This is a genomic window from Caenimonas koreensis DSM 17982, from assembly GCF_009646335.1.
Classification (GTDB): Bacteria; Pseudomonadota; Gammaproteobacteria; order Burkholderiales; family Burkholderiaceae_C; genus Ramlibacter; species Ramlibacter koreensis.
The window spans coordinates 115344-173014 of record NZ_WJBU01000006.1 but is presented as its reverse complement, the minus strand read 5'-3'; the positions used below and the strand labels follow the sequence as shown (position 1 = coordinate 173014).

Below are 57671 nucleotides of genomic sequence, written 5' to 3'. Positions count from 1 at the left end.
CTTGCATTCGCGCACCATGGCTGAGGTCGAGACGTTGCAGATCGTGAGCGTCTTGTCCATCCCCAGGCTTTTCGCGTGGCGCAGTGCGGCCAGTGTGTCGGCCGTCTCGCCGGACTGGCTGATCGTGACGACGAGCGTGCTGGGGTCTGGCACGGTATCGCGGTACCGGTATTCGCTGGCAATCTCGACTTGCGTCGGGATCTTCGCAATGCTTTCCAGCCAGTACTTCGCCGTGCAGCCGCTGTAGTAGCTCGTGCCGCACGCGAGGATCAGCACTGAATTGACTTCCTTGAACACACGTAGTGCGCCGTCGCCGAACAGCTCGGGCACGATGCCCTGCACACCTTCGAGCGTGTCGGCCACGGCGCGCGGCTGCTCGAAAATTTCCTTTTGCATGTAGTGGCGATACGGGCCAAGTTCGGCAGCGCCACTGTGCGCCTGCACTGTCTTGACTTCACGCTGCACGGGCTTGTGCATTTTGTCGACGATCCAGTACCTGCCAAGCTGCACGTCGATCACGTCGCCCTCTTCCAGGTACAGGATCTGGTCTGTGACGCCCGCGAGCGCCATCGCGTCGCTCGCCAGGAAGTTCTCGCCATCCTTGCCAACGCCCAGGATCAACGGCGAGCCCGCCCGAGCACCGATCACGCGATGCGGCTCGTCCTTGCAGAACACGGCGATCGCGTATGCGCCCTGCAGTTGCAGCACAGCGGCCTTCACTGCATCGAACAAGTCGCCGTCGTACAAGCTGTCGACCAGGTGCGAGATCACTTCCGTGTCGGTCTGGCTCGCGAATTCGTAGCCCTTGGCCTGCAGGCCTTTGCGCAGCTCGATGTAGTTTTCAATGATGCCGTTGTGCACGAGCGCGATGCGCCCCGCCTTGGCCGAAGCGTTCGCGCCAGGGCCGTGGCTGAAGTGCGGATGCGCGTTGTGCACGGCCGGCGCACCATGCGTGGCCCAACGCGTGTGGGCGATGCCAGTCGTGCCTTCGAGGTGCTCCTGCTCGATCTGCTCGATGAGCGTGGCGACACGGTCGGTGCTGCGCGCGCGCTTGAGGCCACCTGCGTAGAGCGCGACGCCGCAGGAGTCATAGCCCCGGTATTCGAGGCGCTGCAGGCCCTGGACCAGGATGGGAACGATGTTGCGGGTTGAGACGGCGCCGACGATGCCACACATGAAGTTTCTCCGGGTTCGATGAATTCAGTGCGGCGACTGTAGGCTGGACATGAAGAAATATGCAGTCTATATTTAGTCTTTTTTGGAATTTAATTTCTTGATTCCGTTGAGTGTAAATTTAATTCCATTTAGTATTAACAGATGGAAGAAGAATTCACAATTGACGCCATCGATGCGGCTTTGCTGGACCTGTTGCAGGTGGATGCGTCGCTCAGCAACCAGGAACTGGCGCATCGCGTCCACGTCTCGCCGCCGACGTGCCTGCGACGCATCAAGCGCTTGCGCGACGCGGGCCTCATAGCCCGGCAAGTCGCGTTACTCGACACCGACCGGCTCGCCCAAGTCAACGGTCACGGCTTGCAGGCCATCGTCGAAATCACGCTGGAACGCCAGGGGCAGGACCACGCCGAAGCTTTTGAGGCGCGCGTCATTGGGGATGCATGCGTACAGCAGTGCTATCGCGTGTCACCCGGCCCCGACTTCATCCTGGTCGTCCACACCAGCGACATGCCCGCCTACCTGCAACTCGCGCAGCGCCTGTTCACCAGCGATGCCAATGTACGCAACGTGAAGGCGTTCTTCAGTGTGAAGCGCAGCAAGTTCGAGCCACGCGTGCCTGTCGCTACTTCGGCGCCTTTTGCGGGCGCTTCCAGTCGCTGATGCTCACCTGCTTGCCGCGCGCGACCGACAGCGCGCCGGGCGGGGTGTCTTTCGTGATGGTCGAGCCCCCACCGACGGTGCCGCCGCGCCCGATTCGCACGGGTGCGACGAGCACGCTGTTGCTGCCGATGTGCACGTCGTCCTCGATCACAGTGCCGTGCTTGTTCGCGCCGTCGTAGTTGGCCGTGATCGCGCCAGCGCCATAGTTCACCCGCTCACCGACTGTCGTGTCGCCAAGATATGCCAGGTGGTTGGCCTTGGAGCCACGGCCCATCGTCGAATTTTTCACTTCGACAAAGTTGCCGATATGGACGTCCGGCCCAAGTTGCGCGCCCGGCCGCAGCCGTGCAAACGGCCCAACGATCGCGCCCTCGCCGATCGTCACCGCATCCGACTCACCGTCGATGTGCGTGAACGCCTGGATGCGCACGTTCGCCGCGATGGCCGCATTGCGAATGAAGCAGTTGGGGCCGATCGTCACACTGTCGCCCAGCGACACATTGCCCTCGAACACGCAATTGACATCGACCTCGACGTCCTGCCCGCATTGCAGCGAGCCCCGCACGTCGAAGCGGGCCGGATCGGCGATGCGCACGCCCGCCTCCATGAACTCCCGCGCGCGGCGCAGTTGATACGCTCGTTCCAGGGCGGCGAGCTGCAGCGGGCTGTTCACGCCTTCGACCTGCACCTGGTCCGCAGCTTTGACTGCCACCACTTGCGTTGATTCCCCCACGGCAAGTGCAACGACATCTGTCAGGTAGTACTCGCCTTGCACGTTGTCGTTTTTCAGCTGGGACAGCCAGCGCTTGAGCTGGGCTGTAGGCGCGGCCATGAAGCCTGTGTAGATCTCGCGCAGTTCGCGCTGCTGCGCTGTCGCATCCTTGTGCTCGACGATGGCTTGAACGGCCTCGCCAGTGCGCACGATGCGGCCGTAGCCCGCCGGGTCGGGCATGTCGATGGTGAGCAGGGCCAGGCGCTTGCCGCCGCAGGCGTCGATCAGCAATTGCAGCGTTGCGGCCTCGACCAGCGGCACATCGCCATTGAGGATGAGGGTGACGCCGTCATCCGGCAGCGCAGGCGCAGCTTGCTGGATGGCATGGCCGGTGCCGAGTTGCGGTTCCTGCCGCACAAACGCAGGCAGTGGCCGCCCACTCGCCTTCGTCCAGCCGGTGACAGCAGCTTCGACCTCAGCCGAGCCGCTGCCGGTGACGATCACCACCCGCCGCGCGTCGAGCCCTGCAACCGTGTCGACCACGTGGGCGAGCAATGCACGTCCGGCCAATCGGTGCAACACTTTGGGCAAACGGCTCTTCATGCGCGTGCCCTTGCCCGCTGCCATGATGACCACATCGATCGCTGCCATGCCTGTTCCTTCTCTTTGGATGAATTACTGCTCTCGTATCGCGAGGATTATCGGCCTGCTCGCGCTGGCGACCCTGCTCGCGGGCTGCAGCGCGATCAAGCTGGCCTACAACAACCTGGACGACATCGCCTACTGGTGGATGGACAGCTATGTCGACTTCAACGACGAGCAGTCGCCCCGCGTGCGCGCCGACCTGGCACGCATCCATCGATGGCACCGCCAGCAGGAGCTGCCGCAGCTCGCGTCACTGCTCAAGTCGATTGAGCAACTCACGCCTGCAGACATTTCCGCCTCACAGGTATGTGCGTTCGAGCCGCGTGTGCGCGAGCGTGTCGCCGCGGTAACGTCGTATGGCGAACCGCAGGTCGTGTCACTGGCCCTGTCGCTCGCGCCTGAACAGCTTGCTCACCTGGAACGCAAGTTCGACCGCACCAATAGTGACTACTCGAAGGAGTGGCTGCGCATCGACGCGACCTCGATGCGCGACAAGCGATTCGAGAAGATGCTCGAGCGCGCCGAGATGGTTTACGGCAGCCTGGACGACAGGCAAAAGGCGGTGCTGCGCGCGGAAATCGACCGATCCGTCTTTGATCCCCGACGGGCATTCGACGAGCAACGCCGCCGGCAGCAGGACTTGTTGCTGGCGCTGCGCCAGATCCAGTCGCAACGCATGGACGCAACACAGGCATCGACAGTATTGCGCGCGTACCTGCAGCGCTCCCAAGAGTCACCTGACCCAGCGTACCGTGCTGTGCAGCTTGCGCTCATTCAGGAAACCTGCGGCATGACGGCCACGCTGCACAACAGCACAACGGCCGCTCAACGCGACATCGCCATCCGGCGGCTTCGCGCATGGCAGCGTGACCTGAAAGAACTCAATGGGAAGCCGTGACTACGCCTGCAGCGACGCCCACATTTCCTGGTCGCGCTGCGCTGTCCAGATGCGCGGATTCTTGATGCCCTTGGCCTCATCGTAAGCGCGGCTCACGTCAAACGGCAGGCAGTGTTCGTAGATGAACACGTTGCCGAAGATCGGGTCCATCTGCTTGCGCGTGTGGGCCATCGCGGCCTTCAAGTCCATATTGGCAGCGGCGGCTTCCTTTGCGCATGCGAAGAGCGTTTCGACCCAGCGCTTGGTGTAGTCGAGCGCCTTGTTGACTTCGGCTGCGCCCTTCATCGCCTCGCCGCGTCCCGGGACAATCGCTTCGGCGCGCAGTGCACGCAGCGCCTCCAGCGTGGCGGGCCATTCCTCAAGGTGCGCATCACCGGTGTACACGCCCGCCTGGTATTCGACGAGGTCGCCTGAGAACAGGACCTTCTCTTCTTCGACCCAGGCAATCGTGTCGCCGCGTGTGTGGCCCGGGCCCGGATGCCAGATCTGCACAACCACACCGCCCAGGTCGATCGTCAACTTGCCGGGCACTTCGCCCTTCGCGGGGTTGCCGCCACCGATGACCATCGTCGGCCAGGTGAGCCCCGGCACTGATTCGGCATTGCGGAACAGCCGCGGAAAGCGCTCCATCTCCGACTGCATGTCTTCCTTGCCGCGCTCGATGATCAATTCATGCGTGCCCTGGCTGGCAATGATCTCGGTCGCACCCTCAGCCGCATACGCGCTCGCGCCCAGCACGCGCACCGCGTGGTAGTGCGTGAGAAGCACGTACTTGATGGGCTTGTCGCTGACGGTGCGGATGCGTGCGATCAGGTCTTGCGCCATGGACGGCGTTGCAGTCGCGTCGCTGACCATGATGAATTTGTCACCGATGATCACGCCCGAATTCGGGTCGCCTTCGGCGGTGTAGGCCCAGCAGTGGGCGCTTAGTTGTTCGAAGGTGATCTTCTTGTCGGCCAGGTCGGCCTGGCTCGCGAATGCTTTGGACATCTTGTCTCCCGTGAAGGGCTGGGCGAAAAGTTCGATTTTAACTAATCGTAATCAATTACGCATTGTTGAATCGCCTGCTGCACCACCTCATCGAGGGGCATCGTGGCATCGACCGTGATGACACCTGGCTCGCAGGAGGGATCTTCAAGCGCTTCGAACTGGCTTGCGACCAGGCTGGGTGGATAGAAGTGCCCGGGCCGCGACGCCACTCGCTGCAATGACGCCTCTTGTGACAGCTGCAGGTGAACGAAAAGAAGGTGGGCGTCGGCTTGCCGCAGGATGCCGCGATATGAACGCTTCAGCGCGGAGCAGGTCAGCACGGCACCTGTGGGCCGGGCCGCGAGTTCGTCGCGCAGGCGCGCTAGCCAGCCTGCGCGATCGTCATCGGTCAGTGCGAGGCCTTGACGCATCTTCTCGATGTTGCCGGGCGGATGAAATTCGTCGCCTTCGACCAGTGGCAGGTGCAGGTGCGCCGCGAGGCGCTGGCCGACTTCAGACTTGCCGCAACCCGACACGCCCATCACGACGACACGCAGCGCTCGTTTGCCTTGACGATCAAACTCATGTTGCGGGGACTGGGGCCGAACCATGGTTGATTATGGTTCGGCCCCGCGCGGGGAACTTGCGCCAAGTCAGGCGCGGGTGCTGCACGCGCCCGCAGTTGCGTTCAATGCCACGGCGCGCCCGTGCCCTGTTGCCAACTGCCACGCAATGGCCCCAACGCCATGGACCAACCGCACCACCGCGCCGGCCCCAAAGACGATGGCCAGCCGCAGGTCCGCAAGGGGTTGCAGCACGGCATTGAAACGAGGCGCCGTCTGGCGCACGGCAACAGGCAGCGGGTCCCAGGTGAAGTAGGACGGGTTCTGCCAGTTCCATGACTCGACCACCATGCGCTGGCCGGCTCGCAGGCGCACCGTCTGGCCAGCGCCGATGAAGTGGTCGCCGGACTCGTTGTAGGCCCCGCGATGCGGCCCGTCGTAGGTGACCCACATCTGGCCGTGGGCGACTTTGAACGTGCCTTCCTCGCGTGGCTGCAACGTGATCGCGCGGCCCGCCGCCAGTTTCCAGGTGCCGGGCAACGCGGGGGCCTCGGTGGCTGTGGATTGTTGCGTATACGGGCGTGCTTGGGTGATCATAGCCATTCTCCGGTTGGGGCTAGTTCGGCAATGAATCATCGGCGCGCGACGCTTGGCAGTCCAATGAATTCCCGATACGCTATTGATTCCGGATTCGCATGAATGCCGGTCACACTCCTGACACGGATTGGCACTCGCATGCAGCACTCTCAAACGCACTTACGTACCCGCCCGATCTCCGCAGGCCACCTGCGCGCCTTCGAGGCCGTGGCCAGGCACCTGAACTTTCGCGCGGCATCCGAAGAGATGGCGTTGACGCAGTCCGCCGTCAGCCGGCAGATCCAGGCGCTGGAAGACGAAGTCGGCGTCAGCCTGTTCCTGCGGCACACGCGGGCCGTCGAGCTCACAAGTGCAGGCGCGCTGCTGCTGACTGCGGTCACTCAGGCACTACCGCGTATTGATGGGGCGATTCGCCAGATCCGCCAGACGGCCGGACGCCGCACAGTGGCGCTAACCACATTTGCGTCGTTCGCGTCGATGTGGCTCATTCCGCGGCTGGAACAGTTCCAGCGCGACAACCCCGACATCGACATCCGCATCGACGCCTCGGACACCACACACGACCTCGAAACATCTGACGTTGACCTGGCAATGCGCTACGGCCCGATGGCGACGATGCCGCCCAAGGCCATCCGCATGTTCGGCGAACAGCTCACGCCAGTCGCGAGCCCCTGGCTGCTCAAGAGCGGGCCTGCCTTGAAGAAGCCTGCGGATCTGGTGAACTACGCACTCATCGAGGCCGGCGATGCGCATCACACGCATCTGGAATGGCTGACCTGGCGGCGCTGGTTCGACGAACACGGCCACCCGAAGCTTCAACCTAAACGCTGGCTCTACTTCAACTACGCGTACCAGATGGTTCAGGCAGCACTCACCGGCCAAGGTGTTGTGCTGGCGCGCTTACCCATGGTCGCCGAGGCACTGGCGAACGGCGATCTCGTCGAGCCGCTGCCGAAAATGCGAATGGACTCGCCCATGGCCTATTGGTTGATCGTCGGGCCGCGCAGCGAGAACCGGCCCGAGATCAAGGCCTTTTGCGAATGGCTGCTGGCGCAGAGCAAAGCGACTCGCCAGACGATTGGTGAAGTCCCGGACCCAGACACGGTGGACTATATAGATTGAACTACTTCACGCAAAAATAGGAGTATCGATACCTTCGTCTGCTGCGAATTGACCGCTTGCAACGTAGTGTACGGCGATGAAAAAACGTCACGCACGCGCTGCCGCCTCACGCCTCGCCTTGGAGCCACGCATCGTTTTCGACGCGGCCATTGCAGCCGCCGTCGTTGACCGCGAGTCAACACTGACTTCCCCTGCCCTGGCAACAGACCAGTCTGTTGCCGCCCGTGCGGATGCCCAGTGGACAGCGCCCGTAGGTCCCATGCCAGGTGCCACTGGCCCCATCGAATCACGTGGTTTGACGCCAACGGCCTTTGAAGGTCTCCAAGGCGTGTTGCCGCCGGCTTTTGCCGGCCCGACAACGGCGGTCGTCGCGAAAGAAACCACCTTCTTATTTACTGGCGGCGACACGATCAGCGTCTCCGATCCAGACGACAGCTACGCGACACTGAAGCTCGGTGTGGACATCGGCAATATCACCGCTGATGTCGGTCCACCGTTCGGCCGTGTTGACGTTGGTACCTTGAGCTACAGTGCCGGCTTCGCAAGCATAAACAACGTGCTGAAGTCGCTGGCATACACACCGCCTGCTGGCTTTGAAGGCGTCGCTGCGGTCTCGGTGTATATCTACGACAGTCTCACCCTGACCGGCCAGCGAGACATCATCATCGCCGTTGGCAATGAAGCCGCTCCCGTCAACACTCTGCCGGTTGGCGCACCGCAAGCAATCATGAACTCCCCGCTCTCCGTGGCTGGCGTGAGCGTGGCGGATGCCAATGGCGACAAAGTGACTTCGACCTTGACCGTTGCGCACGGCACGCTCTCAGTTAGTGGTGGCAATGCCGGTGGTGTGTCAGGTGACGGTACGACAACCCTGGTCATCACTGGCACGCCCGCACAAGTCAGTTCAAAGCTGGCTTCACTGAGCTACACACCGGCGACCGGATACACAGGCACTGACACGCTGCAGATGCAAAGCAGCGACCGATACCTCACCGACATCGACTCCCAGTCAATCAACGTTCTGCCGCCAGTTGCCGACGCAGCCCCAGTCAATACCGTTCCATTGACGACGATCACGACGAACAAGGACGCATCCGTCGCAGTCGCCGGCATGAGCGTTGCTGATGCCGATGGTGACGCGCTTACCAGCACACTGACTGTGACACATGGCACGCTCAGTGTCGCCGGTGGAAATGGTGTGAATGTGTCGGGTGACGGCACCAGCACGCTAGTGGTGACCGGTTCGGCCGCGCAAATCAATCTACAGCTCGCATCGCTCAACTACACGCCCGCAGCAAGCTACCTCGGCACGGACTCGCTGCTGATTTCTACAACTGACCAGGTCCTTATCGATGTGGACGCTGTATCTATCAATGTGGTCAATCCGAACATCGGGCTTCCTGCAGGTCCGCTCGCGGCTATTGAAGACACTGCCCGCTCGATTTCAGGCGTTACCGTGCCCGCCGGAACGGTGCAAGTACAAGTGTCGACAAGCCAAGGCATCCTTTGGGTAGGCGGCGGCGGCGGTAGTACCGCAGGTAACTTCTCCAGTACGCTCTTGATCTACGGCACACAGGCAGAAATCAATGCAAGGCTCACAACTTTGCAATACGCGCCTAACTTTGACTTCAACGGCGCCGATGAACTCAAGGTTTTGACATTTGACGGCTCTGGCCAACAGTTCGCTTCTGTCAACATCGACGTCGCCGCAGTTGCCGATGCCACCAACGACAACATCAGTGCTGTAGAAGACACAGTCGCCAATTTCAACGTTCTCAGCGGAACCGGTGGTGCAACAGCGGACACATTCTCGGATCCAGGCAAGACCGCCTCAGTGCTCACCGGTCCGTCGCACGGGACACTCGTGCTCGGCTCCAATGGCGCCGCAAAGTACACGCCCGACGCCGACTACAACGGACCTGACAGCTTCACGTACGTCGTCAATTCAAACGGAGGGCCGGAAACCGCAACAGTCACGATAGACGTGGCCGCACGGCCCGACGCCGTGGACGACTTTGTCACCACCACCGAAGATGCTGCAGCGACGTTCAACGTGTTGACCGGAACCGGTGGCGCAAGTGCGGACAGCTTCACCAGCGGCACCGTCACCGCCAACACGACGCCTTTGCACGGCTCGATCATCATCGGTGCCAATGGTGCCGTCACCTATACGCCCAACGCCGATTTCCACGGCACCGACAGCTTCACTTACACGGTCACAGCGGGCGGCAGCACAGAGACGGCAACTGTCCACCTCACCATCGACCCCGTGGCAGATGCAGTGGACGACACAATCAGTCTGTCTAAAGACTCAACGGCGAACTTCAACGTCCTGACGGGAACCGGCGGCGCGACTGCAGACACGTTCGCTGACCCATCCAGGGCTGTCACTGCCCACAGCGATCCCTCGCACGGCACGCTGGTCATCGACGCAAATGGCGCAGCCACCTATACGCCGACAGCCGGGTACACCGGTGCGGACAGCTTTACCTACACCGTAACCTCCGCCGGCTCCACTGAAACAGCGACCGTGACGCTGTTTGTTATGGGCAATCCCCCGAGCGTGACAGCGCCGGCCCTCTCCATCGACGAAGACACGTCCGTGGCACTGAGCGGCGGCAATGCGATCTTGCTCAATGATCCTGATGGCGACATCACGACAGTGACCGTCAGCTATGACGCCGCGCGGGGTTCGCTACCCCAGATTGGCGACGGCGAAGTGGTGAATGGCGACATCCACACGCTGACCTTCAACGGAACGCAAGGCGACATTCAGACCAGGCTTGCCAATCTCACCTTCACGCCCGTCGCTAATTTTGTAGGCAACGCCACGATCTCTGTGGTTGCAACCGATGCAAACAGCCAGACAGGCGGCACCACCCTGACGATCACCGTGAACCCGGTGGACGACACGCCAGACGCAACCATCAATGTTGTCTCAGGCAGCACAATCTACACAGGCCTGCTCGACGGCACTTTGATCCCGCACACATTTGGCTTCGTGCAGACATTTATCAACGGCGTTCCCAGCTACACAGTCGGCATAGAAACAGGCTTTGCCAATCCGGCGCACGGCAGCGTCACCGTAGATGCGCAAACTGGCCTTCTCACGCTCACGGTGGCGCCTGACTTCTCTGGTACGGAGACGTTTACATATTCGGTCGATACACCGTACGGCGAGCACGAAACTGCCGTTGTGACCGTGCAGGTGAACGCGCCGCCAGTCATCACGGCACCACCGTCCGTCGGCACCTCGTACACCGATGCAATCAAGTTTGACAACGGCAACACCGTCAGTGTGGCCGACACCGAAGGCGACGTGAGCAGTGTCGAACTCAGTGTGGACAGCGGGACCATCCAAGTCACGCTGACCGGCGGCACTGCAGCCATCGCCGCAGGAGCGAACGCGAGCGGCGCCTTCACGCTCACAGGCAGCCAGGACGACATCAACGCAACGCTTGCAACACTTCAGTTCACGCCATCGGCTACCTACGTCATTCACGCGACGTTGTCGGTGACGGCGCACGACGCGGCAAGTACAGTCATTGACACGGTGAACATCGCGGTCGCACCTATCGTCATTGCCGCACCGTCTGCACTACAGAGCGCAACCGAAGACTCGCCTTTCCAATTCACAGGCGCAAGCGCCATCACCGTGAACGATGCCGAACAGGCCGCTCTCGATGTGCAATTCGACCTGACAGATCAAGACGGGCATTTCATCGACACGTTCACCCTGAATACAGGTTCATACATTTCCGGCACGCCAGCCGAAGTGAATGCGCAGCTTGCCGGTCTTGTGTTCACGCCACCTGCCGACTTTGTCGGCCCCGTGGTGCTGTCGATCGCAGTGAAGAGAGCAGACCAAGGCTGGGGGGGGTTCAGCGAGGTTCGCACGACCATCAACTTCGATGTTGTAGCCGTAGCCGATGCAACAAACGACACCGTGGTCGTCAATCGCGACAGTGCAATCACCTTCAACGTGCTCACCGGCACGGGCGGCGCAACGGCGGACACCTTTTCCCACCCCGCTGCAAAGATCATCGACTTCAGCCAGCCCGCCAACGGCACGCTGGTCGCTGGCGCGAACCCTGGCGAGTTCACGTTCACGCCAGACGCCGGCTATTTGGGCACGACCACATTCACGTATCAAGTCAAGTCGGGCTCCCTGTTTTTCGGTGAGGGGTATGTAGGCGGCAACACGGAAACTGCCACTGTCACGATTGTGGTGAACGATGCGCCGACACAGAACGTGCCGGCTTCTCTGAATGCATTCGAGGACACGCCTCTTGCAGTCAGCTCAATCAGCGTGGCGGATACAGACAGCACCAGCATCACCACAACCTTGAGCGTCCTGCACGGCACGGTGAGTGTCAGCGGAAGCAGCGGCGTTGTCACGGGTAGCGGCACCGACACCCTTACGATCACCGGCACAGTTGCCCAGGTGAACGCAAGGCTGGCGAGTCTCGTCTACAACAACACCGCCGACTACAACGGCGCCGACACATTGAGCGTGAGCACAACTGACGGCGCTGCAACAGTGGCGGGCAGCTCAAGCATCACGATCGCCGCTGTGGCAGACATCGTGGCCGACACTATCAGCACCGCATCGTCAACGCTGGTGAACTTCAACGTGTTCGCTGCCAACCCTACAACGGCAGACAGCTTCGAGAACGCAGCGCACACCGTGACCTCGGTCACCGCCTTGAGCAACCCCGCTGCAGGCACACTCAACAGCGACGTGAACGGCAACGGCGACGGCTCCATGAGCTTCATGCCTGCTGCCGGCTTCAAAGGCACTGTAACGTTCGACTACACCGTCACCTCAGGCGGCGTCACTGAAACAGCCACCGTCACGATCGACGTTGGCAACGCGCCACCCACACAGACCGTTCCCGCCACGCTGGCTGCCACCGAAGACACGCCTTTGGCGATTGGCTCCATCACCGTGAACGACGTGGACAACGCCAGCGTCACAACAACGGTCAGTGTGCTGCACGGCACGGTGAGCGTGGGCGGCAATGACGCAAACGTGTCCGGCGATGGCTCTGCCACGATGACCATCAGCGGCACGCTGGCGCAAGTCAACGCAAAGCTGGCCAGTCTGGTGTACAGCAGCGTCGCCGACTACTACGGCGCCGACACGCTCAGCGTGAGCACCACCGATGGTGCTGCTACTGTGCTGAACACTGCAGCCATCACGGTTGCCGCAGTGACCGACATCGTGGCTGACACGATCGACACCCCGTCTGCAACGCAGGTGAGCTTCAACGTCTTCTCGGCGAACCCGACCACGGCTGACAGCTTCGAGAACGCAGCGCACACCGTGACCTCAGTCACCGCTTTGAGCAACCCCGCTGCGGGCACGCTCAACAGCAACGTGAACGGCAATGGCGACGGCGCGATGAGCTTCACGCCGGCAGTCGGCTTCAGCGGCACCGTGACGTTCGACTACACAGTCACATCAGGTGGCGTCACCGAAACGGCGACCGTCACGATCAACGTTGCCAATGCGGCGCCCACACAGGTGGTGCCTGCATCGCTGGCAGCAACAGAAGATTCGACACTGGCTATCAGCAGCATCAGCGTCGCTGACACAGACAGCGCCAGCATCACCACCACGGTGAGCGTGCTGCACGGCACGGTGAACGTGGGCGGCAGCGGCGGCGTCGTCACAGGCAGCGGCACGGACACCCTCACGATCACCGGCACAGTCGCCCAGGTCAACGCAAGGCTTGCAAGCCTCGCCTACAACAACACTGCCGACTACAACGGCGCCGACACATTGAGCGTGAGCACAACTGACGGCGCTGCAACAGTGGCGGGCAGCTCGACCATCACGATCGCCGCTGTGGCTGATATCGTTCCCGACACGATCAGCACCGCATCGTCAACGCTGGTGAACTTCAATGTGTTCGCCGCCAACCCTGCAACGGCCGACAGTTTCGAGAACGCTTTGCACACAGTGACCGCGGTCACGGCATTGAGCAACCCGGCTGCAGGCACGCTCAACAGCGATGTGAACGGCAACGGCGATGGCTCCATGAGCTTCATGCCTGCTGCCGGCTTCAAAGGCACTGTAACGTTCGACTACACCGTCACCTCAGGCGGCGTCACTGAAACAGCCACCGTCACGATCGACGTTGGCAACGCGCCACCCACACAGACCGTTCCCGCCACGCTGGCTGCCACCGAAGACACGCCTTTGGCGATTGGCTCCATCACCGTGAACGACGTGGACAACGCCAGCGTCACAACCACGGTCAGCGTGCTTCACGGCACGGTGAGCGTGGGCGGCAATGATGCAAACGTGTCCGGCGATGGCACTGCCACGATGACCATCAGCGGCACGCTGGCGCAAGTCAACGCAAAGCTGGCCAGTCTGACGTACAACAGCGTCGCCGACTACTACGGCACCGACTCACTCAGCGTGAGCACCACCGATGGTGCTGCCACGGTAGTGAACACCGCAGCCATCACCGTCGCCGCAGTGACCGACATCGTGGCTGACACGATCGACACCCCGTCGGCAACGCAGGTGAGCTTCAACGTCTTCTCGGCGAACCCGACCACGGCTGACAGCTTCGAGAACGCAGCGCACACCGTGACCTCAGTCACCGCTTTGAGCAACCCCGCTGCGGGCACGCTCAACAGCAACGTCAACGGCAATGGCGACGGCGCGATGAGCTTCACGCCTGCTGTCGGCTTCAGCGGCACCGTGACCTTCGACTACACCGTCACATCGGGCGGCGTCACTGAAACAGCCACCGTCACGATCAACGTAGCCAATGCAGCGCCCACACAGGTGGTGCCTGCATCGCTGGCAGCAACGGAAGATTCAACACTGGCCATCAGCAGCATCAGCGTCGCTGACACCGACAGCGCGAGCATCACCACGACGGTGAGCGTGCTGCACGGCACTGTGAGCGTTGGCGCAAGCGGCGGCGTTGTCACCGGCAGCGGCACCGACACCCTCACAATCACCGGCACAGTTGCCCAGGTGAACGCAAGGCTGGCGAGTCTCGCCTACAACAACACCGCCGACTACAACGGCGCTGACACGCTGAGCATCAGCACCACAGACGGCAGTGCGACCGCCAACAACAGCGTCGCCATCAACATCGGCGCGGTGGCAGACATCGTTGCAGACTCGATCAGCACGACAGAAGCCACGCCAGTGAGCTTCAACGTCTTCTCGGCGAACCCGACCACGGCTGACAGCTTCGAGAACGCAGCACACACGGTGACCTCGGTCACCGCCTTGAGCAACCCGGCTGCAGGCACGCTCAATAGCGATGTGAACGGCAATGGCGATGGCTCCATGAGCTTCACGCCGAACGCGGGCTTCACCGGCAATGTGACGTTCGACTACACAGTCACTTCGGGCGGTGTGGCCGAGACTGCTACCGTCACTATCCATGTCGGGCCAGTGGTGGTGAACCAGCCGCCCACGCAGAGCGTGCCTGCTTCCTTGAGTGCAGTTGAAGACTCGTTGCTGGCAATCAACTCGATCAGCGTCGGCGACGCCGACAGCGCCAGCATCACCACCACGGTGAGCGTGCTGCATGGCACGGTAAACGTGGGCGGAAGCGGCGGTGTCGTCACCGGCAGTGGTACCGCCACTCTCACGATCACCGGCACGGTTGGCGAGGTGAATACAAGGCTCGCAAGCCTCGCCTACAACAACACTGCCGACTACAACGGCGCCGACACGCTAAGCGTCAGCACCACTGATGGCCTTGCGACTGCCAGCAACACCGTCGCCATCAACATCGGCGCGGTGGCCGACATCGTCGCGGACTCGATCACCACGTCCGCCTCGACGCCGGTGAGCTTCAACGTGTTCGCGGCCAACCCGACCACCGCTGACAGCTTCGAGAACGCAGCGCACACGGTGACTGCGGTTACCGCCTTGAGCAACCCCGCTGCAGGCACGCTCAACAGCAACGTCAACGGCAATGGCGACGGCTCCATGAGCTTTACGCCAAACGCGGGCTTCAGCGGCACCGTGACATTCGACTACACCGTGACTTCCGGCGGCGTCACCGAAACGGCGTCCGTCACGATCAACGTCAACCCGGTCGCAGTCAACCAGCCGCCTACGCAGAACGTACCTGCAACGGCCGCTGCCACCGAAGACGTGCCGTTGGCCATCAAGACCATCACGGTCAACGATGTTGACAGCGCCAGAGTCACCACCACCGTCAAAGTGCAGCATGGAACCGTCAGCGTTGGCGGCACGGGCGGCGCGGTCAGCGGCGATGGCACGGGCGTACTCACGATTTCCGGCACGCTCGCACAAGTCAATGCACGCCTGGCCAGCCTTGTCTACAGCAGCATCGCCGACTACAACGGCACTGATACGTTGACGGTCCGCACGACCGATGGCATTGCAGCCGCGACCAACTCGATGGTGATCGACATTGCGCCCGTGAAGGACGCCGTGCGCGACACGATCAACACGCCAGCCGTCACGCCGGTGAGCTTCAATGTTTTCGCCGCGAACTCGACAAATCCCGACAGCTTCGAGAACATCGATCACCGGGTCACGGCGGTCACGGCGCTGAGCAACCCGGCAGCCGGCGTGCTCAACTCGAACGTGAATGGCAACGGCGATGGCGCCATGAGGTTCACGCCAGCGGCGGGCTTCAGCGGCGCAGTGACTTTCACCTACACCGTGACGTCCGGCGGAGTGACCGAGACTGCGCTGGTCATCATCAACGTCGCGGCACCTCCCCCAGTGAATGTGACGCCGACGCAAGTCGTTCCGGCATCACTGGCGGCGACAGAAGATACACAGTTGTCGATCAGCTCCATCACCGTGGACGATGTCGATAGCCCGAACGTCACGACAACCGTGAGCGTGCAGCACGGCACCGTTGCCGTGGGCGGCACTGGCGGCAGCGTCACTGGCAGCGGCACCGGCACACTCACCATCTCGGGCACGCTGGCGCAAGTGAATGCGCGCCTGGCGAGCCTGAGCTACAGCAGCACGGCTGACTACAACGGCCCCGACACACTGAGTGTGTCAACAACAGACGGCGTGTCCACCAAGACAAACACGGCAGCGATCAACATCACCGCCGTGGCCGACATCGTGGCCGACAAAATCAGCACGCCTGCCGCCACGCCTGTTGCGTTCAACGTTTTCGCGGCCAACCCCACCACGGCGGACAACTTCGAAAACGGTGATCACAAGGTCACCGCCGTCTCGGCGTTGAGCAATCCGGCAGCGGGCGTGCTCAATGGCAACGTCAATGGCAACGGCGACGGCGCGATGAGCTTCACACCGGCCGCCAACTTTAGCGGCACCGTGACGTTCAGCTACACCGTGACCTCTGGCGGCGTGACGGAAACGGCAACTGTGACGATCGAAGTCGGCACCCTCACCCCCGTGAATGTGCCGCCAACACAGGTGGTTCCTGCGTCGCTCTCGGCAACAGAAGACACACCGCTTTCGATCAGCACGATCTCAGTCAACGATGTTGACAGCCCGAACGTCACCACGACGGTGAGCGTGCAACACGGCACCGTCACGGTCGGCGGCAGCGGAGGCACCGTGACAGGCAGTGGCACCGGCACGCTGACCATCTCCGGCAGCCTGGCGCAAGTCAATGCACGCCTGTCGAGCCTGACCTACGTGGCCACGGCTGACTACAACGGCGCTGACACGCTGACTGTTGCCACGACCGACGGCGTCGCAACGAAGACTGACGCGGCAGCAATCAACGTTGCAGCTGTGGCAGACATCGTCGCCGACACGGTCAATACCCCGGCTGCAACGCCCGTGGCCTTCAATGTGTTCGCGGCCAACCCATCGAACGCCGATAGCTTTGAGAACGCAGACCACAGGGTCACAGCGGTATCGGCATTGAGCAATCCGGCGGCAGGAACACTCAATGCCGATGTGAACGGCAATGGCGACGGCACCATGCGCTTCACGCCGGCAGCCGGCTTCAGCGGCACTGTGAGCTTCGACTACACGGTCACCTCGGGCGGCGTGACGGAGACGGCCCGCGTGACGATCAATGTCGCCCCGCCTCAGGTCGATGTCGCTCCGCAGCAGGACATTCCTGCATCGCTCACGGCAACAGAAGATGTGCCGCTGGCCATCCGCACGATCACAGTGCAAGACGCAGACAGCGCCAGCGTCACAACGACGCTGAGCGTGAAGCACGGCACCGTGACCGTCAGCAACGATGCGAGCGGTGCGACCGTGCAGGGCAATGGCACCGGCACGATCACGGTCACCGGAACACCGGCGCAAGTCAATACACGGCTGGCGAGCCTCGTCTACAGCAGCACCGCCGACTTCAATGGCGCCGACACACTGACGGTCAGCACGACCGACGGCAAGTCCACCGTGTCCGGCTCAACCGCAATCAACATCACGGCGGTGGCAGACATCGTCGCCGACAAGATCACAACGGTGGAAAGCAATGCGGCTGGCTTCAATGTGCTCACAGGCGCAGGCGGTGCCGCTGCCGACAACTTTGAAAACGCCGATCGCGCCGTCACAGGGCACACAGCCCCGGCGCACGGCACGCTGGTGATCGCTGCCGACGGCACTGCGTCGTATGTGCCGGCTGCTGGCTTCAGCGGGATCGACAGCTTCACTTACACAGTCACTTCCGGCGGCGTGTCGGAGACAACGACGGTGACGATCAATGTCCAGGCGGTCACGCCGCCCCCACCTCCGCCCCCCCCGCCGCCGCCGCCAGGCCCGGGCCCAGGAGAGCCTGAGCGCCCATTGGCCAGCGGCTACCTGCTCTATGAGTACTTCGAATCGGCAGATGCCAACGCCAGCGGCCTCGTGACGTCGCGCGACAACCTGACGTACGTCGAGCCGGTTGTTCGCGCGATGCAGGCAGAGTCGCTCCAGCGTGCGCTGCGCGTGAACGCTGCAAGCGCACCGGAAGCCGCCAGCCCGTTGTTCGACGCCTTCGGGCTTTCTGCACCCAGGAGCGAGTTCGTCTCGCCCCTGCAGCGCGAAGCCCAGGCAGATACGGCCAAGGCAGACGCAGCGGCCCGCACCGCTGCGCAGGTGCACAAAGACGGCGCAGCACCTGCTGCCCCGACTGAAGCTCCGCGCCCCATGAGTGCGGCACCAGGCCCGCGTGCAGCACCCAGCTTCTCTGCGCAATTGCGTCGAGACAGCGAAGCGCTGCGCACCCAGGCCGGGCGCCGGGCTACCGCCGCTGAACAGGTGCAAAGGGCAGTTCGCGCTGTGCCGGCGAAGTAACCGCCGGCGGGCACATCGGCCACAACCCGGGCCTATGACTTAGGTCACCTGGCCGATGTGCAAGCGCCGCGCAACAAGTAACGTTGAGCAATCTTGTGTGGACAGGTGCTCGTTATCGATTGAGAACCAAATTGAAACTGAAGGTTGACATCATGCAGACGATCCAGCAAAACCACTTCCGCGCACTTATCAAGCCAACGCGCACCGCGTTGGCTGTCGCAACGCTTGTAGCGCTTGCGGGCTGTGCAGTAAACCCCAGGCTCGCGACACCTGAAGAAGTGACAAGTCGCATGAACGACGACGTCTCCAAGATGTACGTCGGCCAGGCCGCCATCAGCGGCCCGCTGACCTTTGAAGAGGCTGTGGCTCGCACGCTCAAGTACAACCTCGACTACCGACTCAAGAAGATGGAGTCAGCCGTTGCGCTCGGCATCGCCGACCAGGCCAGCTTTGACATGCTGCCCAACCTGGTGGCTTCTGCAGGCTACCGCACGCGCAGCAACGACTCCGGTGGCACCAGCATCGGCATCGTTGACCGCATCGAATCAGTGCGCCCCTCGACCTCTGAAGAACGCCGCCACTCGCTGGCCGGCGCAGAGTTCTCCTGGAACGCACTGGATTTCGGCGTGTCGTACTACCGCGCACGCCAGCAGTCCGATCAATTCCTGATCGCTGAAGAGCGCCGCCGCAAGGTCGTGCAAAACATGATCCAGGACGTCCGCGCGGCTTACTGGCGTGCCCTGGGCGCGCAGCGCCTGCTGGCCGACACCAATTCGATCATCGACCGCGCCAACACGGCGTTGGGCCGCTCGCGCGAAGCCGAGACGCAACGCCTGATCAGCCCTGTGCAAGCACTGACATACCAGCGCGCACTGCTCGACGCGATCACGCTGCTGAACCAGCGCCGCCAAGACCTTGAGTTTGCCAAGCGAGAACTCGCTGCCCTCATGAATGTCGAACCCGGCGTGACCTTCACGCTGGCCGACACGGCCGAGGCCAAGCTGCCGCCAGCCCCCAAGGATGTGCGCAAGCTTGAAGAGATGGCGCTGCTGCAACGCCCTGAACTGCGCGAAGAAGATTTCCGCAAGCGAATCACGGCCGACGAGGCTCGCAAGCAAATGCTCAGCATCTTCCCCAACCTGAGCCTTGACTTCGGCCGCCAGAGCGACTCGAACGACCTGCTGTACAACAACAGCTGGACACAAGGCGGCGCGCGCCTGTCGTGGAACCTGATGAAGCTGTTCTCAGTGCCTGCAATGCAGCGTACGCAAGCGCAGCAAGAGTCTGTGGACCAGGCCCGTCGCATGGCACTGTCGATGGCCGTCATGACGCAAGTGCGCATCGGCGTGGAACGCTACCGCCTTGCGCTGGACGACTACCGCCTGGCCGACAACGCCGCACAGGTTGACAGGCGTCTGGCGGACTACACCAAGGCCGCTGTCAACTCGCGCCTTGAAAGCGACCTCGAAGCGATTCGCACGCAGGCCCGCGCGGTGCTTGGCGCTTACCAGCGCATGAGCGCCTACGGCGCAGCGCAAGTCGCCTTCTCGCGCCTGTACAACTCGATCGGCGTTGACGCGCTGGCTGACAACTTCGAAGGCGACGACTTGCCCGCACTGACTGAGCGCGTTCGCGCCCAGCTCAAGGCACTTGAAGCAGAGCAACTGCCGCTGACGTCGAACCTGTTCGGTCAACTGCCGCAGGTTTCTGTTCGGGTGGCTGGCGTTGACGACGCTGTCGGCCAGGTTCGCATGACCGCGCAAGTCAAGGAATTCCTGCAGCGCAACGAAATGGAAGTGTCCGACAACGGCATGCCAGTCACGTTCACGCTTACGCGAGTCCAGAAAGACGGCATGGAGAAAGCCAGCTGGACGATCAGCGCGATCGACACGTCGGGCAAGCCACGCGGTCAAGCCATGCACACTGCAACGCTGCCGGCAGACGCCCGCCAAAGCGCCTACGAAGCAACGCTCGCGGCGGCCATGACGTCGCAGCTCGCGCAGCTGCGTTCCTGGGTCGCCAAAGACGCGCAATAGCGCAACCCGTTTTAACCAACTTCACTATCGGAACGAGACAGACCATGACAATACGCACGCTTGTAAACCGCCTTGGCATGTGTCTGTTACTCGCCGGCGCAACAGCCGCCCATGCGCAAGTCAAGAGCGCTCCTGCGCGGCCTGCTCAAGACGAGGCACCCGCAGAGGCAGCGGCACGCACGACGCAAGCCGACAAGGTGCGCGTACTGCTCGTCGCCGACTTTGAAACGACGCTATCCAGCCCAACCACCGCGCGCATTTCCAGGCTGGGCGTCAGCATGGGTTTGCCGTTTGCGGCGGGCCAGACGCTCATCTCTTTCGATTGCGAAGAGCAGCAAGCGCGACTCGTGATGGCAAAGGCTGAACTGGTCGGCGCACAGGAAACTCTCGATGCGCGAGTGCGCATGCAGGGGCTGGACCAGGCCAGCGCTGTTGAAGTCGCCATTGCGGCAGCAGCAGTGAGCAAGGCACGCGGCCAGGTGGACTTGAACGACGCGCAGGTTGGCCAATGCACTATCAAGGCGCCGTGGGCGGGTCGCATCGCCAAGGTCCACATCAAAAGCTTCATGAGCGTCACGCCAGGCCAGCCCTTGCTCGACCTGGTCAAGTTTGGCCCCTTGCGCTTGAAGCTGAACCTGCCGTCCAGGCTCGTTGCCAAAGTCGCCAAGGGCACGACGTTCAGCGTCGCTATTGACGAAACCGGTCGCAGCTACGAGGCGCGGGTCAACGCAGTCAACAGCCGCGTCGATCCCGTCAGCCAGACTGTCGAAATCGAAGCCGTTCTCGCCAAGGCCTATCCAGACCTCTTGCCCGGCATGAGCGGCATTGCCAGCCTCACGTCACTTCGTTGATATGACCAGCAGCGCAGGCCATGGTGCGACGGCCCCGGCGCTGGGCGACTTGCTCCACCTGGAGCAGCGCGCGTTCAGTGCACTTAACACGCAAGCGCTCGGCTTCACGATCGTCAACGAAACCAGCTTGCTCGGGCACTTCCGGCAAGCAGCATTCTTCGTCACCGGCGCGACCGGCGCGCTGACGCTGTGCGGCGCGTCGGGGCTTGTGAGCGTCGTGGGCGACACACCGTATTCCGTGTGGGTCACGCAACTGGCCAAAACGCTCGCGCCCCAGCCACCTGTGCAGCTGCTGGACATCGGCTCGGCGCCTGAGTCACTGGTCGATGGCTGGCAGGAATGGCTGCCTGAGCATCTGCTGGCCTGCAACCTCAAAGACAGCGAAGGCACACGAATCGGGCTCGTCATCTACGCACGCGACGAAGCCTGGCAAGAGCACGAGTTGAGCCTCATCGCGCGCATTCACGAAACCTACGGCTACTGCCTGCAGGCGCTGGCACGCACTCCAGGGCCGTGGAAGTCGCTGGCCGCTCGCCTGCTGCAACGCCGCACCATGGTGGGCGCAGCGATTGCACTTGCGATCGCGTTGCTCATCCCGGTCAGGCTGTCGGCGGTTGCGCCAGCTGAAGTCGTCGCGCTGTCTGCCGTCGCCATCGCCTCGCCGCAAGAAGGCGTCGTCGGTGCGTTCCACGTCCAGCCCAACACACCCGTCAAAGCGGGCGACAAGCTTTTCTCACTCGACGATCGCGGCCTTGAAAGCCGCCGTGCAGTCGCCGCACGCGCACTACAAACGGCGCGGGCCGACGCACTGCTCGCAGAACAGCGGGCCTTCGATGACGCCAAGAGCAAAGGCGAACTCGCCGCGGCGCAAGGGCGCGTCAAGGAAAAAGAGGCCGAACTCGCGCTGGTCGAAGGCACGCTCGAACGCGTGACCGTACGCGCACCGGCTGATGGCGTCATCATCTTCGGCGACGCGAACGACTGGCTGGGCCGCCCCGTGCAAACAGGCGAGCGCATCATGCAGCTGGCCGACCCGCGTGATGCGGGAGTGATGGTCTGGCTGCCCGTTGCCGATGCGATCAACCTCGAGCCCGGCGCGCCGATCCGGCTCTTCCTGCACACGCAGCCGCTCAGCCCCTTGTCGGCTTCGCTGCTCGAGACGAGCTACCAGGCCGTCCAAAGCCCCGCTGGCGTGTCGTCGTACCGCGTTCGCGGCCGCTTTGAGCAACAGTCAGCCGGCACACGCATCGGCCTGCGCGGCACGGCGCGTGTCTCCGGTGAATGGACATGCCTTGGCTACTACTTCCTGCGGCGGCCGATCGCCGCGGTGCGCGAATGGACCGGGCTCTAGAGTTGCCGCACATGCAGGTCGAGCGGGCCACGCGCTTGCCGCTGATCCGCGAAGAACTGCGCCTGCTGCCAGCCGACGCCAACCGCGACGGCTCACCGGCGTGGATGATTCACGACCCCATTGCCAATCGTTTTTTCCGCATTGGCTGGATGGACTTCGAAATGCTGACCCGGTGGCAACTCGGCACGCCCGAAGCGATCGCACAAGCTGTCAGCAGCGAGACCACACTCGACATCCACCCGGACGACGCAGAGTCGCTTGCGCTATTCCTTCGGCAACACGGCCTGCTGCAACCTGCGGGCACCGCCGACGTGGATTCGATGCGCGAGCGCGCCGCTGCGCACAAGCCTGGCGTGGGCGAGTGGCTGCTGCATCACTACCTGTTCTTTCGCCTCCCGCTGGTGCGCCCGCAAGAGATGCTGGCCCAGTTGATACCGCGCCTGGCCTGGCTCTTCACACCTGCAATGCTGCTCGCCGTGGGCATTGCCACCCTCACGGGCATCGTGATGGTCTCGCACCAATGGGACACCTTCACGAGCAGCTTCGTGGACCACCTCACGTGGCACGGCGCCGTGGGTTTCGCCATTGCCGTTGCCTTTGCGAAGACACTGCACGAGCTCGGCCATGCGTTCACCGCCACGCGCTACGGCGTACGCGTCGCTCACATGGGCGTGGCCCTTGTTGTGATGTTTCCGATGCTCTATACCGACACGAGTGAGAGCTGGAAGCTCACCAGCGCGCGCCAGCGCCTGGCGATTGCCAGCGCGGGCATCATCACCGAGCTGGCCCTCGCCGGCATCGCCACGCTGCTGTGGTGCTTTACCCCCGATGGCCTGCTGCGAACGGCACTGTTCTTTCTGGCGAGCACGTCATGGCTGCTGACATTGGCCGTGAACGCCAGCCCGTTCATGCGCTTCGACGGCTATTTCATCCTGTGCGACGTGCTGAATTTCCCCAACTTGCACGAGCGAGCCGGCAACCTCGCACGCACCTGGGTCCGCCGCTCGATGCTGGGCCTGCCGCAGCCGTGGCCTGAGACACTGCCCAACGCACAGCGCCGCTGGCTGATCGCATTTGCCATCTCGACGTGGGTCTATCGCCTGGTGGTCTTCCTCGGCATTGCAACACTCGTGTATGTCTATTTCTTCAAACTCCTGGGCATTGCACTGATGGCTGTCGAAATTGGCTGGTTCATCGTGCGGCCGGTTTATTCCGAACTCAAGGAATGGTCGGCTGTGCGCGAAGAGGTGCAGCCCAGGCGCAAGCTGGTCGCGGGCCTCCTGGTCGCCGTTACGCTGCTAGTTCTGTGTGTGCCATGGCACTCCAGCGTGCAAGGCGCGGGCGTCATGCGTGCGGCACGACAGCATCTCGTCTTCGCGCCTCGCGCCGGTGAGCTGAAGGCGTTGCCCACACGCATGAAAGTGGCCGAGGGAGAGCTACTGTTCGCGCTTCAATCACCAGATCTTGGCGGTAGTGCAGACCGTGCCCGTGCGCTGGCTGATGCGCGAGCGCAGGAGCTCGTGGGCTTGAGTGGGCTGAGAGACGGCGAAGAGCGGCGCGCCATGCTCGAATCCGAGCGTGAGCGCTTCCTGGCTGAGGCCAGCGTTTTTACGGGCGAGCAATCGCGCCTGCAACTCGTCGCGCCGTTCGCTGGCCGCCTGGCAGACGTCGATCCGCAGTTGCAGGCAGGCGTATGGGTGCAGCCGCGCCGCCCGCTTGCCATCCTGATCGACCCCAGCCAGTGGATCGCCGAAGTGTTTGTCGCGGAAGAAGACGTAGGCCGCATCAAGGCGGGCGACGCGGCCAAGGTGTACAGCGGAGTCCGCGCGATATCAGGCAAGGTCGTGCAAATTGACACGTCACGCACCACGAGCTTGCCCTACCCAATGCTCGACGCCACGTATGGCGGCCCCATCGTGACGTTGCCGCGCACCGACGAGCGCAGCGAAGAACACACCGTGCGCGACGGCCTGTACCGCGTGCGCATTGCGCTCGACGAAGCACCGCCGCGCGAGCGCATGAGTTTGTGCAGCGTGTCGATTTCAGGAACTGCGCAGGCTTTGCTGCATGGCGTTTTCGACCATGCGCTGTCGGTGGTGATTCGCGAGAGCGGGTTTTAGGCTGCTGCTTCACCCCGGCAGCGCGCGGGCAACCGCACCTACCAGAGCCCCGTCTCGACACGAATCGCCACTTCGCAGTCGTCAAAAATCTCCAGCTTGGCGATCTTCACGCGCACACCAACAACGCCAGGCAACTGCATCAACCGCTGGGCCAGCTTGCCTATCAGGCTCTCAAGCAAATTCACATGCTCCGCCGTGCACTCATCGATGATGATGCGGCGTACCTTGCGGTAGTCGAGCACGTGGCTGATGTCGTCGTCGCGCGGCAGCAAAGGCTGCGTGCCGAGATTCAATTCGGCATCCACACGAATCGGCTGGGGCGCCTCTTTCTCGTGCTCAAGAATGCCCAGCGCCGCGTCAAAGCGCAGGCCGGTGAGGGTGAGTGTCTGCGTGCCCGCTTTGGTCATGGTTTGCCTGTCGCTTCGATGCGTTACATGAGCGAGAAGTCGCGCTCAAACTTCATCAGGTGCTGGCCCCCATCAATGATCAGCGTGGTACCGGTGATCGACTGGTTGTCCAGCGCGAACTTCACTGCCGCCACAACGTCGCCCACCGTCGAAGACCGGCCCAGCGGCGACAGCGCGTGCAGCTGCTCGAACTTGTCGTCCGACAACATGTGGCTCGTGAGGGTCAGCCCCGGCGCTACTCCCACCACGCGCAGCTGCGGTGCGAGCGCGATGGCAAGCATCGTGTTCGCAGCTTCGAGCGCCGCCTTCGACAACGTGTAGCTCAAAAAGTCCGGGTTCTGGTTCCACAGCTTCTGGTCCAGCAAGTTCACCACCACACCTGCGCCTGCAGCCAGCTTGCGCTGCGCAATGTGGTGATGCAGCGCCTGCGCAAGCAGCACTGGCGCGCCCGTGTTGGTGCGCGCGTGCGCGGCCAGCGCCTCGTAGCCAAAGCTATCGACACTGTCGTGCTCGAAGAGCGACGCGTTGTTCACCACCGCATCCACAGCGCCAAAGCGCTCGATCACTTGCGGCAGCAGCGCACGCGTCTGCGCCTCATCGGCGAGGTCCGCCTGGAATAACTCAACCTGCGCGCCACCCGTTGCAGCCTTGCGCGCATCGTCAACCGTCTTTGCAGCATCGGGTGCAGAGCCGCGATAGTGCACCGCCACGTTCCACCCCGCCGCAACCAGCGCCAGCACCACCTCGCGGCCCAGCCGCCTGGCAGAGCCGGTAACGAGCGCGGTGCGCGGGCGCAGTGGTTCATTCATTCGGGGACAATCCAGGCGTGACCAATGAAGCAAACAGTTTAACGACAGCCCTGCAGGGGCTTATCAAGCAGGCCATTGCACGCGACGGCGGCTGGTTGCCGTTCGACCGGTTCATGGCGCTCGCGCTCTACACACCGGGCCTGGGCTACTACGCCAACGCATCGCGCAAGTTCGGCCAATTGCCATCTTCAGGCAGCGACTTCGTCACGGCGCCTGAAATGAGCCCCCTGTTCGGCCAGACGCTGGCGATGCAGGTTGCCGACGCGATGCAGGCCACGAACACACACGAGATATGGGAGTTCGGCGCCGGCTCCGGCGCGCTCGCAGTGCAGCTGCTCGACGCACTGGGCGGCAAGGTCAGCAAGTACACGATCGTCGAGCTGTCTGCATCGCTGCGCGACAGGCAGCGCGCGAAGCTGGCCGAACACAGTGCCATGGGTGCCCGCGTGCAATGGGTCAGTGAATTGCCCGAGCGCATCGAAGGCATCGTCGTCGGCAATGAAGTGCTTGATGCGATGCCGGTGAAGCTGATCGCACGCGTTGACGGGAAATGGCGCGAACGCGGCGTCGGCCTCGTCAATGACAGCCTGACGTGGATCGACCGCCCCACCGACCTGCGCCCGCCCATCGACATCGAAGGCACACACGACTACTTGACTGAGATCCACCCGCAGGCCGAAGCATTCATCCGCACACTGGGTGACCGCCTCACGCGCGGCGCGGCATTCTTCATCGACTACGGCTTTGGCGAGCGCGAGTACTACCACCCGCAACGCCACATGGGCACGCTGATGTGCCACCGCGGGCACATGGCCGATGGCGACCCGCTCGCCGACGTCGGCCTGAAAGACATCACGGCGCATGTCGACTTCACGCAGCTCGCCGTCGCAGCCGGAGAAGCAGGTTTGCAGACGCTGGGCTACGCGACGCAGGGCCGCTTCCTCATCAATTGCGGCATCGTGCCGCTGCTGGCACAGGCGCCGCTGGCCGAACGCATCGCTGCGCAGCGGCTGGTGGCCGAACACGAGATGGGCGAGCTGTTCAAGGTGATCGCATTCCATCGTGGTGACTTCTGGGATGCGCCCGGCTTTCGCGAAGGCGACCGCACGCACACGCTGTAGCTGCACTCACCAGCTTTCAACCTAAACTCGCACGATGATTCGCTGGATCATCGTCATCTTCCTGGCACTGATGCTCATCAACTGGTTCAGCCCGTTGCTGCAGCGCATGGGCTTTGGCAAGTTGCCTGGGGACTTTCGCTTCAAACTTTTCGGCCGTGAGTGGTTCATACCGCTGACAACGACCATCGTGCTCAGCCTGATCGCGGGCTTTATCGCGAGGGTCTTGTGATGAAGGCATGCATCGACATCGGCGGCACCAAAGTTGCCGTGAGCCTGAATGCTGGCAATGGGCTCGATTTGTTCGCCCGGCAAACCGAGGCCACGGCCAAGACAGGCAGCAACGACGCATTGGCGGCGCAAGTGTTGCGCATGGTCGATGCAGCTTGCGTAGAGGCCTGCGTGCCGCCGCAATCAGTGACCCGCGCAGGCGTCGCGTCATGCGGCCCCTTCGTCATGCGCGACGGCCTGATCGAGCTTGCCGCGCCCAACATCTGCGGCGGCCTGGCCGGCCCCGCACGCGGCCTGCCGAACACGTGGCAGACGGCGCTGCTTGAGGCGCCATTGCGCCGGCGGTTTCGCGAAGTGCGGGTTGAAAACGATTGCATCGGCGCGCTCGAAGCCGAGCGGCGCTGGGGCGCGCTGCAAGGCGTTGACCATTGCGCTTACGTCACATGGAGCACCGGCATCGGCGTTGGCCTGTGCGTCGATGGCCGCATCTTGCGCGGCAAGAATGGCAACGCGGGCCACGCAGGCCACATGTACGTGTCCGACAACAACGATGCGCTGTGTGGCTGCGGCAACGTCGGCGATGTCGAGGCGCTGGTCGCGGGCAATGCCATTGCGCGGCGCTTCGGCACCGATGCATCAGCCCTCTTCGCGCTGGCCCGGCAAGGCGATGCGCAAGCCTGCGCGACCGTCGATGAGCTGTGCCGCGTGATGGGCCGCACGCTCTACAACCTCATCATCACGCTCGATCTGCAGCGCATCAGCCTGGGTGGCAGCGTGTTCTGGAATAACCGCGATGTGCTACTGCCCAAACTCAACGCGCAAGTCCACGGAAAGCTACCCTCGCTGACAGATGGCTCTGCGCTCGTCGCTGCAGGCCTGGCAGACCGCGTCGGCGACTATGCGGCGTTGGCTTTGTTGATGTGAAAGCGGGGCAAGGCCGCGATGGCCGCCACCCGCGCGTGCTGGATCATCTCGCCGACCTGCGCGCCTGAGCGTTGCATCTGCTGCGCTTGCGCGGCGACCTCACTGGTCTTGACGGACTGCGCCGCCGCCAGCGCCTGCAGCAGTTCACCGCGTTGCGGATACGACGCGTCTTGCAGGCCGCCGCGCCCGCGCTTGTCGCATTCACAGGCCAGCAGGATCTGTTCAAACCGTTGCGGCTTTCGAAACGCATCACAGCGCTCGAGCAGCCGCACAATCGCTGCCGCACCAAACTCGCTGCTGCGGTGGATGTTGCCGTGCTCGCGCGCAACTACATCCGCCAGCTCGCGGCACTCCACGGGAACACGCAGCCGGTCGCAGACGTGCTTGAGCAGCTTGGCGCTGCGAATTTCATGGCCGATATGTTTGGGCAGCACATCAGCGGGCGTGGTGCCCTTGCCGAGATCGTGGGTCAGGCACGCGAAACGCACAGCCAGCGGTGCGTCCAGTTGCGCGCTCATGTCCAGCACCATCATCAGGTGCACACCGGTGTCGATCTCCGGGTGATAGTCGGCGCGCTGCGGCACACCCCACAACACATCGACTTCAGGCAGCAGGCGCACGAGCGCACCGCATTCACGCAGCGTTTCGAACATGCGCGACGGATGCGCTTCCATCAGGCCGCGCGCCAGCTCCTGCCAGACACGCTCGGCCACCAGCGCATCGACTTCTCCAGCGACCACCATCTCACGCATCAGCGCCATGGTTTCGGGGGCGATGGTGAAGTCAGCAAAGCGCGCTGCGAAGCGTGCGACACGCAGGATGCGCACCGGGTCTTCGCGAAAGGCGAGCGTCACATGGCGCAGCACTTTGTCTTGCAAGTCGCGCTGGCCATGGAACGGGTCGATCAGCTCGCCATCGGCCGCACGCGCGATGGCGTTGATCGTCAAATCGCGCCGCGCCAGGTCTTGTTCAAGCGTGACGTCCGGCGCCGCGTCAATCGCAAAGCCGTGATAGCCGCGCGCCGTCTTGCGCTCCGTGCGCGCGAGCGCGTGCTCTTCGCGCGTTTGCGGATGCAGGAAAACCGGGAAGTCCTTGCCCACGGGCAGGTAGCCCGCCGCGATCATTTCTTCAGGCGAGGAGCCAACCACCACCCAGTCGTGATCGTTCACGGGCCAGCCCAACAGGGCGTCCCGCACAGCACCACCGACCATGTACGTTTGCATGCGGGCAGTTTAGCCCGCAGCCAGCTGCTTCCACACTTGTGCGGCGCGCTGCGCAACACCAGGCGGCGTCGGCGGCAACGGCAAGCGGCACTCGCCTACTTCGTGCCCCAGCACTTTCAACATCGCCTTGATCGACATCGGGTACACCGACTCGTCTGTGTTGATGAATTCGAATGAATCGATCAGCTGCGCGTTGATGGCGCGTGCCTGCGCCACATCGCCGCGCGCGAACGACACGAACATTTCCTTGAACTGCGCCGCTGTCCAGTGCGTGCTCGTGCCGACGATGCCCACTGCACCTGCAGCCATCAGTGGCAGCGTGTACGCGTCATCGCCCGAGTACAAATCGAAGTGCCCGCCCGCTTGCGCAACCAGCGCCGCGGCCGCGGGCGGGTCGCCCGTCGCGTCCTTGAAGGCAACGATGTTCGGCACTTCGCGAAACAACCTGAGCAGCACTTCACGCGACACGCGCCGGCCGGTGCGAACCGGCACGTCGTAGATCATCACCGGCAGGTCTGTCGCCGCTGCTGCAGCACGAAAGTGCGCCTCGATGCCAGCCTGTGGCGGGCGGTTGTAGTACGGCGAGACGAGCAACACGCCCGCTGCACCCAGGCTGCGCGCGCGGCTCGTGAGCTCTATCGTGTGGCGTGTGTCGTAGGTGCCCGTGCCGGCCAGCACAGGTATCGTCACAGCACCGGCCACGGCTTTGATCAAGTCAAAGCGCTCATCGTCTGACAGCGTTGCTGCTTCGCCGGTAGTTGCCGCTACAACAAGCCCGTCGTTGCCCTGCGCGGCCAGGTGTTTGGCGAGCCTGGTCGCGGCATCAAGATCGAGCCGCCCCTGTGTGTCGAATGGCGTCACCATTGCAGTGAGCACAGCGCCCCATTGGCGCGGCGCATCAGGAGCGGCCTGGGTCATCTTGCAGTTCGGTAAGGCTCGTCGAAGTCCACAAAGTTCTTCTCGGCCAGCGCTTGCTCCAGCCACGCCTGCACCGACGGCCGCGCGCACACGCGGCGGATGTAGTCGGTGATGTGGCCCGGCACAGGCAGCGAATAATTTTTCAGGCGAAAGCACACGGGCGCAAAGTACGCATCGGCAATCGAGAATTCACCAAACAGCATGGGGCCCTTGTATTGATCGAGCAGTTCGGTCCACATGGCCACGATGCGCTGCACGTCGGCGCGCACTGCCGGCTCGTCGCGCCACACGAGTGCGCCCACCTGCGGCAGCGCTGCCTCGATGTTCATCGGGCACTTGCCGCGCAGCGCGCCAAAGCCCGAGTGCATTTCAGCGCAGACGCTGCGTGCGCGAGCGCGGGCTTTTGCGTCTCGCGGCCACAAGTGCTTGTCCGGGAATTTCTCAGCCACGTATTCGGCGATGGCCAGCGTGTCCCACACCGAAAAGCCGTCGTCCACCAGCACAGGCACTTTGCCAATGGGGTTCACGGCGAGCACCACGTTCTTGAAATTCGAGTCCTTGTCGAAGGAGTCGAACTTGACCATCACCTCCTGGAAGTCAATGCCTGCTTCCTTGAGCAGCACCCACGGGCGCATGGACCACGACGAATAATTCTTGTTGCCGATGTAGAGCTGCAGCATGGTGTTCTTTCCTCAAAGTGAGCCGGATGCTACCCAGCCCGCTGCAGGCGATTGATGCAAAAAAGCCCCGCAATTGATGCGCTGACCTACGGCAGATCCTTGTTCGGCTCAGCCCGGCTTGCATCGCGCGGGCCGACGGTGCCCAGCCGCGCCTTGAGCGATTGCGGCTGGCCGCTCAGCAGGGCCGCATACATCGTCGTGTTGGCCAGCACCTTCTTCACATAGTCGCGCGTCTCGCCAAACGGCACGTTCTCGGCCCACATCGCGGCTTCAAGCACAGGGCCATTGCGCCAGTTGCGCGGCCGGCCCGGGCCGGCGTTGTACGCCGCTGCGGCCAGCGGCATCGACCCGTCGAAATCATCGAGCACGAGCTTGAGGTAGCCCGTGCCAATCGCAATGTTGGTTTCACGGTCGGTGATCTGGTCAGCCGTGAAGTTGGCGAGCCCGATCTTGCGTGCCGTCCAGCGCGCGGTGGCGGGCATGACTTGCATCAGCCCCGATGCGCCCACGCCGGAGCGCGCATCCATGATGAAGCGGCTTTCCTGGCGGATGAGGCCGTACACATAGGCCGCGTCCAGCCCTATGTCCTTGGCGCGCTTGACGACGGAGTCACGAAACGGTGTTGGATAACGCTGGTCAATATCGAACTCAGCCTTGGTGCGCTCGCTCGTGTTGATGCAGCGGTCCCACACCTGCTGGTCACAGGCAAACTGCGCGGCTGCAAGCAATTCGCGTTCGCTCATGCCGCCATTGCGATGCAGGTTGGTGGCGTAATTCCACTCGCGCACGCCTTCGGAACGCAGGCCAATCGCAATCGCGATGAGGGCGCGGTTGAGCGTCGGGTTCAGGCGCGTTGCCTCTTTTTCTTCAGCCGTGACCGGTGCGGGCCTGGCCGGCACAGAGACCTTCTGGCCCAGCTCTTCCAGCGCCAGCTGCTCATAAAAGCCACGTACCGAGGCAATCGACTGCAGCATCTTCTGTGCGTCGGCCCTGTGCTGCTCGCTGCCCTGCGCGAGCAGCGCGCGCGCCTTCCAGTACACCCAGGCCGGCTCAAGTTTCGCTTCGTCGCTCATGGCATTCACGGCCTGAATCACGAGCGGCCATTGCGGCCCCTGTGGCGAGCGAAGTGCAGCGCGCACCTTCCAGGCCAGCATGTCGTCGCTCAAATCACCGTCGCGCGAGACCTTGCCGTAATAGTCAAGCGCGTCGTAGCTGAGGCGTTGCGCAGCTTGCTTGCCCAGCACGCCCCAGACCCAGTTGCGCTCTTCAGGCGAGAGCTGCGGCCCCCATTTGCTGTCGAGCTGCGTGGCTGCGCCCTGCGCATCGGTCGCGGCGAGCTTGATGAGCGCGAGCGCAATCAGCTCCTTGCGCATCTTGCTCGCCACTGTGACGCGGCTGGTCAAAAAGCGTGCCGGTGCAGCATTCAGGTCAGCGAATGCACCCATCGCTTCTGGCGCGGCAATTTCAACGGCTGCGCCTGCTGCCTTCGGCCGGTTCGCTTCGAGCGAGATGCGCGCCTTGCGCCACGCGTCGGCCGCCGTCATCCGCTTCGGGCCTTGAACGTCGCCAATGAGGCGGGAGGCGGCCAGCGTGCAGCCGTCGTCTTCGCGCGGCTGGGCAAACCACAGCTTGCGCACCTCGTCGGACGTGCTGGCAGGTGCATTGGCGCCTTCACGCAAGTGGCCGACAAGCAGTGCATAGCAGCGCACTTCCTTGTCGTCATTCATGCGGTACTTGGGATGCTCTGCCGCAAACGTGGTCCAGTCGCGGCGCTGGCCCAGCAGCAGCAGCCAGTCGTTGCGCAGCCGGTCTTCCTGGTAGGTGCCGGCGTACCGTGTGAAGAAGTCCTGCAACTCCTGCGCTGAGGCTGTGTCAAGGCGCGCACGCAGCTCCCAATACGCCGCCCATGGCTCCAGCGCGTGGCCTCTGGCCGCGGGTAGCAACTGGGTGAGTCTCTGGCGGTTGCCCTGCTTGAATGCCTGGCTCATGTCCAGGATGGTGTCGTCGCGCGGCTGCGCCTGGCATGCGGCGCATGCAGCCGCCACGATCAGTGTCAGAATTCTTGGTAACTTCATTAACGAAGATTATGGACAAGTCACAGCAAAAAAGGGCCACGCGCAAGCAGCTCGTCGAGCAGCGGCTGCAAATGACGGACCGCTACGAGCGCTGCGAAGCGCTGCAGCGCGTCATGCGCATCTGGCTCGTCCATCGGCCTGACGTTGTCATCGGCGCGTATTGGCCCATCAAGGGCGAATTCGATCCGCTGCCCGCGCTGCACCGCTGGAAAGAAGATGGCGAGCTGCTCGACCAGCCGCAGCTGCGGCGCATCGGCTTGCCGGTGGTCGACAAGGAACATGGAACGCTGAAGTTCCACGCGTGGTACCCGGGCTGCGCCATGGAAGAAGATGCCTACGGCATTCCCAAACCCAAAGACACCGAAGTGATCGTGCCCACGCTGCTCTTCGTGCCGTGCGTGGGCTACGGGCCGGGCGGCTTTCGGCTGGGTTACGGCGGCGGCTTTTACGACCGCACGCTCGCCAACCTGCAGCCCAAGCCCTACACCGTGGGGCTTGGGTTTGCGACAGAGTTCATCGACGACTTCGAGCCCGAGCCGCACGATGTGCCGCTGGACGCGATATTGAACGACAACGGCGTGGTCTGGCCGATAGGCTGAGCCACCGCGTTGCGGTGGCTTGGGGCTGTGCGTTACCGGGCTTTGTCCTTGTCCCTTTCCTTGGCCAATTCAGCGATCTGGTCACGCAGACGCGCTTCGAGCTTTGCCTGCGCTGCTCTCTTGCCGCTGAGGTCGCCAGCACCAATTGACTCCTCGTCACTCACCCGCTCCACCGCCTTTTCGACCAAATTGTTGCCAAGAGATCGTTCGTACGTGGTCGTGTAGCCCAGGTTTGCCTGTGCGAGTGCAAGCCGTGCTTCCTCACGGTTGTCGGAGAGCAACGCCCGGGCAGCCCTCTCGACCAGATCAACCAGTGCGAGCCTGTGCAGCCGGTCTGCAAGCAAATCCAGTCCAAGACCGCGAAGCGTCCTCTCCAGTAGGTCGCGCTTTTCGGGCGAAACATCCGCCAGCGGCAGCGGGCCGCTGCCTTCGACGCCAGATCCGACCCACTCGATCAACTGACGCTTGAATTGGTCAAAAGCCACGTCAACGAGCTTCTTGCCAGACTTGTCACGAAGCTCGTAGTCAGGCTGGAAAGCTGCGATTGCAGCGACTGCTGCGGCAATAAACCCTTCTCTGTCGAGCATGCGACCGTTGCCGTCGCGAGCTTGTGCAATTCTGTTTGCCGCAGCGACAGCACCCGGAAAGTCAACGACAGGCGGCTGTGGTTGTGCGCGGACGCGCCGCATCCCATGGATCTGGCCTGCTGGCCCTTGCATGCCCAGGTTGCGCAAGGCTTCTTCAAGCTGGCTCCGCTTGTCCGCAGCCAAGTCCTGTAACGGCAAGCGTCCGGTGCCCTTGACGCCATCAAGAACGAGCGGCGTCAACAGCCTGACCACGTTCTCGCGCTCAGCGGGGGCCACAGGCAAGCCATTCGCTACCGCATCGCCGGCAGCGCTCACGGCATCAATGAAACCGGGTCGATCGTTCACGTGGTGTGCGGCATCCAGGCTCTGCGCAAGGCGTTGAACTTCAGCGAATGCTGCCGATGGGGAGATCAGTGGTTGTGTCAGATGCTCATGCTTGAACTCAGAAGTCGTGATAGTCCCGCCGACGTCCACCTCAACGGTCCACGTCAGTCGGTGGGCATCTCGTGCCTGAACAGCTTCGGGCTGTGCACCAGCAGCGCGGCGCGCAGGAACTACTGAGTACTCGTAGTTCACGCGCACTTCGTTCGACGGCTCGATGCTGCTGATTCGAATTTTCAGGCGACCCTCGCCCGCAATTTGCCGAGTCAACGATGCCAGCACGCCGTCGATTCCATCCTTTGCATATTGCGCGGTGACGATGGCAGACACGGCTTGCCACTGCTGCTCGGTTTTTGTCAGGTCGTGAATCTTTTTGGGCGCCTCCATCCGTGGATCCCGCCTGTAGGTCTGCAGGCCATCGAGCGATCCAACACGCCCGCCCGCCTCATCGTCGCCTTCGATGAAGATCTCGACATCCTGGCGGCCAAATCCGTCCCTCAGTTGTGAAGACACAGCGAACCGAGCGCCGGTATTGGCGGGCCGAACGTTCTTGGGCGGCGACTGGAACTCCACAACTCCCTCAGAGCGGCTCGCCGCCATGGCGGGAAGTTCCGCGAAAACCTGCGCCACCCGCTCCCCTGCAGCAGCCTCGACCTCGCGGCCAGTGACATAGATGTTGCGCTGCGGGCCGATGCCGATGCCAAACACAGCGTCCAACGTCCATTCGGGGTCTTCAATATCGATACGCTCTGCAGCGACGCCAGCAGCGATTTCGCCTCTTCTGGCGGATACGCGCTCGTTCACAGCCCACTTCAATGCCGCGATGTCGCGGAAAAAGTCCTTTGCGCTGCGGGCGCGTTCGTATGCGTACGCGTTGCTCGCCGGCATCGTCGCGTTATGCACTCTGTCAATCAGTTGCGTCATGACCGGGGCCGTGAGCGCGCCCGACAGGGCCGAGACCTGCTGTGGCTCCAATGAGGCCACTGCCAGACGCATCAACTCCAGGTAAACGGCATCCAGTTTCGCCTGCCTCTGCCCCGCGGGAGCCACACCGAGCGTCTCCCAGCGCTGCGCAACTTGGGACGCGTACTGCGAGGCAGCTGCCAATGCGTCGCGCGCGCCGACGATGTTGCCACTGGCCAGAGCATTGATCGCAGGTGCCATGACGTTCAAATATGGCCGCGCAAGCTCCTTCTTCCGCTCGGCAATTTGTAATCTGATCTTTTCCCTCGCTGGCCCCATCACCACCGCACCGCGCAGCGCGAGCAAATGCGCGTCATCGATCGCACGAGTGCTCAGGTCCGCAGCCGCAACAACAGCCGCCCGCACCGCTTGGCTGTACTCGAGCTCCGCAGCATTCAGGGCGTCGTCGGCCCGATGCGTACGCTCACCGACACCATCGCGGTAAGAATCAACGGCCCCCAGCGTAGCGACCACCGATTCAACAAACGTGTTGTTGACGACGATCGCATGCCCGCTCTTCAGGTACGCCACACCCTCGTTCAAACGCGCCAGCACGCTCTCTCGCTCCCCGGCGACCGCCGCTTCGGCGATGCGCCTAACCTCAGCACGCGCCTGTTCCGGCGCCCGGTTAGTGAACCCTGCCTTGATGATGGCGCGCAGCTCACTCAGGCCCGCGCCCCGCAACAGTGATTGCACCTGCGACTGCGTCATTTTCTGGCGATCGAGCAAGAGCGCGAGCAGGTCCAAAACCAGGTCGCGCCGCACATCAGGGGTAAGGTCCTGCCGTGTTGCCGCAAGCGCTACGTTCGCCTGCTCGGCCCAATAGCTGTAGCTATGTTCGTTTACCGGCGCATCATCCAGCACAGCCGCCACGAGCGCGACAAACGCAGGGTCCGATGCATCACCGCTGAGCCCGGTTCGGCGCTCCAGCTCAGCAGTCACTTCTTCATGAATGATTCGCAGAAACCGGTTGCCCCTATCTCCCTTTGATGCACCCGCAGGGCCATGCCAGGCCAGCATCTGCACAGCAATCAGTTCGGCAGGTCTGAAGCCAGGGCGTTGCAGGCTGACCTTCACGTCGCCTCTGATAGCGTCATCAAAGAGCTGATCTCCCGGCGCGAGCTGCGCGCTCATGTTGAGTTTCAGCAATTCGTCAATGCCTGCGGCCGTATTCACACTCATTGCCGCTTCGTCACCCGCCGGTTGCGCAAACAGCTCTAGCGCACGGCCCACGATAACTTGGTTCAGCTGCGCAGGAGTCGGGTCTTGCCCCGGCGTGCGACTTTGGCGGCTCACCCGGGCGAACAACGCTTGGCGGAACCCCGAAGACCGGCTGGCCGTCGAAGACTCGGAAGCATAACTGCTACTGCTACTGCTACTGCTACTGCTACTGCTACTGCTACTGCTACTGCTACTGCTACTGCTACTGCTACTGCTACTGCTACTGCTACTGCTGCTGCTGCTGCCGTTGCTGCTGATGCTGGACCTGACCTTTGGGCTGGCCGGCTCAAGCGCAGGAATGGACGACGCATAGCTGCTGGAAGGCGAATACCTGCGTGACGGCAGCGATGGCGTCTGCGGCAAGCTGCCGAGCTCCGAGCCTTGCTCTGTCACCCTTGTCAGGGATGGCGTTGCTGACCCAGACCGCGCCGATCGCGCCGATCGCACACTTGAAGCGGATTGCCTTACCTGGTCTAGCACCTCAGTGATCCGCATCACGGACACATCGTCGCCGTCCATGCCCAAGCTATTCAGCGCACTGCGCAAAGTATGAAGAGCCTCTGGCTTCTGCGCATTAAGCGCTAACAAAGTTTCACGCGTAAGTTGGCTGTTGAACCTTTGCTTGATGTCTTCGATGTTCTTGCCAACACGCTCTGCAATCTGCCCAGGCTCTCCAATCTGTCCCAACGCTCCTGCTGACAATTCTCTGTAGAGCTGATAGTTGGCAGCCAGTGCGGTGGCTTCGCGAACCAGGCTGTCATCCACCACCAAGCTGCCACTGTTGCGCTGCATCCGCTCATAGACTTTGTTGGCAGCAGCAATTGTGTTGAGGCCCGCCAGCTCGCGCCGCTTCACATAGGCGCGCTGCGCGACAGACTTGAAGTAACCCACTTGGCCGATACCCATCAAACTCGAAACGAGGGTCGCGAATCTGTCGCTGGGCAGCTGTTCAAAGATCGCCTCCACTTCAGCCGTCTTGACCAGGCCGTTGGAAAGCCATGTGTTCACCCTGCTTACCTGCACATCCGTGCCATTCGGCATGCCGAATGCGTCCTTCAGTGCAAAAGTGCGAATCGCCCGTTCCGGATTGACCAGAATTTCCGGGTCCTGCGCTTTGACACGCTGCATCGCAAATTCGACCTCTTGTCGAAGGGCCCACAAGTAGCCAATCGGCTGGTTCTCTTGAACGGGAATCTGATTGATGTTGTGCTGTAACGAGGCAACCAGGGCAGGCGGCATTTTCTCAAGGTGCGCCCGCGCATGCTGCCCGAAGCTGTTGAGTCGAATGACCTTGTTGTCGGTAAGCACCTCCTTGGCCATGCTGTTCACGGTGGTGGGAAGCATTCCGACAGAGTTCTTCGTTGCTTCGACGTCTGCAAAGGGTGTCGCGAGCCGGTTCAGTCGCGTTGCGACGTCACGAAGGATGCCGCTTTCAATCATGTCAGGCGCGGCGCGGCCGGCAACTGGCACTTGCACGGGCCGCTGTGCTGCCTGTTGCCGACGCAACTGCGCACTGGCCAGCCTGGCTGGCGCGTCCCTCTCCACATTTGCGATGAACGGGCCGTACCTGTCTCGGTGAATCAACGCAATGATTTCGTTGCGGGCTGCGAGGAACCCAGCCTGTATCGCCGCCATGGCGTCGACCCTGTCTTCTTCTGTCGTGCGAGGCATGGCCATTGCCGCACGGATTTGCACGGTCACGGGGCCTGCGAGGTTCGCAGTTGCGCCGTCCTGCTTGTCCGCGGCGGTCTGGTTGTCAAAGTTCGAACGATATGCCTGGCCCTGTTGCACGGACTTGGGCACAAAGTCATCGACGATCTGCTGCGCTCGCTCGAAGCTAGGCTGCTTCTCGAACTCGTTCAGCGCCAGAATGAAACGACCGTTCTCGCCCGCGACCTGTTTGTCGAGATACTCGAAAAAGTCCTGAACCAGCTCCGGCGTTGCGTTCGCCGCGAAGATGTCTTCGATACCCTCCGGCCTGGGCCAGCGCACCCCGTTTTCCGCGCTCCAGGCGTCTGGTTGTGCGTCATACACGAATTGCACGGGCTTGGTCACGCCCGCGTCGATCTCGCCGTTGCCATCGAGCGAAATGCTCACATCGAAGCTGATCGTTGCCTGACCGAAACCCGGCTGCAGCGCCACCAGTTCAGCCGGGGCCGTGCCCGCGACCTGGAAGAGTGTCGAGCCAACGATCGAGTACTGCAGTTCCACCACCACACCACCCTTGCCGTCACTGCGCAAGTTGTAGCTTGTCGTCGGCTTTCCATTCGCCAGGACTCCCGGCCTGCCGTCCGGCAGACGCAGCAGGCTGCCGGGCGACACCATGAGTTCGTGGATCGCCTTGAAAGAATTAGCATTCGCAACGCTCGACATGGCCAGCAAGAGCGCACGATCGTTACCGGCCAACGCACTTAGTCGCGCTAGCGCCTGTGGGCGACTTCTTTCCTTTTCGGCCTCAGTAAGCGCATTCCAGTTGCTCTTGTCGATGAGTCGCTCGCCGTCGATCATGAAGTCGGCGCGCAGCATCGAGTCCCACAGCGCTTTGGCAATGAAGGCATCGCCGTCCTGCACATTTCCGCGAACGCCAAACTCCGCAGGCTTGGCGGCCAGCGACTGCGCGATGTTCATCACCACGGCTTGCTGCACTGGCAGCGGCGCCACACCAGCCTTGACGTTGACGACGCCGTCATTCGAGAGGTCGATGGCATAGGCTTTGAGTGCGTCCCGCACGTGGGGGCTGATATCTCTGAGATTTTCCGGATCTTGCAGGCCTGCTCCGCGGGCGGGTGGTGGCGGCGGCGCACCGGCGAAATTGGCCAAGGTGTCGAGCGTCCTGTTCAGCTCGGTCAGGTCGTCGTACAACCTCCTTTGCGCCAGAATCTGGGGCGAGGCCAGAAGGGCAGGGACAACAGCTCGAAGCTCCAGCATCTGCTCATGGCGGACGCCTTCTTTCAGTGGGTCTTGCTGGGATGTGCTTTTCGCCTCCGCTTCCAGTGCCGCGCGAAAGGCGACGTGTTCACTAGTCCGCGCCCTGGCAACTTCGGCGGGGTCAGCGCTGGGGCGAACGGCGACATTGACGCGCTTGGCAACGTTGGCGAAGGCGGTCAACGCAAGGAAGAGATTTGGCTCAGGTGCGTCCTGACTGAAGCGCAACGCCCGCCACGCGTCCTGCGCCCTGTACGTGTAGAACTCCTTGCCTGTCGCGGTTCGCGACGCCACAAGGCCGACAAGTTCGAGAACAACGTAGCCCGCACCCAGCACGGTGAGGGACTGCTGCAATTGTCCGATTTGCACATCGTCCAGAGCCCCTGAAAGCTTGCGCGCGAGTTCCCCCTGCGCCATACGCCCTTGCGGCTCGACAGCTAGAAGAATCTCCGGCGAACCAGCGTAGCCGGGATCGAACGCCTTCAGCGTGTTGACATGTTCTGCCAGCGCATTGACATGCATCAGGTACGCCCACGCAGATATGTCGGCCAACGGCGCTCGTGTGATTGCCCTCGTTGCGACAGCGATCGCCTCTTGCGCGAGTTGGCAATGACGACCGGCGCTTTCGTGCGCGAGCCTGGCGACATCGGCCAGTTCATTGCCGCCTGCGCGCGCAGTCTGCAAAATCGCTGTCATCGTCTCGACGGAGAGGGCGTCAAACAGCCGGCCCACTCCCGCGCCGTCGGCGGCCTGCGTGGCGAGCGCTGCAGCGATAGCGCCCAGCAGCAGGCCAAGCGGCGGCGCCTCAGATTTTTTGATGCGCGTCAGCACGTGCGCCTCGTCAATGGCGGCAGCAAACAGGCCTCTGACGTGGTCCTTCGATACCGCCGCGATGGCGGCTGCGCCGATGGCCGTGGCGAGCCGGTCCGCCAGGTAAGGGGAGCGCGCAGGCGTCTGATCGCTTTCCAGCTTGAGCATGACAGCGCGCTGGAGTGGCAGGCCGAAAGCACTATGGAGCTCGCTCAACGCTAGCGTGCCACGTTTGGAGAGCACATTGTTGAGTGCTCTCAGGTTCTCGATATTTTGCTGGCCCGCATACTCGTTGAGCGCGTCTTCAAACAGCTTGTTGAAGCGCATCTGCTGGTCGCCCATTGCGCCTTTGATGGATTTGAGAGCACCAAACGCCAGCAATACGGCGTTGCGCGAGGCGAACTCACTCTCGGCCTTGGGCAGGTGCTCAAACAAGACAGCAATTTGCTGCCTCGTTTCTTGAAGCAACTTTGCCTGCTTCGAGCTCAGCGTCTCGTTCCGCGGCGCGATTGGCTGCCCCTCAGGGCGGCGATTGCGCAGCTCGCCCTTGACCCTACTGCGTATGGCTCCCTCAGTCTCCCGATTGCCAATGACGCCCCAGAATTTGGTCGTTTGCCCGTCCAAGTGCTGCAACGACATCTCATTCATGGACCCAAGGCATTCACTGAGCGCATTGGCAAATTCATCGCTCACATTCATGCCCGACTTGGACATCTTTTCGGCCACCTTGGCCAGTTTCTTCAAGGGCTCTTGCGAGGCCAGGTGGGCCTCGCGCCAGTTTGTTTTGCTGAGCGCATTTAAAAGCTTGCCCAGATGTTTGCGCTGCGACTCTCGCAACGCTTCCTTCTTGCTGTCCGCGCGCCCCGCGGAAGTCAGGCTGCGAAAGAGGCCCGGTCTCGCTGCCCGGGGTGAAGGCGAGAGTTGGCCCGGCGGCGGACCTTGCGGCGGGTCTTGAGGCGCTGCGCCAGCGTTCGCGTCAGGACGCCCCGGATTGCTTCGCGAGTCACTCGGTGTGCCCTGCCTCGACGAGCTGGAACTGGAACTTGAATGCGATGGCGGCTCGCGATCACCCTTGCGTTCACCATCCGGGCGCCCTTCGCCATCGAAGCTGCGACGCGGGGGCGGTGGAATGTCGCGCGCCGGGCGCAGCTGAAGTGGATTAGGCGTCGCAGCTGAAACTTCAACCGATAGCGGCGTGCGCGGGTGTTCGGGCGGCTTGGGCGTCACCCTGCCCGGAGGTTGGCCACCTTGCCCACTTTGAACGCGAGGCGGCGTTTTCGGCCTCTTAACTGATGAACTCGACGACGGCCCCATGGCATCCCCCGGAATAAGTTGAAACTAAGACTTATGACTGAGTAACGCCTGCAGTCACTTCGTTCCAAGGAATGGCTGGCTTCAAAAGGTATAGGGCTCGTCGCACGCCCTAGCTTTGCATCAGCAGCTCATGGCGGCACGCATCAATCCAGCTCCTCAGCGCCGGAATGTGTTCGGCGGCTGCGTCCTGCGTCGGGCCACGGTCGCACTGGCCAGCTAACGAATCCAACTTCAGTTGCACCTGCCAGAGCATTTCGAGCCGATCGCGGCGTTCCGGCAATTTGAAAATATGCTCAACGATCGAGACCGTACAGCCATGCAAAGGCGCGGCGCCAACAGCCACGCTGAGCGCGCTGATACCCTGCATGACTTCGTTTGTGGATGGTGCGGTTTCCTTCTTGATTTCTTCGTCAGCCTCCAAAGGGCGCGGGCCGTTTTGCGCCAGCGACGGGTCAAGCGTGCCCGTCGATTCGGGCGCAGTTTGCGGCGCGTGCTGCAGTTTGAAATCGGATGGCAATCCGATCTCCCACGGATACGGAAGCGTACCGTCGCAGTCGATCGTCACTTCGTTCTGGCCAGGTTCAGCGGCACGAAGCGCCGCGAGAATCGCAGCGCTTTCAGCCTCGCGCTGCGCAAGTTGCTCGCCCGCATCCATCGCCTTTTGATTCGCGGCTTGCACTTCCTGCGCAGTGATCTTCCTGCCGTTTGTCCATCCGCCATTGGCAAAGTCAACTTTGATGTGGTTGGCCCGGTACACGCACTGGAGGTGATACGTGGCAGCCGTGTCCACAATCTTGCCGAGCTCGCTTTCCACATGCGCCAGTTCACCTGGAGTGAACCTGCCGCTGGTCTGGGCGCTTTCGAGCTGGCTCGAGTTGTCTGGCGCGACGGCGGTGCCACCCTTGAGACGCGCTGCCCGCTCAGCCTCAAGTGCTGGCGATGGCGTGAACTTGGGAAGCTCGCCCATATTGAAGTCAAGACGACGGCTGTGATAGGAGGTATCCATACGTGCACTCCAGAAATCGAAAGCACAAACTGCCACGATGGCTGCGCGCCATCCGCATCTTCAAGTCCATAAGTGGCATTTGGCGCAAACAGGTTCCAACGCGCGCAAAAGTAGCGCCTTTGCATGCACGCGCATACCTTCGTAGAGGAACCAACTTGCGCTGCTCGTTACGAAGTCAATGTTCGGGGGCACGCGCTCCCACGGTCTGTGCTTTCAATCAGGAGTTCGGCAATGGCCGCTGTTTCACCCGTTACCGTCAGCTTTCATTTCAATCCAGAGCAGGTCGGCGCAGCTTTCGAGCCCAAGGGGGCGGCCAAGGGCGACCAGCCGATTCAGAAACTGGCGGCGGATGCCAGCAAGCCCGGCACACCCGATCGCGCGGAGAGACTCGGTGACCTGTCCAACGCAGCGTTGCTGCACACGGTGGATGAACTCGATCGAGGCAACAATCCTGTTCTTTTCACGGCGGGCCTGGGGCTGGGCGCAAAGATGCCGCCTGAGGGCCCCAATGGCGACGGTCACTCCCACAAAGTGAGTTCCCACATCGAGTCGCGCGGCGGCGACCCGTCGCTGATGCAGCCGGACCGCCCCATCACCACCGGCGAACTGCTGGCGGCCAGTGCCAAGCTCAAGAACATTGAAGTGCATCCGTTTGCGATCGACTTGTACGAAGGCATCGACGAGCAGCGAAAGAAGTTTGAAGACATTTCGCAGCTGGCCCTGGACACTGGCAGGCATGTGGCGGTGTGGATGCAAACCGGCGAAGGCGCGGCGCAGCAGCGGCGGCTGGTCGTTGTCGAGCCGCAAGACGACGGCCAGGTTCGCTTCATTGCACGCCGTCCGGAAAGCGACTCGCCCGAAGGGGAGCAGGCGAGCGACGCCCTGGAGATGACGCTGCGCGCCATTGCGCACCGCGATTCATGCCGGGTGAGCATTCAAAGCAAGCACGACACAGGCGGCGAGCTCGACTATCAGCTCCTGCAGGCGCTCGACGCCAACGCTGGCGATGTTCGCGGCGCAAGCGGCGTGATTCGCGAACAGCTCGACGACTGGGCCGAGGGCATGACGCCCGCAACGCGCGGTGCCGTGGGGCAGGTTGTTCGGGCGAATCTGCTCGATGCAACGGCTGGGGTGAAAAGCGTCACCATCCATTTGCCGCCCAGTGCGCCCCAGTTTGCGGTTGAGGTGGCGATTCCGCCGGTGGAGATGCATGCCGCCGCGCAATCCGCCGCTCCCATTGCGGCGATTCCGGCCACGCCCGGATCGCAAAAGCCGGCGCAGCTTTCGCCGGTTTCAGCAGGACTGCGACGCAACTTGCAGTTGGCTACGACGCCCGATGGAAAAGTGGTGTCTGCGTTCGCAAAGATGGCGGCTGTCTACAACGAAGACAGGTATATCCGCGACTGCAAGCGCGAAAACCAGTTGCCCAACGAACAGCGAGTGCGAGCTGCTGTAGCTGGCCGAAAAGCTTTGCCCGCCGCAGATGGCGCCTTTTTGGAAGCTGCGATTGGCGCTGAAACAGCATTCGAGCGCATGCAAGGCTCTGTCCTGTTCCGTGACCTACCCGCAAGTCACCCATTGCAAACCACTAAAGGCATCTTGAACAAAGTGGGTGGCAGGGCCTGCGCCACGCAAGTCACGACGCGACCACACATGCAGCTGGAGACTTGTGTGGCTCACCTGAGCAAGCTGCAGGCCACGCAAGCGCACATCGCGAGGGTCAATGCGACTGATCCAGGTGCTCTGGCCATCTCACGACAGACCCTTGCGCAAGATATCAGCGCCGCAAAAACCAGGATGGACGCAGCAACTGCGGCCATGCAAGCAGCGCCTGGAAATCTCGAGTTGGGAAAACAGTTCGAAGAAGCAAACCTGCGCTACCAGAGCCTGTCCAGGCAAGACAGGGAATCAGATGTGGCCTGGCTGACGCAGGAGGCAAACAAGATTTTGCGCCTGCTTTCGAATGGACTTGCCGAGATCGCGAACACGCGTCAGAACCTGCTTACCAGCATCGACGCCGCACTGGTCGAGCTGAACCGGGTCGCGACACTGCGGCCAAGCGTTACCGACCGGTTTCGCGGAGCTGGGCGGGACGTCGCAACGGCCAAACGCGAAGCGCAAGAGCTGATCGCCACGCTCAAGAAGTTTCGGGATGACTGCGTGGCAAGCACTATGTATACCGAGCTGGCCAACGTATGCAAACGCACAACGAGCTCGCCAGAGCTTGCCCCCGAAATTGTCCGAGGGCTGCTCTCCTCGAACGTTTGAGTTGTCGTGCCATCAGGCACGGTGAAACTCGAACGGCCGGCGCTTCAAGCGGCGGCCACGAGCCCCATCAACCCGCCAGCGACTGCAACTCGTCCAGCGTCTCGGACCAGCTGACGTGAACATCAGTTTTTTGCCGCAGGAAGTTGCGGATGGCGTCGTGCTTCTCGATTGCCATGTCGGCAATACGGTCTGAACCTTTTTTGTACTCGCCAACCTTCAGCAGCAGCTCGATGTCCTGGTACTTCGCCATCAGCTCGCGAATGTGGCCCGCAGCCTCAAGGTGTTCCGGCGTGATCAGCGCATTCATCACGCGCGACGCAGATGCCAGCACATCGATCGCCGGATAGTGGTTCGAAGCAGCAAGCCTGCGCGACAAAATGATGTGGCCGTCGAGAATCGAACGTGTTTCATCCGCGACAGGCTCTGTCATGTCGTCGCCTTCGACGAGCACGGTGTACATCGCCGTGATGGAGCCCCGCTCGTTGGTGCCGGCCCGCTCCATGAGGCGCGGCAGCGTGGCAAACACGCTCGGCGGAAAGCCCCGGCGCGTGGGCGGCTCGCCGGCGGCCAGGCCGATCTCGCGCTGGGCGCGGGCAAAGCGCGTGACCGAATCCATCAAGAGCAGCACCTTCAGCCCCTGGTCGCGAAAGTATTCCGCGATGGCTGTTGCGACATAGGCTGCGCGCGATCGCTCCATCGCAGATTTATCAGAGGTGGCGCACACGATCACGGCGCGCCGCATGCCCTCTTCGCCGAGTTCGCGTTCGAGAAACTCGCGCACTTCGCGGCCACGCTCGCCAATCAGCGCCACCACAGTGACGTCAACATCCGCACCCTTCACGAGCATGCCCATGAGTGTGGATTTGCCACCACCTGCCGCAGCGAAGATGCCCATGCGCTGGCCTTCGCCGCACGTGAGCAAGCCATCGAGCGCGCGCACACCCAGCGACAGCGGCGTTTCGATCAGCTTGCGCTTGAGCGGATCGGGCGCGTCTGCGTAAACCGGGTATTGCTTCATCGGCGGCAGCGGGCCTTTTTCTTCGACATCGATCGGCTGGCCCAAGCCATCGAGCACGCGGCCTAGCAATGCGCGGCCAACGGCCACGGTTTGCACTTTGCCGGTGGGCAGCACTTCCGTGTCGCCTGAAATACCTTGCGTGCCGCTGGAGGGCATGAGCAGCGCTGTGCCCTTGGAGAAACCCACCACCTCAGCGTGCGTTTCACTGCCATCGTGGGGATTGCGAAGAGTGCACACTTCACCAATCCGCACCGACGGCACCACGGCCTTGATGATGGTGCCGACCACTTGCGTGACGCGACCGCGGATCTTGACGGTCGTTGCCTGGTCAACAGCGCCGTGCAATAGCTTGGCGATGTAGTCAAGCTCGCGGGCACTGCGCCGCGCGCGCGCGACAGGCGACTCGTCGCCAATCACTCGTCGTCCTCGCGATCTTTTGCCTCGTCGTCTTTCGCAGCGCCCTCTTTCGCATCGCCCTCTTTTGCGTCGTCGTCATCGACCACGCTTTGCTGCGCGAACACCATAGCCAGCGCTTCACGCAGCGTCTCGACCTGGCCCGTGAGGCTCGCTTCGACGATGCCAATTTCTGATTCAACAACGCATCCGTCGAGCGTGACTTTCGAGTCGGGATGCACTTCAATGTGCGAGATGCTGGGGTAGAGCTTTTGCAGTTCACCGACCTGCCCGCGCATGTAATCAACCTGCGCCGGATGCACATTGAGCGACAGCTGCTTTTGGCTGCGCACCAGGTCAAGGCAGTTCTTCACTACCGTCGATACGCGTTGCCGGTCATCAAAGTCACTCACCACCTTGCGAACGGCATCGAGCACCAGATCGACCATTTGCGTTTCGACCTTGCCGAAGTATTCGACCGTGTTACTCACGATCTCGACCATGCTGCCGCTTTGTTCGAGCTTGGCTTCCTCGCTGCCTTCGGCATAACCGCGCTGGCGTTCCGCCTCGTAGGCGTCCTCAGCTGAAGAAATGATTTCTTCCTGCCTGGTCAGCGCGTCGTCAAGCGCGCGCTCGGCCTCCTGGAACTTCCAGAAGTCCTTGGCCTTGATGATCTTGCCCGCCACCTCGGGGCGGCTCAGCCTCGTGTAGTCGCGAATGAGGAACACCAGCGTGACTCCAGATTGGTAAGAACGGATGTAACGAGCCGCGATGCCAACGCGCCGTCGATGGCGTCGGCACCCTGCGAGCTGCCTGCAGGCAGCTTGAGCATGAAGCGTTTGCGAATCGAGTCGGGCCACACGCGGGTTGCTGCGGCGATCCAGGCGTAGCCGACCTGCAGCGCAGTGACTTCTTCGCCGCCCGCATGGCCCTGGCGCGGATCGCCCACATCAGCCGTTACAGGCAGCAGCCCGGCGCGCGTGAGCGCAAATTCATGTGCCTCTTGCGATAGCCAGTCGCGCCACTTCAATACCTCGGCGCGCGACACGCAACGGCGCACACGCGCACCCACCAGCGCAGCAGCCACGTGCCGTGCGAGCCGGTCAATACGGTCACGCTCCAGCAGCGCAACGGGCCATTCAGTGCGCGCCACTTCAAGGCAAGGCGATGCGCCAATGCGCTCGAGAATGAGCCGCGACAAGTGGCTGCGCGACCGTGGGCTGTCCCACAGTGCATCACCAATGCGCTTCGAGAAAAAATCAGATCGGCGCGATGAATCGAGATAGTCCGCCGGGTTCTGGTTGAAGATGCAGATAGCGCGCGCCACCTCCGGCTGGGCGCCCACCAGGCGCACCAGTTCAGCCGGCGGTGGCGTCACTTTCATGTGGGCTCCACCATCGCGTCATCGCCATCAGCATCGGCCTTCTTCGCGCCAAACCGGCGCTGGCCATACATGCGCCACCCTGCATAGCCGGCCACACACAACACCGACAGTGCAGTGAGCACGTAGGCAACAACCAGCCAGCGTGAGCCAGCGGCCTTGGCCGTCTTTGCTTGCTGCTGCGGCGACACCGGGGCTGTCGCAGGCACCAGCACAACGCTGACTTTTTCGGCAGACAAGCCAGGAATGCTGCTGGCCACCAGGCGCTTGATCTGCGGCACGGACTCTTCAAGGTTCACGCCATTGCGGTGCTTGACGAACACGCCTGCAGACGACGGCAACGACGGCTCGCCTCCAGTGCTGCGCTCGGGCAGCACCACATGAACACGTGCACGCAGCACGCCGTCGATTTGCGAAATGGTTTCAGACAGCTCCTGCGAGAGCGCCCACAAGTAGCGCGCACGCTCTTCAAGCGGTGATGAAATCAGGCCTTCCTTGCGGAATACATCGCCCATGGTGGCGCGCCGTTCATGCGGCAGGCCTGTGGCGCTCAGCACGGTGATAGACCGGGCCACACTCGACTGGTCCACCGTGAGGTTGACCATGCCGTCCTTGCCGGGCAGCTTTTGTACGTCAATATCTGCTTCGCTCAGCGCCGCAATCACTTCGTTGGCTTCGCGCTCATTCATGTTGGACAGCAGCTCCACGTTGCCGCCGCATCCGGCCAGCACCAGCGCCGCCAACAGCACAGCGCCGCGCATCAGGCTATGAAGGGAGGGCTTCATCATTGGAGCTTGGTGAGCTGGTCAATGTGCTGCACGGCCTTGGACACCGTCTTGCTGATCAGGTCCACCTGCATCGAGGTTTCAATCAGGCGCATCTGCATCTTGAGCAGCTCGGTGGTCGTGATCTTGTTCGCGTCCAGGTTCAGCAGCCGGTCGATCTCGTGGGTCTTGACCTTGTAGTCTTTGCCGGCGGCGTCGAACGAGCGCAGGATCGAGTCGCCGATGGTGTTTCCGTTTTGGGGAATGTTGACAACTGGTGGCGTGCCTGACTGCGCCTGCATTCCCTTGGCAGACAGCAGGTCCGACATGCGGGCCGCATCGCTTTCAGACACGCTGCGCAAAACAGGCGTATCAACCCACGACGACTGGGCGGTTGCCTGGGCAACGACAGAAATTGCTTCAACGGACATCAGGAATCTCCTTCCTATGCTTGGTGACAGTTGCCGGGTTTTTTATCCATGGCGCTGCAAATTGCGTTGGGGGAGGTGCCGTGCCCGGGGCGCTTTAGCCCTGCCCTGTAATCCTCTCGTACTCACTCCACCTCGGAAAGAGGTTGACGGGTGAGCCTGCGCCCGTGTTCATGGCCATCAGCTTGTCGGCCATGCGCGCGTAAGGCATGGCGGTGGCACCGGGTTGCTCGACCACCTTTGACAGCGCCTCTTGCGCCTCTGAATTCTTGCCCGCGCACTGCAGCGCCAGGCCCAGGAAGGCCGTGAGCTCAGGGTCCCCCGGAAACTGCGTGAGCGCCGAATCGCGCAGGAATTGCGCGGCAACGGCGGGCTTGTTCGCGGCGATCAACACCAGCGCCAGGCCAATGAGCGGCAAGCTGCTGTCGGGCCGCAGCACCCGCAACGAATCAAAGATCGCGCGCGACGCGCCAAGCTGGCCTGTTTGCGTGCCGATAAAACCGATTTCAGCGATGAGGCGCATGGACTCGCGGTCAAGCGGCAAGGCTGTGGATGTCATTGCACCGTCGCCTTCTTGAATTCGAGCAGCGTCTCGGCCCGCTCCATCGTGTGCGTCTTGTTCTCGCGGCGGGCCACGTCGGCAATCTGCCGCAGCAGATCGGTTGCGTTGTCGTGCAGGCCCAGCAGCGACATGCATTCGACAATCTCGAACGCTGGCTCGTCGTTGTCAGGCTGCAACTCGAGCGTGCGGGCAAACATGCGAATTGCATCTTCAAAGCAGCCGGTCTTGCGAAAACAGATGGCCGACGCAAGTGAAAATTTTGGCTCATCGGGGCGATACATCATGATCAGCGCCAGCAGCACATTCGCCTCATCAAAGCGGCCCTGCTCCGTCATGTTGTAGACCTGCCGGTACAGCGTGTTGACCTGCGCGTCAGTCAGCCGCGCAGACAGCGCCAGCGCTTGCGCAGCTTGCGCCTGCTGCGCTGCTTGCGCTGTTGCATGCGCCGAAGGTGCCTTGAGCCCGGACGACGCCGTTGTGCCCGGGTCTTCGTTTGCAGTCATGTCGGTCCCCTGGTTTGGCGAGCTCAGGCGCGCCAGCTGCTGGCCGTGCTCTTGGCGAATTCGCCGCGCGAGGACTCGATGGCGTTGGCAGTGCCGATTGCACTGGCGACTGCGCCGGCGAGGTTATCCGCGCCGGACTTGAACGACTCCTGGCGCATCGTCATCTGCTGGGTTTCGGCGTTTGTGAATTTGGCGTCGGCGTCTTTGTATTCGGCTTCCTGTGAATAGGAAGCCGCGATCTGCTTGCCGAAGCCGTTGGCCAAGGCGGACCCCGCTTGGGCGCCAGCGGTCCAGTTGCGGGCCGACGCGTTGAAGGTGTCCGCTTTAGAGTGCCCACCTTCAGACGTCACCTTCAGGCGGTCGATTTCGCGATTCGTCTTGTCCTCGAACCGAATGTCGTCTGCGGCAACGTCGGCCTTCTCACTTCTGAGCTTCGCGCCTTGCCGATCAAAGTAGGCAACCTCGCTCGTCGAGGCCCTCTGTTTGACGGCAGCATCGGCATGGGCGGCCTTCTCACTTCTGAGCTTCGCGCCTTGCCGATCGAAGTAGGCCACCTCGCTCGTCGAGGCCCTCTGTTTGCCGGCAACATCGGCATGGGCGTCCTTCTCACTGCCGAGCTGCGCGCGTTGCCGGCGGAAGTAGCTCGCCTCGCTCTGCAAAAGCTTCTTGTCAGCGATCTTCGCATCCAGAGCCTCAGTGAGTTCGGAGCGTTCGACCGCCTTGCCTCTGACTTGCGCGCGCTGGACATCGTGGGCATGCGAATCCATGCGCCTTTGCTGCAAACTCGGCAGATCGCCTTCTACACCGTCGTGAACTCGCAATTTGCTCACAGCCCGATTCAGATTTGCATCTGAGGCAGCGATCCTCTCGTCCAAGTCACGGCCCTTCGCCTCAAATGAAGCTGCTTCATCTTCGGTATGCACTTTGCGAGCAGCCTGCGCCCGATTCGCATCTGCGGCATCGATTCTGTGGTCCAGGTCACGACCCTTCGCCTCAAACGCAGTTGCCTCATCTTCGGTATGCACTTTGCGAGCAGCCTGCGCCCGATTCGCATCTGCGGCATCGATCTGGTCGTCCAGCTCACGGTTCTTTGCCTTGAACGCCTTTGCTTGAGTCTGTTTGGCGTCTTTGAGGTGCTCGATCTGCTTGAGCGCGCCCGTATGCTCACCCGACGATTTCGAGGCGCTTCGGAGTTTCAAACCAGACACCCCCGCACCGCCAAGCCCGATAACACCACCCGTGATTTCCATGCTGGCGCTCGCCACCGCAGCGCTATAGCGCTTGTCCGCCGCCTCCTTTTCAGTCTTTCGCTGCTTCGCCGCGTTTTCAATGATGCTGTAGCGCTGCGTGAGCTCACTTCGCCTGAAGGCCAGCTCGACCTTCTGGGCTGTCTTCATGATCAAGAGCATCACCGCGTTCATGTCCGCCGTGATATCGCCAAAGGGCGGCCGGTCGTACGCCGTGTCGTCCGGCTTGGGCATTGCAGTGGCCGCGCCGCCGAGCGCATACGACTTCGGGAATGGCGCCAGGGCTTTGACAAGGGCGGCCCCGTCGAGCTTGTTCGTGGCGTCCAGTTCATCCAGCCGGGCCAGCGTGGCGGCATCCACCTTGCCGGTATCGACGCGGTAGTCGCCAGTGGGTGTGGAGTAGGTCTTGATGATGCTGTCAATGGTGGTCATGCCAGTTTCCTTGCTCGGGTTCAGCCCATGATGGGGCGGGTGAAAGCCGCTGCCGTGCGGCCCCGGTCAGCCACATTCTTTGATCGGGCCTGGCCGTTTTCGAGATAGTGCTCAACCAGTTGCCTGAGGGAGTCCATTGAAAGATCCCATGCACGTGAAACGTCTTGCGCCTGCACTTCGTAGAAGGCCTTGTCTGCGCGAGCCTTTTCACTGTCGCTATTGAGCTCGGCGATGAAGATGTCGATGATGCCCTTGGTGATGGCGGTAACGCCCGTGGCGACGGCCGTGCCTACAGCCAGCACCTCTGCGCCGCGCTCAACAGAAGCCCAGCGAGCGGCACTGGCGGCCGATTTCGCGGCGTTCGCACCCTTGGCGGCCCCATCCGCCGCACGCGCACCACTGGCAGCGGCCTGAGTACCTGTCGATGCGAAGCCGCCGACAGCGCCCAGCGCGATCGCGACCACCAACGTGGTGGTAACGGTCCAGCCCATCTTCCATTCAGACAACTCTTCGGGCGTGAAGAAAATGGCTGTGCTCTTGGCGCCCTTGCGCGGATCAACGTTGGTGACGTTGCCGTCCTTGTCAAGAAATTCACCCTTGTCGTTCTGGCGCACGATAACGATGTCGCCATTGACGATTTCGCGATCAACAATGGCTTCGACCATTTTGTCGAACCCGATACCAAACTGCTTTTCTTCGCCGGTGCAGGCGGTGTAGGTAACGCCGGCCTCTTTCAAAGACATGTCGGTGATCATTTGTACGGCGAGCGTGACGGCGGCGACGCAACCAAATATCGCCAGCCCGCCAACGGCACCGCCAGTCGCGGCAGCTGCGGCAACAGTCACCACGCACAGCAACACTGCGCCTGCCATTGCCAGCCCGGCCATGAGCCAGCCCATCGTCGTGCTCTCGCTTGCGGCCTCCTGCGCTTCTTTGAGCTTCTGGTTGGCTTCGTCGAGCGCCTTGGCGACCTTCTTGGCCAGCTCACGCCGTTGGTCGTCCTGCAGGCCGATCTTGTTCTTGCCGGTGGCGTACCGCAGGCTGGTCACCATCTCGTCGATCTCGCCGAGCAGCATGTTGAGGTCTTCATCGGAAGGCCCGCCCACATTGCCACTGTTGATGTCGTCTTCGGTCGCGACATTTGCGCTTGGCTTGCGCAGCTCGATGATCGCGGCCTTGAGCTTTTGCAGCTCCGGCGGCAAGGTGGCCTGGGTGAACAGGATGCCTTTGTTGGCATCGCCCACCGAGCCTTGCTCGGTGTCGGCTGCCGGGGGTGGCGCGGAAACGGGCGCGCGCGCGTGAATAGCGAGATCAGCCATTGGCGTTCTCCAAAGTATTAGTGGCCGGAGCTTTCGCCGGCGCGTTGTCCAAAAAGCCCAGCATGGTTTCGAACCGGTCGGTCCAGCCGTGATGAGCTGCGTGTGCACGGGCTTGCTTCAGCCCGTAGTCAAGCCCCAGGCGAGCCGCGTCCACATTGCCCAATGCAAGGTGGCATTCAACGCAGCGCATCACCGGCTCAGGGTCTGTCATGTCAAGCACGCAGGCGGGGCCGTAGAACTTCAGCGCTTCTTCATGCTGGCGTTGCATCTGCAGGCAGGCGCCAAACCCCATGAGAAAACGCTTGTCCACGTGGTTCATGGTCAGCAAATAGCCAAAGATTCGCATCGCCTCGGCATACCGCGCCTGCTGGTACTGCATGTACCCCAGGTGATAGAGCGTGTCTTGCGACTTCAGCGACAGTGCCGGGCCAAATGCTTCCAGCGGCTGGCCGGACAGCATGCGGTCGAGCAGATCGTTGGCTCTGGCAGCAAGTGTGGTGGTGTCGAACTCAACCATGGCCTTACCTGCGCAGGTTGTCAACGAACGACTGCAGCAGCTTGCCCCACTTCTCGATGCCGGCAGTGACATAGTCCATCGCGGCACCCAGGCGGGTGTTCATCTGCTGCATGACCAGTTGCGACTGCTGGCTGAGGCTGCTGTAGTTGTTGATGGACAACTGCAAGTTGTCGTTGAGCTTGGTTGCACCGGTGCGGTAGGTGTAGATGCGCCAGGTCGAGTTGGGGCCAGTCTGATTGAAGCCGAGGTTCTTAGCCACGCTATTGGACTCGGACACGTCGGTGGTCGCACCTGCGGCGATGTATCGCCTGGTGTAGTCCTGCGCGGCTTCCTTGGTGGCAAATGGAGGCAGCGCCAGATAGCCCTCGACGGAGTCGGTCATTGCTGTCTGCGAGAGTGCCAGATTTAACGTCGCCATCAGCGAATTCGCTTCGACCATCTTGTCGGACAGGTCGGTGATAGTCTTGGTCTGAGTTCGCACACTCTCGGCCACAGCATTGCCGAAAAACAGAAAGGTCAGCGCCGTGAGCATCATCGAGTCCTTGACTTTTGTCAGGTCGAACGAGTTGAGCCAGGCCGTCGTCGACTGCGGCGCCGGGAGATTGAGAATGGTGTTGTCAGGTCCGGGCATGGCGCGATCCTTGTTGGTTGGTTCAGAACTTGGCGGCGATGTCGTTTCTGATGCGCGCCAGCAGCTGCATCAGTGAGGACACCAGGCCCTCCCACATACTCTTTTGCGTCACGAACTGTTGCAGCCGCGCCTGCTCTGTCTGGCTAAACTGCGTGAGTTTGTCGGTGGCTTTTTGGAGGGCGGATTGCCAGCTGGTCAGTTCCGCCTCCGTGGGGGGCGCGGATCTGTAGGTGCCTTGCGAGGTGTACTGTAGATTGATGTTTCCACCAGCGTCGTAGTAGAAGGTGTGGCCCGCATCGTCCGCATAAATCTTCCCTCTTTGATAGGGACGACTCAAAAATGTAGCTTGGTCCGCAGCTCGTGTGATGTCCTGGGGAATCCTCACTGCCGGCTCGCTGCCGCTGGGAATTGATATAACAATAAACGGGAGCGGCGGATCGTTGGCGTAAAGCGTTGTTGAGGGGGCGCCCGGCAAGGTGATTGCGACGGCATCGGTGGTCAGGGGCACGGACTGTGCTTTCAAGATGTCGCTGCGCGCTTTTTTGTCCGCTTCACTCAACGTCGACCAGTCGCTGACCTTCATGTTGCGAACAGAATTCATCTGCTCCAGCGTTGCCGTATTGGCTTTTACTTCACCGGCGATCAGCACGATCTGCTCATCGTTCGACAACGCCATCTGCGCGGCTTTGGCCATCGCCTTGTTGTAGGTATTGACTCTGCCCGTGACCGGGTCCGCTTGTGCGTCGCCAAAGACCCATTTGCCGGTCGTCAATTGCGTTGACGTGACGGTGACGTCCGTCATCGTTCCGGTTTGCCTGTTCGGCGTGACTGCTGCGGTGGTGGTCATGGCTTGGTTGTTCCCTTGGTTGCTCCGGTTTCGCGTGCAATGACTGCGTTCATGAGCTTGCGCCGCAGCTCGGTGTCAACATTGAAGTCGTCGCGCCGCGCCGCCTGCTGGTTATCGGCCGCCTGCCTCTCGCGCTTGCGCGCGGGGTTGGTCAGCTGGCGCGTGAAGTCTTCAGCCTTGAAGCCCAGCGCCTTCAACCGCACAAGGTCTGTATCGAGCTGCTTTTGCAGCGCCACGAGTTGGGCTTGCATGTTGGCCTTGGCCGCGTTCACATCGGCCAAGCTTGCTGTGAGCATGCGCTCCTTCGTGTAGACCTGGTACGTCGTTTTGGTTTTGCCATCGGCACTGGTCAATGTGCGGGTCTCGACACCATCAGCACCAGGCGAACCCACAAGCGCACCATTTGCAATGGCTGCGCGTTCAGCTGCCGAAGCAAGGTACTTGGCGCCCACCACCTGATTGCCATCTGCGTCCGTGGTGACAAGTGCGATGTTGTAGCTTTCGTCGGTGGTCAGCGTGTTGCCGACGGCGGCAAGCTGAGCTTTCAGGGCATTGCCGGTTTGCAGATCAGCGCCCAGAAGCAGGCGCGTGCCGTCCTTGGTCGTCTGCAGTCCAGCCAGCGCGCCGCCGGCGTCATGCAGATCGGATATTCGCTGCGTTCGGGCTGACGAAGTGGTGGTCGCCTGCTTGTGCGCCGCAGTGACCTGCTGCCATGTCGCAGCGGCCAGTGCGGCCATGAAGTCTGCATCGTCGGCACCGCCGGTCGCGGAATAGTCGGCAAAGAGTGAGCTGATGGATTGAATGCTCATAGTCAAACCTCTTTCATTCAGATCATGTTGCGCAAGCGCGCAGGCTTGCCGGCTGGCCGCGGCTTGGTGCCGTGCACACGCTGGCGCTCCATCTCGTCTTCGAATTCCTGCAGCATTGCCGCAGCCTGCGCCTCAAGGGCCCGCACAGCAGCGTCGCCGCCTCGCTTGCGGATCAGCGCCATGGTTTCTTCGGGGTCGATGTTGTTTTCGGCAAAAAGGCGCTTTGACCGTGCCAGCGCCTCTTCCGCTTCCTTGACGACGCGGCGTCCGTTGGCAATCACTTCCTCGACGCTGGGGTTGAACTTATTGCTGCTCATGTCGCCCTTCCGGTGGTGGCTATGACTCGTATGAATACTGAGTAACGGTGGTCAGGGGATGGTTCCAATGGTTCCGTCCCGTCTGCTTCAAATCTTGTCGAGCACTTCCAGCAGCGGCGCCTCGTGGGTGTTGACGGCGGCGATGTGGAGCTGCTGCGCCTGAATCTGGGCGCCGATTTCCTGCGCGGCGCGCAGCTCTTGCGCCTGGCGCACAGGAGCCGGCGGCGCGCCTGACGCGTCGGCCACTGCGACGCCGTCGCCCTCGGGGGCTACGTCGGAGACTTCTGCAACTTCCGGGGACGCGCTGATCGACGGGCTATTCGATGGGACGTTCGATGGGACGTTCGACGGGATGTCGGCTTCGCCAACCAGGCGAGCGGCGTCGGGCATGTCTGCCACGTCGGCAGCGGTCGCACCTGCTGTCTGCACAGGCTGCACAGCTTGCAGTGCGGCTTCATTTACAGCAGGATGCACGGCGGTGGGTGTGTCGCGCGCAGGCGGCGGCTGTACCTGCGGCTGGCTTTCATCGAGCGGCGCTGGTGATACCGACGGCTTCGCGTCGGCTTGTCCTGGCGCCGGCGCCGGCGCCGGCGCTGCAGCAGTCTGGCTCGTCACTGGCGGTGGTCGGTCTGCCGTGCTGTGCTGAGCGGATGCCACTTGCGAGGCTGAACCTTGCGAGGGCGCCGATTGAGCCAGCGCCGATCCATCGGGCGCCGACTGCCGCGAAGCCGTCGCCGCCATCGGCGATCGCGGCAAATCAGACTTCGTGCCCGACACAGCCGTCGCCACAACCGGCGAAGCAGCAGCGCGTTGCCCCGGCTGCACGCGCACTGCCGACGCTTGCGTTCCTGTCGTTGCGGCCGGTGCGGTCGGTGCCGCCGACTGCAACGTCGCCGGCGGGATGATTGCGACTGGCGCAGCGGATGAGGCTGCCGCGTCCACACTGGACTTCTTGTCCTTCTTGCCCTGGACGGTCGCTGACTGGTGTGACGCGGCAAGGTGCGCGCCGTCGAGTCCGATTGCCTTGCGCTTGAGCGCGCGCGCACGAACCTGTGAGGGAGTGAGCACGGCCGCATGGGTAGGTGCAGATGCCGCCAGCGCA

Annotated in this window: 41 protein-coding genes (2 of these 41 cut by a window edge); 13 read left to right on the top strand and 28 right to left on the bottom strand. The window is 62.3% G+C overall.

Translation table 11 applies throughout. From position 1 onward, the window contains the following. Window positions 1-1176 carry the 5' portion of a glutamine--fructose-6-phosphate transaminase (isomerizing) gene (gene glmS, locus GHT07_RS07500; protein WP_153584451.1) on the bottom strand. It extends 672 nt beyond the left edge of the window, so only the first 1176 of its 1848 coding nucleotides appear in the window; the start codon lies at window positions 1174-1176; the stop codon falls past the left edge of the window. Window positions 1177-1317: 141 nt separating this feature from the next. On the opposite strand from glmS, the gene GHT07_RS07495 reads away from it, so the two are divergent. Beyond that, window positions 1318-1836 carry an Lrp/AsnC family transcriptional regulator gene (locus tag GHT07_RS07495; RefSeq protein ID WP_153584450.1) on the top strand — a complete coding sequence of 173 codons (519 nt, stop codon included), beginning with the start codon at window positions 1318-1320 and terminating at the stop codon, window positions 1834-1836. Here GHT07_RS07495 and glmU read toward each other — a convergent pair. Then, window positions 1799-3199, bottom strand: a complete 1401-nt coding sequence (gene glmU / locus GHT07_RS07490; RefSeq protein WP_153584449.1) for a bifunctional UDP-N-acetylglucosamine diphosphorylase/glucosamine-1-phosphate N-acetyltransferase GlmU — start codon at window positions 3197-3199, stop codon at window positions 1799-1801. The two genes, GHT07_RS07495 and glmU, sit on opposite strands and share 38 nt — an antisense overlap. Here glmU and GHT07_RS07485 point away from each other — a divergent pair. Continuing rightward, window positions 3198-4091 (top strand): DUF6279 family lipoprotein, encoded by an 894-nt coding sequence (locus GHT07_RS07485; protein ID WP_228488232.1) that lies wholly within the window; start codon window positions 3198-3200, stop codon window positions 4089-4091. The two genes, glmU and GHT07_RS07485, sit on opposite strands and share 2 nt — an antisense overlap. On the opposite strand, the gene GHT07_RS07480 is transcribed toward GHT07_RS07485, so the two are convergent. The 3 genes from GHT07_RS07480 to GHT07_RS07470 are packed head-to-tail and all read right to left on the bottom strand — an operon-like array spanning window position 4092 to window position 6220. Further along, the gene (locus tag GHT07_RS07480; protein ID WP_153584448.1) at window positions 4092-5081 is read right to left on the bottom strand and encodes an MBL fold metallo-hydrolase; all 990 of its coding nucleotides are present in this window, start codon (window positions 5079-5081) and stop codon (window positions 4092-4094) included. A gap of 41 nt (window positions 5082-5122) precedes the next feature. After that, window positions 5123-5671, bottom strand: a complete 549-nt coding sequence (locus tag GHT07_RS07475; protein ID WP_228488231.1) for a gluconokinase — start codon at window positions 5669-5671, stop codon at window positions 5123-5125. A gap of 42 nt (window positions 5672-5713) precedes the next feature. Then, complete coding sequence (locus tag GHT07_RS07470; RefSeq protein WP_194792873.1) at window positions 5714-6220, bottom strand: DUF2917 domain-containing protein; 507 nt, start codon at window positions 6218-6220, stop codon at window positions 5714-5716. Between the two features lie 138 nt (window positions 6221-6358). On the opposite strand from GHT07_RS07470, the gene GHT07_RS07465 reads away from it, so the two are divergent. The 6 genes from GHT07_RS07465 (at window position 6359) to GHT07_RS07440 (ending at window position 24942) form a co-directional block, all read left to right on the top strand. Then, window positions 6359-7342, top strand: a complete 984-nt coding sequence (locus tag GHT07_RS07465) for a LysR substrate-binding domain-containing protein (protein ID WP_153584446.1) — start codon at window positions 6359-6361, stop codon at window positions 7340-7342. 76 nt (window positions 7343-7418) lie between these two features. After that, window positions 7419-18584 carry an Ig-like domain-containing protein gene (locus GHT07_RS07460; RefSeq protein ID WP_153584445.1) on the top strand — a complete coding sequence of 3722 codons (11166 nt, stop codon included), beginning with the start codon at window positions 7419-7421 and terminating at the stop codon, window positions 18582-18584. A 131-nt stretch (window positions 18585-18715) separates the two neighbouring features. Continuing rightward, on the top strand, window positions 18716-20620 hold the full coding sequence (locus GHT07_RS07455; RefSeq protein WP_228488230.1) for a TolC family protein: 1905 nt from the start codon (window positions 18716-18718) through the stop codon (window positions 20618-20620). A gap of 77 nt (window positions 20621-20697) precedes the next feature. Further along, a complete protein-coding gene (locus tag GHT07_RS07450) occupies window positions 20698-21471 on the top strand; it encodes an efflux RND transporter periplasmic adaptor subunit (protein ID WP_194792872.1) in 774 nt (257 codons plus the stop codon). 1 nt (window position 21472) lies between these two features. Continuing rightward, window positions 21473-22822 (top strand): efflux RND transporter periplasmic adaptor subunit, encoded by a 1350-nt coding sequence (locus tag GHT07_RS07445; protein ID WP_153584443.1) that lies wholly within the window; start codon window positions 21473-21475, stop codon window positions 22820-22822. Next, complete coding sequence (locus GHT07_RS07440) at window positions 22807-24942, top strand: HlyD family efflux transporter periplasmic adaptor subunit (RefSeq protein ID WP_228488229.1); 2136 nt, start codon at window positions 22807-22809, stop codon at window positions 24940-24942. The genes GHT07_RS07445 and GHT07_RS07440 overlap by 16 nt, the downstream gene beginning before the upstream one ends. Before the next feature lie 38 nt (window positions 24943-24980). Here the strand turns inward: GHT07_RS07440 and GHT07_RS07435 are convergent, their stop codons facing one another. Further along, window positions 24981-25349: a dihydroneopterin aldolase gene (locus GHT07_RS07435; protein WP_153584442.1), complete on the bottom strand. Its 369-nt coding sequence runs from the start codon at window positions 25347-25349 to the stop codon at window positions 24981-24983. Between the two features lie 23 nt (window positions 25350-25372). Further along, window positions 25373-26158 carry an SDR family oxidoreductase gene (locus tag GHT07_RS07430; protein ID WP_153584441.1) on the bottom strand — a complete coding sequence of 262 codons (786 nt, stop codon included), beginning with the start codon at window positions 26156-26158 and terminating at the stop codon, window positions 25373-25375. A gap of 17 nt (window positions 26159-26175) precedes the next feature. Between GHT07_RS07430 and GHT07_RS07425 the strand changes: the two genes are divergently transcribed. Genes GHT07_RS07425 through GHT07_RS07415 form a run of 3 tightly spaced genes read left to right on the top strand, consistent with a single transcriptional unit; the run spans window position 26176 to window position 28431 of the window. Continuing rightward, window positions 26176-27279 carry a class I SAM-dependent methyltransferase gene (locus GHT07_RS07425; RefSeq protein WP_323740832.1) on the top strand — a complete coding sequence of 368 codons (1104 nt, stop codon included), beginning with the start codon at window positions 26176-26178 and terminating at the stop codon, window positions 27277-27279. Between the two features lie 34 nt (window positions 27280-27313). Further along, a complete protein-coding gene (locus GHT07_RS07420) occupies window positions 27314-27508 on the top strand; it encodes a DUF2905 domain-containing protein (protein WP_153584440.1) in 195 nt (64 codons plus the stop codon). Further along, window positions 27508-28431: an ROK family protein gene (locus tag GHT07_RS07415; RefSeq protein WP_153584439.1), complete on the top strand. Its 924-nt coding sequence runs from the start codon at window positions 27508-27510 to the stop codon at window positions 28429-28431. The genes GHT07_RS07420 and GHT07_RS07415 overlap by 1 nt, the downstream gene beginning before the upstream one ends. Here GHT07_RS07415 and GHT07_RS07410 read toward each other — a convergent pair. From GHT07_RS07410 to GHT07_RS07395, 4 genes are all read right to left on the bottom strand, one after another. Continuing rightward, window positions 28404-29654, bottom strand: coding sequence for a multifunctional CCA addition/repair protein (locus GHT07_RS07410; RefSeq protein ID WP_153584438.1), 1251 nt, complete (start codon window positions 29652-29654; stop codon window positions 28404-28406). The two genes, GHT07_RS07415 and GHT07_RS07410, sit on opposite strands and share 28 nt — an antisense overlap. Window positions 29655-29663: 9 nt before the next feature. Then, window positions 29664-30572, bottom strand: coding sequence for a 4-hydroxy-tetrahydrodipicolinate synthase (gene dapA, locus GHT07_RS07405; RefSeq protein ID WP_153584437.1), 909 nt, complete (start codon window positions 30570-30572; stop codon window positions 29664-29666). Further along, complete coding sequence (locus tag GHT07_RS07400; protein WP_153584436.1) at window positions 30569-31252, bottom strand: glutathione S-transferase family protein; 684 nt, start codon at window positions 31250-31252, stop codon at window positions 30569-30571. Before GHT07_RS07400 ends, dapA begins: the two co-directional genes overlap by 4 nt. 86 nt (window positions 31253-31338) lie before the next feature. Beyond that, complete coding sequence (locus GHT07_RS07395; RefSeq protein WP_153584435.1) at window positions 31339-33327, bottom strand: lytic transglycosylase domain-containing protein; 1989 nt, start codon at window positions 33325-33327, stop codon at window positions 31339-31341. An 11-nt stretch (window positions 33328-33338) separates the two neighbouring features. Between GHT07_RS07395 and GHT07_RS07390 the strand changes: the two genes are divergently transcribed. After that, a complete protein-coding gene (locus GHT07_RS07390; protein WP_153584434.1) occupies window positions 33339-33926 on the top strand; it encodes a 5-formyltetrahydrofolate cyclo-ligase in 588 nt (195 codons plus the stop codon). Window positions 33927-33958: 32 nt separating this feature from the next. On the opposite strand, the gene GHT07_RS07385 is transcribed toward GHT07_RS07390, so the two are convergent. Then, window positions 33959-41650 carry a hypothetical protein gene (locus GHT07_RS07385; RefSeq protein ID WP_153584433.1) on the bottom strand — a complete coding sequence of 2564 codons (7692 nt, stop codon included), beginning with the start codon at window positions 41648-41650 and terminating at the stop codon, window positions 33959-33961. Window positions 41651-42236: 586 nt separating this feature from the next. Further along, window positions 42237-43133 carry a hypothetical protein gene (locus GHT07_RS07380; RefSeq protein ID WP_153584432.1) on the bottom strand — a complete coding sequence of 299 codons (897 nt, stop codon included), beginning with the start codon at window positions 43131-43133 and terminating at the stop codon, window positions 42237-42239. A 231-nt stretch (window positions 43134-43364) separates the two neighbouring features. Here GHT07_RS07380 and GHT07_RS07375 point away from each other — a divergent pair, with 231 nt between their 5' ends. Continuing rightward, complete coding sequence (locus GHT07_RS07375) at window positions 43365-45401, top strand: hypothetical protein (protein WP_153584431.1); 2037 nt, start codon at window positions 43365-43367, stop codon at window positions 45399-45401. Between the two features lie 67 nt (window positions 45402-45468). Here the strand turns inward: GHT07_RS07375 and sctN are convergent, their stop codons facing one another. From sctN to GHT07_RS07300, 15 genes are all read right to left on the bottom strand, one after another. After that, window positions 45469-46833 (bottom strand): type III secretion system ATPase SctN, encoded by a 1365-nt coding sequence (gene sctN / locus GHT07_RS07370; protein ID WP_407646601.1) that lies wholly within the window; start codon window positions 46831-46833, stop codon window positions 45469-45471. Next, window positions 46833-47540: an HrpE/YscL family type III secretion apparatus protein gene (locus GHT07_RS07365; RefSeq protein WP_194792871.1), complete on the bottom strand. Its 708-nt coding sequence runs from the start codon at window positions 47538-47540 to the stop codon at window positions 46833-46835. The genes sctN and GHT07_RS07365 overlap by 1 nt, the downstream gene beginning before the upstream one ends. After that, window positions 47510-48196, bottom strand: coding sequence for a SctK family type III secretion system sorting platform protein (locus GHT07_RS07360; RefSeq protein ID WP_153584429.1), 687 nt, complete (start codon window positions 48194-48196; stop codon window positions 47510-47512). The genes GHT07_RS07365 and GHT07_RS07360 overlap by 31 nt, the downstream gene beginning before the upstream one ends. Next, complete coding sequence (gene sctJ, locus GHT07_RS07355; RefSeq protein WP_228488228.1) at window positions 48193-48981, bottom strand: type III secretion system inner membrane ring lipoprotein SctJ; 789 nt, start codon at window positions 48979-48981, stop codon at window positions 48193-48195. The genes GHT07_RS07360 and sctJ overlap by 4 nt, the downstream gene beginning before the upstream one ends. Further along, the gene (sctI, locus tag GHT07_RS07350) at window positions 48978-49388 is read right to left on the bottom strand and encodes a type III secretion system inner rod subunit SctI (protein WP_153584428.1); all 411 of its coding nucleotides are present in this window, start codon (window positions 49386-49388) and stop codon (window positions 48978-48980) included. The genes sctJ and sctI overlap by 4 nt, the downstream gene beginning before the upstream one ends. 94 nt (window positions 49389-49482) lie before the next feature. After that, window positions 49483-49944: a tetratricopeptide repeat protein gene (locus GHT07_RS07345; RefSeq protein ID WP_153584427.1), complete on the bottom strand. Its 462-nt coding sequence runs from the start codon at window positions 49942-49944 to the stop codon at window positions 49483-49485. Next, window positions 49941-50450 (bottom strand): tetratricopeptide repeat protein, encoded by a 510-nt coding sequence (locus GHT07_RS07340; protein WP_153584426.1) that lies wholly within the window; start codon window positions 50448-50450, stop codon window positions 49941-49943. Before GHT07_RS07340 ends, GHT07_RS07345 begins: the two co-directional genes overlap by 4 nt. A gap of 23 nt (window positions 50451-50473) precedes the next feature. Continuing rightward, on the bottom strand, window positions 50474-51931 hold the full coding sequence (locus tag GHT07_RS07335; RefSeq protein ID WP_153584425.1) for a hypothetical protein: 1458 nt from the start codon (window positions 51929-51931) through the stop codon (window positions 50474-50476). 218 nt (window positions 51932-52149) lie between these two features. Then, window positions 52150-53448: a hypothetical protein gene (locus tag GHT07_RS07330; RefSeq protein WP_153584424.1), complete on the bottom strand. Its 1299-nt coding sequence runs from the start codon at window positions 53446-53448 to the stop codon at window positions 52150-52152. Beyond that, window positions 53441-53965, bottom strand: coding sequence for a tetratricopeptide repeat protein (locus GHT07_RS07325; RefSeq protein ID WP_194792870.1), 525 nt, complete (start codon window positions 53963-53965; stop codon window positions 53441-53443). The genes GHT07_RS07330 and GHT07_RS07325 overlap by 8 nt, the downstream gene beginning before the upstream one ends. A 4-nt stretch (window positions 53966-53969) precedes the next feature. Continuing rightward, entirely contained in the window at window positions 53970-54596 is a 627-nt protein-coding gene (locus tag GHT07_RS07320; protein ID WP_153584422.1) for a hypothetical protein, read from the bottom strand. A 22-nt stretch (window positions 54597-54618) separates the two neighbouring features. Next, a complete protein-coding gene (locus tag GHT07_RS07315) occupies window positions 54619-55443 on the bottom strand; it encodes a hypothetical protein (protein ID WP_153584421.1) in 825 nt (274 codons plus the stop codon). Next, window positions 55440-56252, bottom strand: a complete 813-nt coding sequence (locus GHT07_RS07310; RefSeq protein ID WP_153584420.1) for a hypothetical protein — start codon at window positions 56250-56252, stop codon at window positions 55440-55442. The genes GHT07_RS07315 and GHT07_RS07310 overlap by 4 nt, the downstream gene beginning before the upstream one ends. Window positions 56253-56269: 17 nt before the next feature. After that, on the bottom strand, window positions 56270-56569 hold the full coding sequence (locus tag GHT07_RS07305) for a hypothetical protein (protein ID WP_153584419.1): 300 nt from the start codon (window positions 56567-56569) through the stop codon (window positions 56270-56272). A gap of 87 nt (window positions 56570-56656) precedes the next feature. After that, on the bottom strand, window positions 56657-57671 hold the 3' portion of the coding sequence (locus GHT07_RS07300; protein ID WP_153584418.1) for a hypothetical protein. It continues 731 nt past the right edge of the window; the window shows 1015 of its 1746 coding nt (coding positions 732-1746); the start codon falls outside the window, past its right edge; its stop codon occupies window positions 56657-56659.

What these genes read in the sequence shown, in the direction of transcription:
- glmU (WP_153584449.1), bottom strand. Translation starts at nt 3,199, where the DNA reads ATGGCAGCGATCGATGTGGTCATCATGGCAGCGGGCAAGGGCACGCGC.
- GHT07_RS07360 (WP_153584429.1), bottom strand. Translation starts at nt 48,196, where the DNA reads ATGAAAGTGACGCCACCGCCGGCTGAACTGGTGCGCCTGGTGGGCGCC.
- GHT07_RS07335 (WP_153584425.1), bottom strand. Translation starts at nt 51,931, where the DNA reads ATGCCCAAGCCGGACGACACGGCGTACGACCGGCCGCCCTTTGGCGAT.
- GHT07_RS07415 (WP_153584439.1), top strand. Translation starts at nt 27,508, where the DNA reads ATGAAGGCATGCATCGACATCGGCGGCACCAAAGTTGCCGTGAGCCTG.
- GHT07_RS07475 (WP_228488231.1), bottom strand. Translation starts at nt 5,671, where the DNA reads ATGGTTCGGCCCCAGTCCCCGCAACATGAGTTTGATCGTCAAGGCAAA.
- GHT07_RS07470 (WP_194792873.1), bottom strand. Translation starts at nt 6,220, where the DNA reads ATGATCACCCAAGCACGCCCGTATACGCAACAATCCACAGCCACCGAG.
- GHT07_RS07460 (WP_153584445.1), top strand. Translation starts at nt 7,419, where the DNA reads ATGAAAAAACGTCACGCACGCGCTGCCGCCTCACGCCTCGCCTTGGAG.
- GHT07_RS07325 (WP_194792870.1), bottom strand. Translation starts at nt 53,965, where the DNA reads ATGGTTGAGTTCGACACCACCACACTTGCTGCCAGAGCCAACGATCTG.
- GHT07_RS07445 (WP_153584443.1), top strand. Translation starts at nt 21,473, where the DNA reads ATGACCAGCAGCGCAGGCCATGGTGCGACGGCCCCGGCGCTGGGCGAC.
- GHT07_RS07410 (WP_153584438.1), bottom strand. Translation starts at nt 29,654, where the DNA reads ATGCAAACGTACATGGTCGGTGGTGCTGTGCGGGACGCCCTGTTGGGC.
- GHT07_RS07430 (WP_153584441.1), bottom strand. Translation starts at nt 26,158, where the DNA reads ATGAATGAACCACTGCGCCCGCGCACCGCGCTCGTTACCGGCTCTGCC.
- GHT07_RS07340 (WP_153584426.1), bottom strand. Translation starts at nt 50,450, where the DNA reads ATGACTGCAAACGAAGACCCGGGCACAACGGCGTCGTCCGGGCTCAAG.
- GHT07_RS07310 (WP_153584420.1), bottom strand. Translation starts at nt 56,252, where the DNA reads ATGAGCATTCAATCCATCAGCTCACTCTTTGCCGACTATTCCGCGACC.
- sctI (WP_153584428.1), bottom strand. Translation starts at nt 49,388, where the DNA reads ATGTCCGTTGAAGCAATTTCTGTCGTTGCCCAGGCAACCGCCCAGTCG.
- GHT07_RS07320 (WP_153584422.1), bottom strand. Translation starts at nt 54,596, where the DNA reads ATGCCCGGACCTGACAACACCATTCTCAATCTCCCGGCGCCGCAGTCG.
- GHT07_RS07450 (WP_194792872.1), top strand. Translation starts at nt 20,698, where the DNA reads ATGTGTCTGTTACTCGCCGGCGCAACAGCCGCCCATGCGCAAGTCAAG.
- GHT07_RS07390 (WP_153584434.1), top strand. Translation starts at nt 33,339, where the DNA reads ATGGACAAGTCACAGCAAAAAAGGGCCACGCGCAAGCAGCTCGTCGAG.
- GHT07_RS07485 (WP_228488232.1), top strand. Translation starts at nt 3,198, where the DNA reads ATGCCTGTTCCTTCTCTTTGGATGAATTACTGCTCTCGTATCGCGAGG.
- GHT07_RS07395 (WP_153584435.1), bottom strand. Translation starts at nt 33,327, where the DNA reads ATGAAGTTACCAAGAATTCTGACACTGATCGTGGCGGCTGCATGCGCC.
- GHT07_RS07465 (WP_153584446.1), top strand. Translation starts at nt 6,359, where the DNA reads ATGCAGCACTCTCAAACGCACTTACGTACCCGCCCGATCTCCGCAGGC.
- GHT07_RS07440 (WP_228488229.1), top strand. Translation starts at nt 22,807, where the DNA reads ATGGACCGGGCTCTAGAGTTGCCGCACATGCAGGTCGAGCGGGCCACG.
- GHT07_RS07305 (WP_153584419.1), bottom strand. Translation starts at nt 56,569, where the DNA reads ATGAGCAGCAATAAGTTCAACCCCAGCGTCGAGGAAGTGATTGCCAAC.
- sctJ (WP_228488228.1), bottom strand. Translation starts at nt 48,981, where the DNA reads ATGATGAAGCCCTCCCTTCATAGCCTGATGCGCGGCGCTGTGCTGTTG.
- GHT07_RS07435 (WP_153584442.1), bottom strand. Translation starts at nt 25,349, where the DNA reads ATGACCAAAGCGGGCACGCAGACACTCACCCTCACCGGCCTGCGCTTT.
- GHT07_RS07375 (WP_153584431.1), top strand. Translation starts at nt 43,365, where the DNA reads ATGGCCGCTGTTTCACCCGTTACCGTCAGCTTTCATTTCAATCCAGAG.
- GHT07_RS07400 (WP_153584436.1), bottom strand. Translation starts at nt 31,252, where the DNA reads ATGCTGCAGCTCTACATCGGCAACAAGAATTATTCGTCGTGGTCCATG.
- GHT07_RS07315 (WP_153584421.1), bottom strand. Translation starts at nt 55,443, where the DNA reads ATGACCACCACCGCAGCAGTCACGCCGAACAGGCAAACCGGAACGATG.
- GHT07_RS07330 (WP_153584424.1), bottom strand. Translation starts at nt 53,448, where the DNA reads ATGGCTGATCTCGCTATTCACGCGCGCGCGCCCGTTTCCGCGCCACCC.
- GHT07_RS07480 (WP_153584448.1), bottom strand. Translation starts at nt 5,081, where the DNA reads ATGTCCAAAGCATTCGCGAGCCAGGCCGACCTGGCCGACAAGAAGATC.
- GHT07_RS07380 (WP_153584432.1), bottom strand. Translation starts at nt 43,133, where the DNA reads ATGGATACCTCCTATCACAGCCGTCGTCTTGACTTCAATATGGGCGAG.
- dapA (WP_153584437.1), bottom strand. Translation starts at nt 30,572, where the DNA reads ATGACCCAGGCCGCTCCTGATGCGCCGCGCCAATGGGGCGCTGTGCTC.
- GHT07_RS07420 (WP_153584440.1), top strand. Translation starts at nt 27,314, where the DNA reads ATGATTCGCTGGATCATCGTCATCTTCCTGGCACTGATGCTCATCAAC.
- GHT07_RS07345 (WP_153584427.1), bottom strand. Translation starts at nt 49,944, where the DNA reads ATGACATCCACAGCCTTGCCGCTTGACCGCGAGTCCATGCGCCTCATC.
- GHT07_RS07495 (WP_153584450.1), top strand. Translation starts at nt 1,318, where the DNA reads ATGGAAGAAGAATTCACAATTGACGCCATCGATGCGGCTTTGCTGGAC.